Origin of the sequence: Kribbella sp. NPDC005582 (genome assembly GCF_040605415.1) — a bacterium.
Classification (GTDB): Bacteria; Actinomycetota; Actinomycetes; order Propionibacteriales; family Kribbellaceae; genus Kribbella.
This window is the reverse complement of record NZ_JBEXCU010000006.1, coordinates 112542-170212: the sequence shown is the minus strand read 5'-3', so window position 1 is coordinate 170212 and position 57671 is coordinate 112542. Positions and strand designations below refer to the sequence as shown.

52 protein-coding genes and 1 tRNA gene (2 of these 53 cut by a window edge) are annotated in these 57671 nt (G+C 68.8%); 9 read left to right on the top strand and 44 right to left on the bottom strand.

Features of this window, described 5'->3' with window-relative positions; all coding sequences use genetic code 11:
- The 7 genes from ABZS29_RS30115 to gltB all read right to left on the bottom strand — a co-directional run.
- Positions 1–498, bottom strand: partial view of a response regulator gene (locus tag ABZS29_RS30115; protein WP_355466924.1) — the 5' portion only. It extends 81 nt beyond the left edge of the window; 498 of the gene's 579 nt are visible here — the first part of the coding sequence; its start codon is at positions 496–498; its stop codon lies beyond the left edge, outside the window.
- A 25-nt stretch (positions 499–523) separates the two neighbouring features.
- Positions 524–1294, bottom strand: coding sequence for a transcriptional regulator (locus tag ABZS29_RS30110; protein WP_355466922.1), 771 nt, complete (start codon positions 1292–1294; stop codon positions 524–526).
- A gap of 33 nt (positions 1295–1327) precedes the next feature.
- A tRNA-Leu gene (locus tag ABZS29_RS30105) sits at positions 1328–1410 on the bottom strand.
- Positions 1411–1513: 103 nt separating this feature from the next.
- Positions 1514–2959: a pyruvate kinase gene (pyk, locus tag ABZS29_RS30100; RefSeq protein WP_355466920.1), complete on the bottom strand. Its 1446-nt coding sequence runs from the start codon at positions 2957–2959 to the stop codon at positions 1514–1516.
- A 99-nt stretch (positions 2960–3058) separates the two neighbouring features.
- Positions 3059–4594 carry a metallophosphoesterase gene (locus ABZS29_RS30095; protein ID WP_355466918.1) on the bottom strand — a complete coding sequence of 512 codons (1536 nt, stop codon included), beginning with the start codon at positions 4592–4594 and terminating at the stop codon, positions 3059–3061.
- Positions 4595–4905: 311 nt separating this feature from the next.
- The gene (locus tag ABZS29_RS30090; RefSeq protein ID WP_355466917.1) at positions 4906–6372 is read right to left on the bottom strand and encodes a glutamate synthase subunit beta; all 1467 of its coding nucleotides are present in this window, start codon (positions 6370–6372) and stop codon (positions 4906–4908) included.
- A complete protein-coding gene (gene gltB / locus ABZS29_RS30085) occupies positions 6372–10910 on the bottom strand; it encodes a glutamate synthase large subunit (RefSeq protein WP_355466915.1) in 4539 nt (1512 codons plus the stop codon). The genes ABZS29_RS30090 and gltB overlap by 1 nt, the downstream gene beginning before the upstream one ends.
- Positions 10911–11115: 205 nt before the next feature.
- Between gltB and ABZS29_RS30080 the strand changes: the two genes are divergently transcribed.
- The gene (locus ABZS29_RS30080; protein ID WP_355466913.1) at positions 11116–11913 is read left to right on the top strand and encodes an aminoglycoside phosphotransferase family protein; all 798 of its coding nucleotides are present in this window, start codon (positions 11116–11118) and stop codon (positions 11911–11913) included.
- On the opposite strand, the gene ABZS29_RS30075 is transcribed toward ABZS29_RS30080, so the two are convergent.
- The 13 genes from ABZS29_RS30075 to hisI all read right to left on the bottom strand — a co-directional run bounded on the left by ABZS29_RS30075 (position 11880) and on the right by hisI (position 22303).
- Positions 11880–12647: a hypothetical protein gene (locus ABZS29_RS30075; protein WP_355466912.1), complete on the bottom strand. Its 768-nt coding sequence runs from the start codon at positions 12645–12647 to the stop codon at positions 11880–11882. The genes ABZS29_RS30080 and ABZS29_RS30075 overlap by 34 nt on opposite strands.
- A 9-nt stretch (positions 12648–12656) precedes the next feature.
- On the bottom strand, positions 12657–13382 hold the full coding sequence (locus ABZS29_RS30070; protein ID WP_355466910.1) for a VIT1/CCC1 transporter family protein: 726 nt from the start codon (positions 13380–13382) through the stop codon (positions 12657–12659).
- A complete protein-coding gene (gene lgt / locus ABZS29_RS30065; protein WP_355466908.1) occupies positions 13375–14424 on the bottom strand; it encodes a prolipoprotein diacylglyceryl transferase in 1050 nt (349 codons plus the stop codon). Before lgt ends, ABZS29_RS30070 begins: the two co-directional genes overlap by 8 nt.
- An 83-nt stretch (positions 14425–14507) precedes the next feature.
- Positions 14508–15209, bottom strand: a complete 702-nt coding sequence (locus ABZS29_RS30060) for a thioredoxin domain-containing protein (protein WP_355466907.1) — start codon at positions 15207–15209, stop codon at positions 14508–14510.
- Positions 15206–15685, bottom strand: coding sequence for a MauE/DoxX family redox-associated membrane protein (locus ABZS29_RS30055; protein ID WP_355466905.1), 480 nt, complete (start codon positions 15683–15685; stop codon positions 15206–15208). Before ABZS29_RS30055 ends, ABZS29_RS30060 begins: the two co-directional genes overlap by 4 nt.
- Positions 15682–16341, bottom strand: a complete 660-nt coding sequence (locus tag ABZS29_RS30050; RefSeq protein WP_355466903.1) for an SCO family protein — start codon at positions 16339–16341, stop codon at positions 15682–15684. The genes ABZS29_RS30055 and ABZS29_RS30050 overlap by 4 nt, the downstream gene beginning before the upstream one ends.
- Before the next feature lie 7 nt (positions 16342–16348).
- Entirely contained in the window at positions 16349–17176 is an 828-nt protein-coding gene (gene trpA / locus ABZS29_RS30045) for a tryptophan synthase subunit alpha (RefSeq protein ID WP_355466901.1), read from the bottom strand.
- Positions 17173–18381, bottom strand: a complete 1209-nt coding sequence (gene trpB, locus ABZS29_RS30040) for a tryptophan synthase subunit beta (RefSeq protein ID WP_355466899.1) — start codon at positions 18379–18381, stop codon at positions 17173–17175. The genes trpA and trpB overlap by 4 nt, the downstream gene beginning before the upstream one ends.
- A gap of 242 nt (positions 18382–18623) precedes the next feature.
- Positions 18624–19430: an indole-3-glycerol phosphate synthase TrpC gene (gene trpC, locus ABZS29_RS30035; protein WP_355466897.1), complete on the bottom strand. Its 807-nt coding sequence runs from the start codon at positions 19428–19430 to the stop codon at positions 18624–18626.
- Positions 19431–19444: 14 nt separating this feature from the next.
- Positions 19445–19711 (bottom strand): HGxxPAAW family protein, encoded by a 267-nt coding sequence (locus ABZS29_RS30030; protein WP_355466895.1) that lies wholly within the window; start codon positions 19709–19711, stop codon positions 19445–19447.
- Between the two features lie 56 nt (positions 19712–19767).
- Positions 19768–20322, bottom strand: a complete 555-nt coding sequence (locus ABZS29_RS30025) for a Trp biosynthesis-associated membrane protein (protein WP_355466893.1) — start codon at positions 20320–20322, stop codon at positions 19768–19770.
- A gap of 164 nt (positions 20323–20486) precedes the next feature.
- Positions 20487–21977, bottom strand: a complete 1491-nt coding sequence (locus tag ABZS29_RS30020; protein ID WP_355466891.1) for an anthranilate synthase component I — start codon at positions 21975–21977, stop codon at positions 20487–20489.
- Complete coding sequence (gene hisI / locus ABZS29_RS30015) at positions 21974–22303, bottom strand: phosphoribosyl-AMP cyclohydrolase (protein ID WP_355466889.1); 330 nt, start codon at positions 22301–22303, stop codon at positions 21974–21976. Before hisI ends, ABZS29_RS30020 begins: the two co-directional genes overlap by 4 nt.
- Before the next feature lie 72 nt (positions 22304–22375).
- Here hisI and ABZS29_RS30010 point away from each other — a divergent pair, with 72 nt between their 5' ends.
- Positions 22376–23404, top strand: a complete 1029-nt coding sequence (locus ABZS29_RS30010) for a dipeptidase (protein ID WP_355466888.1) — start codon at positions 22376–22378, stop codon at positions 23402–23404.
- Here the strand turns inward: ABZS29_RS30010 and ABZS29_RS30005 are convergent.
- The gene (locus ABZS29_RS30005) at positions 23401–24267 is read right to left on the bottom strand and encodes a GNAT family N-acetyltransferase (RefSeq protein ID WP_355466886.1); all 867 of its coding nucleotides are present in this window, start codon (positions 24265–24267) and stop codon (positions 23401–23403) included. The two genes, ABZS29_RS30010 and ABZS29_RS30005, sit on opposite strands and share 4 nt — an antisense overlap.
- A 103-nt stretch (positions 24268–24370) precedes the next feature.
- Here ABZS29_RS30005 and ABZS29_RS30000 point away from each other — a divergent pair, with 103 nt between their 5' ends.
- Complete coding sequence (locus ABZS29_RS30000) at positions 24371–24673, top strand: Fe-S cluster assembly protein HesB (protein ID WP_355466884.1); 303 nt, start codon at positions 24371–24373, stop codon at positions 24671–24673.
- Between the two features lie 108 nt (positions 24674–24781).
- Here the strand turns inward: ABZS29_RS30000 and ABZS29_RS29995 are convergent, their stop codons facing one another.
- Both ABZS29_RS29995 and ABZS29_RS29990 read right to left on the bottom strand, forming a co-directional pair.
- Complete coding sequence (locus ABZS29_RS29995) at positions 24782–26578, bottom strand: ABC transporter ATP-binding protein (RefSeq protein ID WP_355466882.1); 1797 nt, start codon at positions 26576–26578, stop codon at positions 24782–24784.
- Positions 26575–28419 (bottom strand): ABC transporter ATP-binding protein, encoded by a 1845-nt coding sequence (locus ABZS29_RS29990; RefSeq protein ID WP_355466880.1) that lies wholly within the window; start codon positions 28417–28419, stop codon positions 26575–26577. The genes ABZS29_RS29995 and ABZS29_RS29990 overlap by 4 nt, the downstream gene beginning before the upstream one ends.
- Positions 28420–28519: 100 nt before the next feature.
- Here ABZS29_RS29990 and ABZS29_RS29985 point away from each other — a divergent pair, with 100 nt between their 5' ends.
- Entirely contained in the window at positions 28520–29161 is a 642-nt protein-coding gene (locus ABZS29_RS29985; protein ID WP_355466878.1) for a TIGR03085 family metal-binding protein, read from the top strand.
- On the opposite strand, the gene ABZS29_RS29980 is transcribed toward ABZS29_RS29985, so the two are convergent.
- From ABZS29_RS29980 to ABZS29_RS29965, 4 genes are all read right to left on the bottom strand, one after another.
- On the bottom strand, positions 29147–29749 hold the full coding sequence (locus ABZS29_RS29980; RefSeq protein ID WP_355466877.1) for a VTT domain-containing protein: 603 nt from the start codon (positions 29747–29749) through the stop codon (positions 29147–29149). The two genes, ABZS29_RS29985 and ABZS29_RS29980, sit on opposite strands and share 15 nt — an antisense overlap.
- Positions 29746–30510, bottom strand: a complete 765-nt coding sequence (locus ABZS29_RS29975; protein ID WP_355466875.1) for an MBL fold metallo-hydrolase — start codon at positions 30508–30510, stop codon at positions 29746–29748. The genes ABZS29_RS29980 and ABZS29_RS29975 overlap by 4 nt, the downstream gene beginning before the upstream one ends.
- Positions 30511–30513: 3 nt before the next feature.
- Positions 30514–32625: an alkaline phosphatase family protein gene (locus ABZS29_RS29970; RefSeq protein ID WP_355466873.1), complete on the bottom strand. Its 2112-nt coding sequence runs from the start codon at positions 32623–32625 to the stop codon at positions 30514–30516.
- Between the two features lie 61 nt (positions 32626–32686).
- Positions 32687–34021, bottom strand: coding sequence for a family 43 glycosylhydrolase (locus ABZS29_RS29965; protein WP_355466871.1), 1335 nt, complete (start codon positions 34019–34021; stop codon positions 32687–32689).
- 122 nt (positions 34022–34143) lie between these two features.
- Between ABZS29_RS29965 and dacB the strand changes: the two genes are divergently transcribed.
- Both dacB and ABZS29_RS29955 read left to right on the top strand, forming a co-directional pair.
- Positions 34144–35718 (top strand): D-alanyl-D-alanine carboxypeptidase/D-alanyl-D-alanine-endopeptidase, encoded by a 1575-nt coding sequence (dacB, locus tag ABZS29_RS29960; RefSeq protein WP_355466869.1) that lies wholly within the window; start codon positions 34144–34146, stop codon positions 35716–35718.
- A 40-nt stretch (positions 35719–35758) separates the two neighbouring features.
- A complete protein-coding gene (locus ABZS29_RS29955; RefSeq protein WP_355466868.1) occupies positions 35759–36706 on the top strand; it encodes a GNAT family N-acetyltransferase in 948 nt (315 codons plus the stop codon).
- A 44-nt stretch (positions 36707–36750) separates the two neighbouring features.
- On the opposite strand, the gene ABZS29_RS29950 is transcribed toward ABZS29_RS29955, so the two are convergent.
- The 7 genes from ABZS29_RS29950 to hisF all read right to left on the bottom strand — a co-directional run bounded on the left by ABZS29_RS29950 (position 36751) and on the right by hisF (position 42082).
- Positions 36751–37359: a hypothetical protein gene (locus ABZS29_RS29950; protein ID WP_355466866.1), complete on the bottom strand. Its 609-nt coding sequence runs from the start codon at positions 37357–37359 to the stop codon at positions 36751–36753.
- The gene (locus tag ABZS29_RS29945; protein WP_355466864.1) at positions 37352–37858 is read right to left on the bottom strand and encodes a sigma-70 family RNA polymerase sigma factor; all 507 of its coding nucleotides are present in this window, start codon (positions 37856–37858) and stop codon (positions 37352–37354) included. Before ABZS29_RS29945 ends, ABZS29_RS29950 begins: the two co-directional genes overlap by 8 nt.
- A 116-nt stretch (positions 37859–37974) precedes the next feature.
- Positions 37975–38628, bottom strand: coding sequence for a hypothetical protein (locus ABZS29_RS29940; RefSeq protein ID WP_355466862.1), 654 nt, complete (start codon positions 38626–38628; stop codon positions 37975–37977).
- A 57-nt stretch (positions 38629–38685) separates the two neighbouring features.
- Positions 38686–40269 (bottom strand): MFS transporter, encoded by a 1584-nt coding sequence (locus ABZS29_RS29935; RefSeq protein ID WP_355466860.1) that lies wholly within the window; start codon positions 40267–40269, stop codon positions 38686–38688.
- Positions 40269–40775, bottom strand: a complete 507-nt coding sequence (locus ABZS29_RS29930; protein ID WP_355466859.1) for a MarR family transcriptional regulator — start codon at positions 40773–40775, stop codon at positions 40269–40271. Before ABZS29_RS29930 ends, ABZS29_RS29935 begins: the two co-directional genes overlap by 1 nt.
- Positions 40776–40853: 78 nt before the next feature.
- Positions 40854–41324, bottom strand: a complete 471-nt coding sequence (locus ABZS29_RS29925) for a MarR family transcriptional regulator (RefSeq protein WP_355466857.1) — start codon at positions 41322–41324, stop codon at positions 40854–40856.
- On the bottom strand, positions 41321–42082 hold the full coding sequence (hisF, locus tag ABZS29_RS29920) for an imidazole glycerol phosphate synthase subunit HisF (RefSeq protein ID WP_355466855.1): 762 nt from the start codon (positions 42080–42082) through the stop codon (positions 41321–41323). Before hisF ends, ABZS29_RS29925 begins: the two co-directional genes overlap by 4 nt.
- A gap of 90 nt (positions 42083–42172) precedes the next feature.
- Between hisF and ABZS29_RS29915 the strand changes: the two genes are divergently transcribed.
- Positions 42173–43726 carry a M1 family metallopeptidase gene (locus ABZS29_RS29915; protein ID WP_355466853.1) on the top strand — a complete coding sequence of 518 codons (1554 nt, stop codon included), beginning with the start codon at positions 42173–42175 and terminating at the stop codon, positions 43724–43726.
- A gap of 149 nt (positions 43727–43875) precedes the next feature.
- Here the strand turns inward: ABZS29_RS29915 and ABZS29_RS29910 are convergent, their stop codons facing one another.
- From ABZS29_RS29910 to priA, 5 genes are read right to left on the bottom strand one after another with little or no spacing between them, the layout of a single operon-like run.
- Positions 43876–44811 carry a lysophospholipid acyltransferase family protein gene (locus ABZS29_RS29910; RefSeq protein ID WP_355466852.1) on the bottom strand — a complete coding sequence of 312 codons (936 nt, stop codon included), beginning with the start codon at positions 44809–44811 and terminating at the stop codon, positions 43876–43878.
- Positions 44811–46391 carry a lactate racemase domain-containing protein gene (locus ABZS29_RS29905; protein WP_355466850.1) on the bottom strand — a complete coding sequence of 527 codons (1581 nt, stop codon included), beginning with the start codon at positions 46389–46391 and terminating at the stop codon, positions 44811–44813. Before ABZS29_RS29905 ends, ABZS29_RS29910 begins: the two co-directional genes overlap by 1 nt.
- A gap of 45 nt (positions 46392–46436) precedes the next feature.
- Complete coding sequence (locus ABZS29_RS29900) at positions 46437–47636, bottom strand: zinc-binding dehydrogenase (protein WP_355466848.1); 1200 nt, start codon at positions 47634–47636, stop codon at positions 46437–46439.
- The gene (locus tag ABZS29_RS29895) at positions 47633–49936 is read right to left on the bottom strand and encodes an HAD-IB family hydrolase (RefSeq protein ID WP_355466846.1); all 2304 of its coding nucleotides are present in this window, start codon (positions 49934–49936) and stop codon (positions 47633–47635) included. The genes ABZS29_RS29900 and ABZS29_RS29895 overlap by 4 nt, the downstream gene beginning before the upstream one ends.
- Positions 49933–50670 (bottom strand): bifunctional 1-(5-phosphoribosyl)-5-((5-phosphoribosylamino)methylideneamino)imidazole-4-carboxamide isomerase/phosphoribosylanthranilate isomerase PriA, encoded by a 738-nt coding sequence (gene priA / locus ABZS29_RS29890; RefSeq protein WP_355466844.1) that lies wholly within the window; start codon positions 50668–50670, stop codon positions 49933–49935. The genes ABZS29_RS29895 and priA overlap by 4 nt, the downstream gene beginning before the upstream one ends.
- A gap of 122 nt (positions 50671–50792) precedes the next feature.
- On the opposite strand from priA, the gene ABZS29_RS29885 reads away from it, so the two are divergent.
- Positions 50793–51899 (top strand): cytochrome P450, encoded by a 1107-nt coding sequence (locus ABZS29_RS29885; RefSeq protein WP_355466842.1) that lies wholly within the window; start codon positions 50793–50795, stop codon positions 51897–51899.
- Here ABZS29_RS29885 and ABZS29_RS29880 read toward each other — a convergent pair.
- Both ABZS29_RS29880 and ABZS29_RS29875 read right to left on the bottom strand, forming a co-directional pair.
- On the bottom strand, positions 51877–52557 hold the full coding sequence (locus ABZS29_RS29880) for a slipin family protein (RefSeq protein WP_355466841.1): 681 nt from the start codon (positions 52555–52557) through the stop codon (positions 51877–51879). The two genes, ABZS29_RS29885 and ABZS29_RS29880, sit on opposite strands and share 23 nt — an antisense overlap.
- Before the next feature lie 288 nt (positions 52558–52845).
- The gene (locus ABZS29_RS29875; protein ID WP_355466839.1) at positions 52846–53622 is read right to left on the bottom strand and encodes a TSUP family transporter; all 777 of its coding nucleotides are present in this window, start codon (positions 53620–53622) and stop codon (positions 52846–52848) included.
- A 101-nt stretch (positions 53623–53723) separates the two neighbouring features.
- Between ABZS29_RS29875 and ABZS29_RS29870 the strand changes: the two genes are divergently transcribed.
- On the top strand, positions 53724–54524 hold the full coding sequence (locus tag ABZS29_RS29870) for a hypothetical protein (RefSeq protein ID WP_355466837.1): 801 nt from the start codon (positions 53724–53726) through the stop codon (positions 54522–54524).
- 153 nt (positions 54525–54677) lie between these two features.
- On the opposite strand, the gene ABZS29_RS29865 is transcribed toward ABZS29_RS29870, so the two are convergent.
- The 3 genes from ABZS29_RS29865 to ABZS29_RS29855 all read right to left on the bottom strand — a co-directional run.
- Complete coding sequence (locus ABZS29_RS29865; RefSeq protein WP_355466835.1) at positions 54678–56441, bottom strand: proline--tRNA ligase; 1764 nt, start codon at positions 56439–56441, stop codon at positions 54678–54680.
- An 86-nt stretch (positions 56442–56527) separates the two neighbouring features.
- Positions 56528–56899 carry a DoxX family protein gene (locus tag ABZS29_RS29860; RefSeq protein WP_355466833.1) on the bottom strand — a complete coding sequence of 124 codons (372 nt, stop codon included), beginning with the start codon at positions 56897–56899 and terminating at the stop codon, positions 56528–56530.
- A 10-nt stretch (positions 56900–56909) separates the two neighbouring features.
- On the bottom strand, positions 56910–57671 hold the 3' portion of the coding sequence (locus tag ABZS29_RS29855; RefSeq protein WP_355466831.1) for a GNAT family N-acetyltransferase. The gene runs 63 nt beyond the window's last position; the window shows 762 of its 825 coding nt (coding positions 64–825); its start codon lies off the right edge, out of view — the gene reads right to left on this strand; its stop codon occupies positions 56910–56912.

The window sequence follows — 57671 nt, the reverse complement described above, 5'->3', positions numbered from 1 at the left end:
CCACCGGAACGAGTCCGGCTCCGACAGCCCGAACTTCGTCTGCAGCACGGACTTCGCCCGGTCCACCAGCTTGCGCGTCTCCAGCCGCTCCGCCAGATCCGCGACCTCACGCTCCAGCTCCGCCAGCTCGACGTACCGCGACGCCGCGATCTCGATCGCCGGCAACAGGTCCGTCTTGGAGAACGGCTTCACCAGGTACGCCATCGCCCCCGCGTCCCGCGCCCGCTCCACCAGCTCCCGCTGCGAGAACGCCGTCAGCATCAGCACCGGCGCGATCCGCTCCCCCGCGATCTTCTCCGCCGCGCTCAGCCCGTCCAGCTTCGGCATCTTCACATCCAGGATCACCAGATCCGGCCGAAGCTCGGTCGCCAGCCGAATGGCCTCTTCCCCGTCGCCCGCCTGCCCGACGACGTCGTACCCCTCCTCGGCCAGCATCTCGGCCAGATCCATCCGGATCAGCGCCTCGTCCTCAGCGATCACCACACGCTTAGCAGTCACAGGCCCCACTGTATCGATCCGCCTCTCAAGACTTCGGCCCCACAAACGTGTCGAGCCTCTCCACGCCCTCTCGCCGGCTCACGGCGACGACGTTCCGCCGCGGCTGCCGCCAGAGAATCCCCAACCGGTCCAACGTGTCCGTCAGGATCTTCCGGATGTCCGCCGACTCGTTGGAGAACATGTACCGCACGTACTCGTACCGTCGCCCGTCGGCCTTGCCTGCCCAGTTGACGAAGCGGCAGCCGTCCGAGTGGAACAACCCTCGCAGCAACTGTTCGGGGTACTTGGCAACAATCGCGGCCTGCCAGTCCGCCAACGCGATCGTCCGCTCATGCTTGCGCCCCACGCCGTGCTGCGGAAACAGGCAGGGCCAGTGCTTCCATCGCGCCTCGGTCCGAATCATGCCCGGCCCCTTCCGTGGGCACGGGCTCGCCGTCGGCTTCACTCGTACGATCGTCTCGGCGATCTCCCGGTTGAGGTCGACGTACTTCGCGTCGTTCGCGATCTGCAGCGTGAACACGCCGCGCCGGGCGCGCGCCAGGTGCCCGTCACCGAGGTACCAGCCCAGCAGCAACGCGTACGCCGCCTCGTCCAGTTCAGCGCCGTCACACCGCGGACACGGCGTCGGCTGGAAGCCGGTCCCGCGCGGAAGGCCGAGGCGCTGGTAGACCCGCCGCCACCGCCGGATCGTTTTGACGGCCACGCCGTGGATCTCGGCGTTCACCCGATCAGGAACGCCGGCGTCCGACATCCGCAACGCCGAATCAACCGTCTCCTGCGACCTGATGTGCCCCATGCCACATGATCGCGAAGCCTACGGACAAAATTGTGCCGGGTGTGGGATTCGAACCCACACGCCCTTGCGAGCAACGGATTTTGAGTCCGTCGTGTCTGCCATTCCACCAACCCGGCAAAGGGTGCAGAAGAACTGTAGCTGTTCGGCTGTTCATTCCGCTCATCGACCCGCACGAACTGCCGGGCCGGCGATCGATCGCCGGCCCGGACCTCGTTCGTCCTACGACGTGCGGTACGCCGGGGCGATGCCTTCGATGGCGTCGCCGATGCGGTGGACGCGGAGGGCGTTGGTGGAGCCGGGGATCGAGGGCGGGGAGCCGGCGACGATGACGACCAGGTCGCCCTTCTTGACGGTGCCGAGCTCCAGCAGGCGCTGGTCTACCTGGCGGACCATCTCGTCGGTGTGGTCGACGGTGGGGACGATGTGGGTCTCGATGCCCCAGACGACCGACAGCCAGGAGCTGACCGACGGGACGGGGGTGAACGCCAGGACGGGGATCTCGGTGCGGTAGCGGGCCAGGCGGAGCGCTGTGTCACCGGACTGGGTGAAGGCGACCAGGAGCTTGGCGTCGAGGCGTTCCGCGACGTCGGCCGCGGCGCGGGCGATGACGCCGCCCTTGGTGCGCGGCTCCCACTCGATTTCCTTGACCCGCGACAGGCCGTGCTCCTCGGTCGACTCGACGATCCGGGCCATCGTGTTGACGGTCTCGATCGGGAACCGGCCGACGCTGGTCTCGCCGGACAGCATCACCGCGTCGGCGCCGTCGAGGACGGCGTTGGCGACGTCGGAGGCCTCGGCCCGGGTCGGGCGCGGGGCGGAGATCATCGACTCCAGCATCTGGGTGGCGACGATCACCGGCTTCGCGTTCAGCCGGGCCTGGTCGATGATCAGCTTCTGGACCAGCGGGACCTCTTCGAGCGGGAGCTCGACGCCGAGGTCACCGCGGGCGACCATGAAACCGTCGAAGGCCTCGATGATCTCGTCGAGGTTGGCGACCGCCTGCGGCTTCTCGATCTTGGCGATGACGGGGACCCGCAGGCCCTCCTCGTCCATGATCTTGTGCACCAGCTGGATGTCGGCCGCGTCCCGGACGAACGACAGCGCGATCATGTCGGCCGGCAGGTGCAAGGCCCAGCGCAGGTCCTCGGCATCCTTCTCCGACATCGCCGGCACGCTCACCGCGACGCCGGGCAGGTTGATGCCCTTGTGGTTCGACACCGGCCCGCCGACGGTGACCCGGCAGACCACGTCGGTCTCGGTCACCTCCTCGGCGACCAGGGCGATCCGGCCGTCGTCGATCAGCAGCTGGTCGCCGGGCTTCACGTCACCCGGCAGGCCGTCGTACGTCGTTCCGCAGATGGTGACGTCGCCGGGCACCTCCCGGGTGGTGATCGTGAAGCGCTCGCCGTAGGTCAGGGTGACCTTCCCCTCGGCGAACTCGGCCAGCCGGATCTTCGGACCCTGCAGGTCGACCAGGATGCCGACGTTCTTGCCGGTCTCCGCGGCGGCGGTGCGGATCCGCTGATAGATCCGCTCGTGCTCGGCATGGGCACCGTGGCTCAGGTTGAGACGAGCCACGTCCATACCGGCTTGGACGAGTTCCAGGATGCGCTCGGGGGCGGCCGTAGCCGGGCCGAGCGTACAAACGATCTTTGCGCGACGCACGTCACAAAACCCTACTCCTACAAGACCACTGCGCCGCTGGTCCACCCCCGTTACTGGCGGGTTAACACCTCGTGACGACCGGCCGCGAACCCTGAAACGTCAGGAAGGCAAGGGGGTGTAGGGCCCGACGGTGATCTCGCCGGACAGACCGGCGGTTACCGTCTGAAGGCCGATCGGCTTTCCATCGGTGTAGGTGACCAGCGTCATCTCACCCGGCCGCCGCAACGTGTAGCCGAGCGCGAACGCGTACGCCGCTCCCCCGGTCGTGCCGTTCGTGTACGTCGTGACCGGGCGCTCCTCGACGACCTTGGTCTCCGGACCGACCTGCCGGTGCAGATGGCCGGACAGCAGCAGCGTCGCGCAGCCCCGGGTGGCCGTCTCGGCGAACGACGACGGGTCGTGGACGACCATCGTCGAGATCCGCTTGTCCTCGGGCTGCCCGCAGGCGACGTCGGCGAGCCGCTTGGACTGGTCGGCGATCGTCTCGTCGCCGGGGCTGTCCGCGCTGCCGAGCCCGGTCCTGGTCGGGTCGCTGTCGCCCAGAAAGCGGATTCCCTCGACCTCGACCGGCTTGCTGTCGAGCACGGTGAAGCCGTTCTTCCGCATCGCGTCCTCGATGTGCCCGCCGGCGTCGTGGTTCCCGGCCACCGCGACCACCTTGAGGTCCTTGAAGTGCTGCCGCAGCGAGTGGATGCTGAACACCTCCCACGACTGCCCGGAGGACGAGTCGTCGCCGGCGTCGATCAGCACCTTCGCGCCGGCCACCTTGGCGACCTCGGCCGCGACCGGGTCCATCCCGATGTTGTCGTGCCGGTCCGAGACCAGCAGCGCGACCGTCTCGTTCTCGGTCGCCTGATGGATCCGGCCGCCGACCCGCGGAACCTGCTCCCGCAACCGCCCGTAGAACTCCGTGGAACGCTCGTACGTCTGGACCGCCGTCTTGATCACGCCGATGCCGCCGGTGGTGGAGAACCCGGAGGCAACCTCGACCCGCTTCAGCCGCGGATCGAGCGACAGCTGCGGCAGCAGCTCGGTCAGCGGCCGCCATTCGGTCGGCGGGACCTCCGCCGTACGGATCTGGGCGGGTCCGAAGATCGAAGCGATCGTGATCAGCATCGCCACCAGTACGACGATCATGCGGTGCTCGAACCGCCGCTCGTGGCTGTGGACGAGATCCCACAGCTCGCGACGCCGGACCTTGCCGAGTGAGGTCCACAAGGTCGCCACCACGACGACCACGAGCAACCCCGAACCGGCTCCGGCGACGAGGTTGTCGACGGCCATCTCCTGGATGACCTGCTGGATCCGGGCGATCTCACCGTCGGGTTGCGACGCGATCAGCGCATCGCGGTTGAGCAGTTCGGTGAGGTTCTCGGCGTCGGTCTCCTGGACGTCGACGTTCACGCCGACGCCACCCGGCGTATCGGTTGCGATCCGCAACCGTGGCAGCACCGCCCCGAGGTCGACTGTCGCATGCCCGTCGAACGTCGGCGAGATCGTTGCCGCGTGCGCCCCGATCGTGACCCGCTCGGAGTCGTTCGAGAACCCGAGCGCCCCGACCACCATCGTCGTCAGCGCCCACAGCACGACCAACGCGGCCCAAGGCGCCACCGCCCGGACCCGCTGCCTAGTCACCAACCGCCTAACCACACCACCAACCTATCGGCACACCCCATCCCATCAACCAACCTCCGCGCCGTACCCGACAACCCGCACGGATAACCCCCACCGTCGCCCCTTCTCCCCCACGGTGAAGGGGCGAGAACGGGCACCCCGAAGGGATATCCGTTCCCGTGCATCCTTCTCCGGCCGGGTGAGTGCCCGTGACAAGCACCAGGACGGATATCCGCTGGTGTTGCCCGTTCTCCTCCTCGTGTGAGGGGGGAGAACGGGTGACACGGGGGGATATCCGCTGGTGTTGTCAGAGCGCGAGCGCTGGTACGGCGTCAGACGGCGAGGGGGCGGGCGGTGGGTGGGATGGGGGTGGGGAGGGTGGAGGACCCGGTGAGGTGGGCGTCGACGCCGTTGGCGCAGGAACGGCCTTCGGCGATGGCCCAGACGATCAGCGACTGGCCGCGGCCGGCGTCGCCGCAGGCGAAGACGCCTTCGACCGACGTGTGGTAGTTCTTGTCGCGTTTCACGTTGCCACGCTCGTCGAGCTCGACACCGAGCTGCTCGAGGAAGCCCTCGCGCTCCGGACCGAGGAAGCCCATCGCGAGCAGCACGAGCTGCGCCGGGATGGTCCGCTCCGAGCCCTCGACCGGGTTGAACTTGCCGCCCTCGAACTTCACCTCGACCAGGTTCAGCCCCGACACGTTGCCGTCGGCATCGGCTTCGAAGTTCACCGTGGAGACGGCGTACACGCGCTCGCCGCCCTCCTCGTGCGCCGAGGCGACCCGGTAGATCATCGGGTACGTCGGCCACGGCTGGCCGGCGGGGCGATCGTCACCGGGTCGCGGCATGATCTCCAGCTGGGTCACCGAGCGGGCGCCCTGGCGGTGTGCGGTACCGAGGCAGTCGGCGCCGGTGTCACCGCCGCCGATGATCACGACGTCCTTGCCGGTGGCAACGATCTGGTCCTCGACGGTCTGGCCGAGCGCGACCCGGTTGGCCTGCGGCAGGTACTCCATCGCCTGGTGGATCCCGCCGAACTCCCGCCCGGGCACCGGCAGATCCCGGGCCGCGGTGGCCCCGGTCGCGATCACGACGGCGTCGTACCGCTGCTTGAGCTGGGTCCCGGTGACGTCCACGCCGACGTTGACGCCGGAGCGGAAGACGGTCCCCTCCTCCTTCATCTGCTGGATCCGGCGGTCGACCTGGACCTTCTCCATCTTGAACTCGGGAATACCGAAGCGGAGCAGACCGCCGGGCGCCTCGGCGCGTTCGTAGACGGCGACCGTGTGGCCGGCGCGGGTCAGCTGCTGAGCCACCGACAGGCCGGCCGGGCCGGAACCGACGACCGCGATCGTCTTACCGGTCAGCCATTCCGGCGGCTGCGGGTTGACGTGGCCGGTCTCCCAGGCCTTGTCGATGATCGCGACCTCGACGTTCTTGATCGTGACCGGGTCCTGGTTGATGCCGAGCACGCACGAGGTCTCGCACGGCGCCGGGCACAGCCGCCCGGTGAACTCCGGGAAGTTGTTGGTCGCGTGCAGGCGCTCGATCGCCGACGACCAGTCGTCGCGCCAGACCAGGTCGTTCCACTCCGGGATCAGGTTGCCCAGCGGGCAGCCGCTGTGGCAGAACGGGATCCCGCAGTCCATGCAGCGGCCGGCCTGCTTGGTGATGATCGGCAGCAGCGCCTTGCCCGGTCCACCGGGGTAGACCTCTTTCCAGTCCTGCAGCCGCTCCGCGACCGGCCGCCGCTCGGCGACCTCCCGGCCGGTGGTGAGAAAACCCTTCGGGTCAGCCATCAGATGGCCTCCATCATCGCTCGCGTGGTGGCGTCCTCGTCCAGCCCGTCGCGCTCGGCAGCCGCCTTGGCTGCCAGGACGCGGGCGTAGTCGCGGGGCATCACCGTGGTGAACCTGGCGGCCGCTGAGGTCCAGTCGCCGAGCAGCTTCGCCGCCCGCTCCGAACCGGTCTCCTCGTGGTGACGCCGGACCAGGTCCTGCAACAGGTCGGACTCGGCCTCGGTGAGCGGGAGCAGGTCGACCAGCTCCGGGTTCACCAGGGCGCGGTCCAGGTCGAGCACGTGGGCCACGCCGCCCGACATGCCCGCTGCGAAGTTCCGTCCGACGGCGCCCAGTACGACGACGCGCCCGCCGGTCATGTACTCGCAGGCGTGGTCGCCGACTGCCTCCACGACCGCGGTGGCGCCCGAGTTCCGGACACAGAACCGTTGCCCGGCGCCACCACTGATGAACAGTTCACCGGAGGTCGCGCCGTACGCGATGACGTTGCCGGCGATGATCTGGTCGGCCGCGTCGAACCGCGCCCGCCGGTCCGGCCGGATGACCACGCGGCCACCGGACAGTCCCTTGCCGACGTAGTCGTTCGCGTCGCCCTCGAGGCGCAGCGTCACACCCTTCGGGACGAAGGCGGCGAACGAGTTCCCCGCCGAGCCGGTGAAGGTCAGGTCGATCGTGCCATCGGGCAGCCCGGCGGCCCGGTACTTCTTGGTGATCTCGTGACCGAGCATCGTGCCGACGGTGCGGTTGACGTTGCGGATCGCGAGCTGGGCCCGGACCGGTTCGCCGTTCTCGATGGCCGGTTGGCAGATCCGGATCAGCTCGTTGTCCAGGGCCTTGTCGAGGCCGTGGTCCTGCTCGATCACCTGGTGCCGCGAAGCGCCTTCCGGCAGCGCCGGCACGTGCAGGATCGGCGTCAGGTCGAGACCGTCGGCCTTCCAGTGGTCGACCGCGCGCTTGATGTCCAGCACCTCGGCGTGGCCGATCGCCTCATCCAGGGTCCGGAAGCCCAGCTCCGCAAGGTATTCGCGGACCTCTTCGGCGATGAACTCGAAGAAGTTCACCACGAACTCCGGCTTCCCGGAGTACCGCTCACGCAGGACCGGGTTCTGGGTGGCGACGCCGACCGGGCAGGTGTCGAGGTGGCAGACGCGCATCATGATGCAGCCCGAGACCACCAGCGGAGCGCTGGCGAACCCGTACTCCTCCGCGCCCAGCAGGGCCGCGATGACCACGTCCCGGCCGGTCTTCAGCTGACCATCGGTCTGTACGACGATCCGGTCGCGCAGCCCGTTGAGCAGCAGCGTCTGCTGCGTCTCGGCCAGGCCGAGCTCCCACGGACCACCGGCGTGCTTGAGCGAGGTCAGCGGCGCCGCACCGGTACCACCGTCGTGACCAGAGATCAGTACGACGTCCGCGTGCGCCTTCGAGACGCCGGCCGCGATGGTGCCGACGCCGACCTCGGAGACCAGCTTCACGTGGATGCGGGCCTTCGGGTTGGCGTTCTTGAGGTCGTGGATCAGCTGAGCCAGATCCTCGATCGAGTAGATGTCGTGGTGCGGCGGCGGCGAGATCAGGCCGACGCCGGGCGTCGAGTGCCGGGTGCTCGCCACCCACGGGTAGACCTTGTTCCCGGGGAGCTGACCACCCTCACCGGGCTTGGCGCCCTGCGCCATCTTGATCTGGATGTCGTCGGAGTTCGTCAGGTACTCCGCCGTGACGCCGAAGCGCCCCGACGCGACCTGCTTGATCGAGCTCCGGCGGGCCGGGTCGTGCAGACGCTCGGAGTCCTCGCCGCCCTCACCGGTGTTCGACTTGGCGCCGAGCTGGTTCATCGCGATCGCGAGCGTGGTGTGCGCCTCGGCGCTGATCGAGCCGTAGCTCATCGCACCGGTGGAGAACCGCTTGACGATCGCGCTGACCGGCTCGACCTCGTCGATCGAGATCGGCTGCCGGTCGCTCTTGAAGCCGAACAGACCGCGCAGCGTCATCAGCCGCTCGGACTGCTCGTCGACGCGCGCCGTGTACTGCTTGAAGATGTCGTACCGCCCGCTGCGGGTGCTGTGCTGCAGCCGGAACACGGTCTCAGGGTCGAACAGGTGCGGCTCACCCTCACGCCGCCACTGGTACTCGCCGCCGATCTCGAGCTTGCGGTGCGCGCTCAGGATGCCGTCGGCCGGGTAGGCCTTCAGGTGCCGCTGGCGAACCTCCTCGGCGATGGTGTCCAGGCCGATCCCGCCGAGCTTGGACGACGTACCGGTGAAGTACTTGTCGACCAGCTCCGGCGACAGGCCGTTGGCCTCGAAGATCTGCGCACCCGTGTACGACGCGACCGTCGAGACGCCCATCTTCGACATCACCTTGAGGACGCCCTTGCCGAGCGACTTCACGACGTTGCGGACGGCCTGCTCGGGCTCGATGCCCGGCAGGTAGGTGCCGCGACGGCACAGGTCCTCGACCGACTCCAGGGCGAGGTACGGGTTGATCGCGGCTGCGCCGTACCCCATCAGGAGCGCGACGTGGTGGACCTCGCGGACGTCACCGGCCTCGACGACCAGCCCGACCTGGGTGCGGGTCTTCTCGCGGACCAGGTGGTGGTGCACGGCAGCGGTCAGCAGCAGCGACGGGATCGGTGCGCTGTCGGCGTTCGAGTGCCGGTCGGACAGTACGACGATGCGCGCGCCGTCCTCGATCGCGGCGTCGGCCTCGGCGCAGATCTCGTCGAGCCGTGCCTTGAGGGCTTCGCCGCCGCCTTCGACGTCGTACACACCGCGCAGGACCGTGGTGGCCAGGCCGGGCATGTCGCCGTCGAGGTTGATGTGGCGGAGCTTGGCGAGCTCGTCGTTGGTGATCACCGGGAACGGGATCACCACCTGCCGGCAGGACGCCGGGCTCGGGTCCAGCAGGTTCGACTCCGGGCCGAGGCTCGACGACAGCGAGGTGACGAGCTCCTCGCGGATCGCGTCCAGCGGCGGGTTGGTGACCTGGGCGAACAACTGCGCGAAGTAGTCGAACAGCGGCCGGGACCGGTCGCTGAGCATCGCCATCGGCGTGTCGGTGCCCATCGAGCCGATCGGCTCGGTGCCGGCCTTGGCCATCGGCGTGAGGATCAGCCGCAGCTCTTCCTCGGTGTAGCCGAAGACCTGCTGGCGACGCGTCACCGACGCGTGGCTGTGCACGACGTGCTCACGCTCGTGCAGATCCTCGAACCGGATCAGGCCGCCGTGCAACCATTCGTCGTACGGCGCCTCTCCTGCGAGCGCGTTCTTCACCTCGGCGTCGGTGACGATCCGGTGCGCCTCGACGTCGACGAGGAAGATCCGGCCCGGCTCGAGCCGGCCCTTCTCGGTCACCGTCGCGGGGTCGATGTCCAGGACACCGGCCTCGGAGGCCAGGACGACCAGGCCGTCCTCGGTCACCCAGTACCGCGAGGGCCGCAGACCGTTGCGGTCGAGAACCGCGCCGACCTTGGTGCCGTCGGAGAAGACGACCGACGCCGGTCCGTCCCAGGGCTCCATCATGGTCGAGTGGAACTCGTAGAACGCCCGCCGCTTCGGATCCATCGTGGTGGCGTTCTCCCACGCCTCCGGGATCATCATCAGCATCGCGTGCGGCAGTGAACGACCGCCCAGGTGCAGGAGTTCGAGCACCTCGTCGAACGACGCGGAGTCCGATGCGCCCGGCGTACAGATCGGGTAGAGCTGCTCGAGGTCACCGGGGATCAGGTCGCTGGAGAGCAGCGCCTCGCGGGCGCGCATCCAGTTCCGGTTGCCCTGGACGGTGTTGATCTCACCGTTGTGGGCGATGTACCGGTACGGGTGCGCGAGCGGCCAGGACGGGAACGTGTTGGTGGAGAACCGGCTGTGCACGACGCCGATCGCCGAGGCGAGGTCGGGGTCGGTCAGCTCGGGGAAGAACTTGTCCAGCTGGTCGGTGGTGAGCATCCCCTTGTAGGTGATGGTCCGGCCGGACAGCGACGGGAAGTAGGTCTCGGTCTCCTTCTCGGCCCGCTTCCGCAGCCGGAACGCCATCCGCTCCAGCGCCAGGCCCAGCACGCGACCCGCGCTCGCGGCCACGAACAGCTGCTTGAACGTCGGCATCACCGAACGCGCCGTACTGCCGAGCAGCTCCGGCGTGGTCGGCACGTCGCGCCAGCCCAGAACGGTCAGCTTCTCCTCGGCGGCGAGCTCCTCGATCCGCGCGATCGCCTTCGCGGCGTCGTCCGGGTCGGCCGGGAGGAACGCGATCCCGGTCGCATAGCTGCGCGGTACCGGCAGCTCGAAGTCGCACACCTTGCGGTAGTACGCGTCCGGCACCTGGATCAGGATGCCGGCGCCGTCGCCGGAATCCGGCTCCGCGCCGGAGGCACCACGATGCTCGAGGTTGCGCAGGGCGGTCAAAGCCTTCGCCACGATGTCATGGCTGGGTTCACCGGTGAGGGTGGCTACAAAAGCAACACCACAGGCGTCATGTTCGTGACGTCCGTCGTACAGACCCTCACTCGGCCTGTGCTGGATTGCTTTGGGGGCGCGACCAAACATTCAGGGGCTCCCGTCGTCCTACGGTCAACAACTGGCCGCGGGACAACATTGGCCCAAGCCGGGTGTCCCGAGACTACCTCATGACGCCCGACAGGTGGACAGACATTCCACCGTCAGCACGCCGTTCACACTTCACAGTCACAGCACGTAAGCAAGCGCTCACTCCTTCTCTACCCATGGTGACACCGTCGGGTTAAATCTGGGGGTGAGACGACTCGAATCCGGCACAGGTCAGTCCAACGGCGGGGTGTGGGTGACAGCCGAGGGACACGTGATGAAGCGCCTTGTCCCCGGCGTGACGGATGTGCGGCATCACGCGTACTGGGAGCGGCAGGCCCTCGTTGCTGAGTCCGGCATCGTCGCGCAGACACCGGGGCTGCGGTCGCCGCGCTATCTCGACGTACGGCGGGGTGCGGACGGGATCACGATGGTGTCGGAGTATGTCGAGCCGGTGCCGGTGGACGCTGCTCGGCTGGCGGAGGCGCTGGGGCGCTTTGCGCGGGCGGGGGTGGAGGAACCGGCGTGGGGTGCGCGCGATGTGCTGCGAGACCGGATGGCAACCGTCGAGGCGCGGGGTGGGTGGAAGGTGCTGTGGGGGCACGTGTCCGCGTCGCTGCGGGAGACGTTGCAAGAGTTGTGGGTGCGGCGGGCGGCGGTGTTGGCGGCGCTCGACGAGCTGCCGCGGGTGCCGACGCACGGCGATGCTCATCCGGGCAATCTGCTCGGCTGGGACGGGGAGAATGTTGTCGCACTCGACTGGGAACAGTTCGGGCTCGGCCCGGCCGGGTTCGACCTTGGGTATCTGGTGGTCGCGCTGCCGGATCAGGCGGAGAGCTTGCTGGCGGTCGACTCCGTCGTACGGCGTGGGGCGGTGCTGACTGCGGTGCTGACGGCTGCTTCTCGGGCTGCATGGGCGCTCGGACAGCCCGAGCGCGGTGATCACCTGGAGCGGCTCGAGGCGCTCGCGGACTACATCGAGGAGGCTTCGAGCCAGGCGCTGTAGAAGGCTTGGTAGCTGGGGTAGCGGGTGGTTACGGCTTCGTGGAGTACGGCGTACTGGGCGTCCGTGCCGCGGAAGGCGGGGCGGTCGAGGGCACCGTCGGCGAGGAGGACCAGGCCGGCGCGGGCCATCACGTACGCCGTGGTGCGGTCGTCGATGTCGGCGCCGAGCTCGAACTGTTCGGGGGCCATGAAGCGGCTGGAGCCGAACATGCGGCCCATGTCGTTGCGGTAGGCACCGGGTCGGTAGTCGTCGAGGTCCACGACGGTCAGCTGCCAGGTGGCGAAGTCGTAGAGCAGCGAACCGTCGTAGAAGTCGCCTTCGACCCAGCCTGCGGAGCTCAGGACGTCGTGGAGGTCGTAGAGCTGGTTCAGCGCCTCGGTGATCTCGTCCGCGGACAGGGCCTGGAAGCGTGCGAGCTGAGTGCGGAGGTGCTCGCCCTCGCGCCAGTCGAAGACGAGCGCCGGTCCCCACGGTGTCTCGATCAGCCCGTGGTACGCCGGGAGGACGTCGTGCTCGACCTCCGCCGCCAACCGGCCGGCGCGGCGAATCGCCTCCTGCCGGGCGGGCGCCGGGGTCTTCTCAGGGTCGCCGGCGGTTTTGACGAAGTACCGCCGGCCGTCGACCGAGACGCCGTACGAGATGTTGCCGGAGTCCTGCGTGTCGAAGACGGCGAAGATCTCGCCGACGCTCTTCAGGTAGTCGGCAGGCAGCTCGTCGATCTTCGCGGGGAACACGCGCCGACGCTAGCCGATGCCTGGGCCGACGAGGGAACCGACGAAGTACGTGAGCGCGGCGGCCGCGCCGCCGAGGATCAGCTGGCGGAGGCCCGAGTACCACCAGGAGCGGCTGGTGACGCGGGAGACGACCGCGCCGGCGGCGAAGAGGGCGGTCAGGCTCATGATCAACGCCGGTACGACGGTGGTCGCACCGAGGAGATACGGCAGCAGCGGGATGAACGCTCCGACCGCGAAGCAGACGAACGACGATCCGGCCGCGAGCAACGGGTTCGGGAGGTCGTTCGGGTCGATGCCGAGCTCTTCGCGGACGTGTTCGTCGAGCGCCTGCTCGGGGTTGGCGTGGAACTGCTTCGCGACCTTCTCGGCCAGATCGGGGTCGAGTCCCTTGGCCCGGTACGTCTCGGCGAGCTCGATCTCCTCGTCGATCGGGTGCCGGGCGATCTCCTGGCGCTCGACCTCGATCTCCGCGCGGGCGAGCTCACGCTGCGAGGCGACCGAGGTGTACTCCCCCGCCGCCATCGAGAACGCACCCGCGGCCAGACCCGCGAGCCCGGCGAGCACGATGAACTTCGAGCCGGACTCGGTACCGCCGTCCATCCCGGCGATCAGCGCGAAGTTCGACACCAGGCCGTCCATCGCGCCGAACACCGCCGGCCGCAGCCAGCCGCCGTTCACATCCCGGTGTTTGTGATCTCCGTGATGCTCCGCCGATACCTGCGCTCCGTCAGTCACGAGCCCCGTCACTCGGTACGGCGGGAGTCGTCTCGGCGCTCGTGCGTTCGCCACTGGGTGCGGGCAGGTCGCTTGCCGGGTCGGCGTTCTCGACCACGACAGCTTCTTCAGCCTTGGCGGGTTCGTCGGCAATCGCCGTACCGGCGTCCTCCGGCTTCGGTTCGGTGGCCTCGTCCTCGGACGGCTGCCCGGCGGCCGGGCCGGTGGAGATGTCCTGTTCACCCGGGCGGGTGCGGTAGCTGACGATGAAGGCAGCCACGGCGAGAACGAAGAGGATGATCGCCGTCCAGACGTTCAGGCGCAGGCCGAGGAAGTGGTTCACCGTGTCGATGCGCATGTTCTCGATCCAGGCGCGGCCGGCGCAGTAGGCGGCGACGTAGAGGAAGAACGCGCGGCCATGGCCGAGGGTGACCCGGCGGCCGACGAGGATGATCAGCGCCATCACGCCGAGGTTCCAGACGGCTTCGTAGAGGAACGTCGGGTGGAAGGTGGCGAAGTCGGCGAAGCCTTCGGGGCGGTGCGCCGGGTCGATCTCGAGGCCCCAGGGCCGGGTGGTCGGCTTGCCGAAGAGTTCCTGGTTGAAGTAGTTGCCGAACCGGCCGAAGACCTGGGCGAGCGCGATCCCGGGCGCGATCGCGTCGGCGAAGGCCGCGAACGGCACCTTGGCGCGGCGGCAGGCCAGGTAGGCGCCGAGGGCGCCGAAGCCGACCGCGCCCCAGATGCCGAGACCGCCGTGCCAGATCTTCAGCGCGTCGATCGGGTGCCGGCCCTCGCCGAAGTACAGCTCGGCGTCGGTGATGACGTGGTAGATCCGCGCGCCGACCAGACCGAACGGGATCGCCCAGAACATGACGTCGGACAGCACCGTCGGCGATCCGCCGCGGGCGACCCACCGCCGACGGGTCAGCCAGTAGCCGGCGAAGATCCCGGCCAGGATGCAGAGCGCGTACGCGCGGATCGGCAGGCCGAGGACATGCCAGACACCCTGGCTGGGACTGGGAATGAACGCCGGCACGATCACGGCGGGGATCAGACTAGACATGGCATCGGGAACGCTACTCGACCGCCCCGGGAACCGGCCAGGAACCCAGGGTCACGATGGGGACTCGGTGGGTTAGACACGGGTCAGCCCGCTGCCTTCACCGCGTCGTCGACCGCCTTCTGCAGCCCGTCCGGCGTCAGGTCCTTCGTCTCCAGCTGCTTGCCGTTGACGAAGACCGTCGGCGTACCGGTCACGCCACGGGCATCCGCAGCCTTGCCGACCGACTGGACCCAGCCACCGTAGGTGTTGTTCTGGATCGCCTGCTGGAACTTCGCGTCCCCGACCCCGAGCTGCTTGCCGAGCTCGATCAGCTGGTCGCTGGTCCACGACTTGCTGAAGTCGCCGTACATCTCGTCGGCGTACGTCAGCGCCTTGCCGTTGGCCGCCGCCGCGGCGAACGCGTTCGCCAGCCGCGGGGACGCGTCCGGGTTCACGAAGGCCAGCGGCCAGTACGTGAGCGTCGCCGTACCGTCCTGGACGAGCTTGTCAACCGTTGCCCCGGTCATCTCCTCGAACTCCGCGCAGTGCGGGCAGCGGAAGTCCAGGTACAGGTCGATCTGCGCCTTCGCGCCGGCCTTGCCGACCGTGACGCCCTTGCCGTCCTGGCCGGGTCCGGTGATGACGGCCGGCTCGACGCGGGGCTGGTCACCGGCGTCGACCTTGGAGTGCCCGCGCAGGTACTGGAAGCCGACACCGGCCGCGAGGGCCAGCACCAGCACGATCACCACGACGATGCCGGGCGGGACCCGCTTCTTCTGCTCCAGCAGCGGATTGGTGTTGCTCACGGTGCGGTGACTCCTGTCGTGGTGTTCGGATCGGTTTCGAGGGCGAACCTGCTCGCGGGCCGGACGCACAGCCAGATCGCCAGCAGCAGCAGGCCCGCATCGCGGAGGATCTCCTCCAGGTACTTCGTCTGGCCGGGATCGACTCGTCCGCCGCCGCCGAAGCAGCCGCAGTCGATGGCCAGGCCGCGGGCCCAGGCAGAGGCCACGGCGGCGATGAACACGACCATGAAAACACCTGCGGCGGCCGCGGTGTGCCGGACACCGAAACCGAGGATCAACAGCAATCCGATCGCGATCTCCAGGAACGGCAGCCCCCAGCCGACCGGATCGGCGAGCCCGGGCGGCAGGATCTCGTAGGCGCGCACCGCCTGCGCCGCGGTCTCCGGATCGGAGACCTTGAGCCCACCGGCGACCAGCATCACGCCACCGAGCACCAGCCGCGCCGCCAATGAGACCCAAGGCCACCAAGGCTTCACTGGTTGGCCTCCACCAGCTTCCCGAAGTCGTGCGCCATGTCGCCGATGGCGGCGTTCGACATCCAGAGCACGGTGGCCTTGTCGTCCTTGCCGAAGCCGAGCACCTGCGCGCCGTGGCCGACCTCGTAGCCACCCGAGGGCAGCTTCTTCATCCCTTCGACCGGTACGCCGACGGCCTGCGCGACGTTCTTGATCGACGGCAACGTACCGGTCAGGCCGACGAACGACGGGTCGAAGCGGTCCAGGTATTTCCGCATCGCCGGGCCGGTGTCGCGTGCCGGGTCGGTGGTGATGAACAGCACCTGCACCTGCTTGCGCACCGAGTCGTCGAGCTTGGTCAGCGCCGAGGCGATGTCGGCCATCACCGTCGGGCACACGTCCGGGCAGTTCGTGTACCCGAAGAAGATCAGCGTGACCGGCTTCTTGGTCGACGTGACCAGGTTGAACGCATTCCCGCCCGTGTCGGTCAAGGTGGCCGCGGGCAACTTGTACGGCTGGTCGAGCGTCGCTCCCCGCATCCCGTTCGGGTCCTGGCTGGTGCGGATGATCGCACCACCGGGGTTGTCGGGTTTCTCTTCCTTGCCGCCACTGCAGCCCGCGAGGGCGAGCAGGCCCACCACGGCCAGCAGCAGGCCTGCGTTCCTGGTTCGACTCACAGCAGGCTCAACGTCCGGCCGCCGTCGTCGGTTCCCGGCGGACGCCCTCGGCCAGGCTCTCCGTGAGCGATCGCACACCGGCCGGACCTTCACCGTCGAGCAGCCGCTTCACGAACGCCGACCCGACGATGACCGCGTCGGTGAACGCACCGATCGCCGCCGCCTGCTCCGCGTTCGAGACGCCGATCCCGACGCCGACCGGCAACTCGGTGGTGGCCTTGGTCCGGGCCACCAGCGGTTCGGCCAGATCCGACGCGGCCGACCGGATGCCGGTGACACCCATCACCGCGGTCGCGTAGACGAATCCGCGGCACGCGGCCGTGGTCAGCCGGATCCGCTCGTCGGTCGACGACGGCGAGACCAGGAACACCTTGTCCAGCTCGTTCTTGTCCGCGGCCGCGATCCACTCCGCGGCCTCCTCCGGGATCAGGTCGGGCGTGATCAGCCCTGCTCCCCCGGCCGCGGCGAAATCGGTGGCCCAGCGATCGACGCCGTACCGCTCGATGGGGTTCCAGTACGTCATCACCAGCACTGGTACGTCGGAGTACGCCGCGATCTCCTCGACCGTGCGAAGCAAGTCCTTGACGCGGAATCCGCCGGCCAGCGCAGCCTCGGCGGCGCGCTGGATCGCGGGACCGTCCATCACCGGATCGCTGTACGGCAAGCCGATCTCGAGCACGTCGACGCCACCGTCGACCAGCGCCTTGATCGCGTCCACGCCACCGGCGTACGTCGGGTAGCCGGCCGGCAGGTAGCCGACCAGACCCGCGCGACCGGCTTCGTTGGCCTTCCGGATCGCGGTCCCAGCCTTGCCCAGGGCAACCATTTCGCTCATGCCTGGTCTCCGGATTCGATCAGCCCGAACCACGTGCTCGCGGTGTCCATGTCCTTGTCGCCGCGACCGGACAGGTTCACCAGGATGGTGGCGTCCGGGCCCAGCTCCTTGGCGATCTCCAGCGCACCGGCGACGGCGTGCGCCGACTCGATCGCGGGGATGATGCCCTCGGTCTTGGCCAGCAGCTTGAAGGCTTCCATCGCGTCGGCATCGCTCACCGGCCGGTACGTCGCCCGCTTCGTCTCCGCGAGCCACGAGTGCTCGGGGCCGACTCCGGGGTAGTCCAGCCCGGCCGAGATCGAGTGCGACTCGATGGTCTGACCGTCCTCGTCCTGCAGCAGGTACGACCGCGCCCCATGCAGTACGCCGATCTGCCCGGCCGAGATCGTGGCCGCGTGCCGACCGGTCTCGAAGCCGTCGCCGCCCGGCTCGATGCCGTACAGCTTCACGTCGGCATCGGGGATGAACGCGGCGAACAGACCGATCGCGTTCGAGCCACCGCCGACCGCGGCGACCGCGGCGTCGGGCAGCTTGCCCAGCAGCTCGAGCGACTGGGCCCGCGCCTCGTCACCGATACCGCGGACGAAGTCGCGCACCATCGCCGGGAACGGGTGCGCGCCGGCCGCCGTACCGAGCAGGTAGTGGGTCTTGTCGACGCTGGCGACCCAGTCGCGCAGCGCCTCGTTGATCGCGTCCTTGAGCGTGCGGCTGCCGCTCGTCACCGGGATCACCTCGGCGCCGAGCAGCTTCATCCGGGCCACGTTCAGCGCCTGGCGCTGGGTGTCGACCTCGCCCATGTAGACCACGCACTCGAGATCCAGGTAGGCGCACGCTGTCGCGGTCGCGACGCCGTGCTGACCGGCGCCGGTCTCGGCGATCACCCGCGGCTTGCCCATCCGCTTGGTCAGCAACGCCTGGCCGAGCGCGTTGCGGACCTTGTGCGCGCCGGTGTGGTTCAGGTCCTCGCGCTTGAGCAGGATGCGCGCCCCGGCGACCTCGGACAGCCGGGTCGCGTCGTACAGCAGGCTCGGGACGCCGGCCCACTCGCGCAGCATCCGGTCGAACTCACCGGTGAACTCCGGGTCGGCCATGGCACCGCGCCAGGCCTGCGTGAGCTCGTCGAGCGGCGCGATCAGCGCCTCCGGCATGAACCTGCCGCCGAAACGGCCGAAGTGCCCGAGCTGGTCGGGCAGCACAGTACTCATCCGACAAACCTTCCAAACCCAGGCCCACGGCCCGGGGAGAGTTACTGCCCCAGGCCGTTTGGACCGGCAGGGGAGGTCAGTGCTTCAGGTGTGGCGTAGGTCGAGCGATAGCGGTGTCCAGGTGCGTGCATCGTGGTGCTTGAGGAGTGCCCTCGATGCGGAGCATCTCGGGTGCTTCTCAAGTGCCGCGAGGTGCGTGCCTGGGCGCCGGTAGCGCCGACCTACGTCACACCTGAAGCACTCTAGTGCCGCTGCTGGATGGCGGGGTGCGATCCGGCGGCGACGAGGTCGGCGACCGAGGCCCGAGGATCGCGGCCGGTCACCAGAGTTTCACCGACGAGGACGACATCGGCCCCGGCGCGCGCGAACTCGATTACATCATGCGGACCCCGGACGCCGGACTCCGCCACCCGGACCAGTTCGGTCGGGATGGTCGGGGCGACCCGGGCGAAGGTGTCCCGGTCGACCTCGAGGGTCTTCAGGTTGCGGTTGTTCACGCCGATCAGCTGGGCGCCGGCGTCCACCGCACGCCGCGTCTCCTCCTCGTCGTGAACCTCGACCAGCGGGCAGAGCCCGATCGAGTGCGCCCGCTCGATCAGCGAGACCAGCGCCTCCTGCTCCAGGGCCGCCACGATCAGCAGCGCCATGTCGGCGCCGGCCGCCCGGGCTTCCCAGAGCTGGTACGAGGAGACGATGAAGTCCTTGCACAGCACCGGTACGTCGACCCGGCCGCGGACCGCACGCAGGTCGTCCAGGCTGCCGTTGAACCGGCGCTTCTCGGTCAGCACCGAGATCGCCGCGGCGCCGCCCAGCTCGTACTCCCCCGACAGCGCGGCCGGGTCGGTGATCTCGGCCAGCTCGCCCTTGGAGGGGCTGGACCGCTTCACCTCGGCGATCACCGCGATCCCGTCGCCGCGGAACACCGGCATCGGGTCCTTGGCGTCGGGCTTGCGCTGCGCCTCCAGCTTGAGGTCGTCCAGGCTGACTAGAGCCTGGCGCTCCGCGAGGTCCTCGCGAACCCCGGCGAGAATGTCGTCAAGCACAGTCATGGTCTGTCCGCCCTTCAGTGGTCGTCGGCGGGGACGCCGAAGCCCAGCAGTTGGAGCACCTTGCCGGCCAGTGCGCCCAGCACGACGATCCCGACCGAGATCCAGAACAGCAGCCAGTTCGGGCCGAGCACCATCGCGATGGCACCGACGGTGAACCCCACCAGGATGATCGCGACCGCGGTCCAGGCCGCGGTGCTGTTGCCGTGCGCGTCGTGATGTGCCACGGCATGGGCCTCGTTGCCCGCCCGGGTCACCGCTTGATCGGCAGTCGTATTGTCCATGGTTGCCGCCACTCCTCGTCGTCGTCCTGTCCTATTGTGGCGGTTGCCCGCCGCGATCAGAGAGTCGGGTCCTCTCCCGCGTCGATCGCCTTCCACTGATCGGCCCCGTGATCCGGGGCCTTGCTCGTTGCGGTCACGGCCGGTTCACGCTCATACCGATCGGTAGGCCGCTTCCAGCGCTGTGCGGTGAAGACTGCGAGCAGCCCGGCGAGCAGTAGCGCCACTCCCCCGGCCAGCGCGAGCCACGGCGCCGGACCGGTGCTCACCACGACGTTGTCGGTGACCACCTGGCTCAGCTCGGGCCGCTGCCTGCTCAGCTCGGCTGTGCCCGGCCGCACCTGCAGTGCCACGCCGATCGCCGCCGCACCCAGCAACGCGATCAGAATGCCGAGGACGCGACGAAGCGCCGTACCGGCGAGCTTGGTGACCACGATCGCCACCAGCCCGGCCAGAGCCAGCGTCACCGGCGCTCTGGTGATGCTGTAACCGTTGAAGTCGACCACAGACCGCCCCTTGCCCGGATCGGCCGTGACCCAGGTCAGATAGGCCGACAGAGCCAGCAGCGCCAAGGCGCCGAGGGTGAGCAGGTCTGCTAGTCGCTGTGGGCGCATCAGGGCATGTCTCCCATCTCCGCGCCGTAGCGAGCAGGTGCTCGGTGCGGTGCATCGGTGCGCGGGGGCGGAGGGTTCGATGCGGAGCATCTAGCCCTTTGCACCCGTGCGGCGAGGTGCCGTGCCGAGTGCCGCGCAGTAGGCGGGGGGATGGGAGACATGCCCTAAACCTCGTTGAACGTTCCTGCGACGGCGATCGCGTTCAGTACGGCGGCTGCCTTGGTGCGGCACTCGGCGTCTTCGGCGACCGGGTCGGAGTCGGCGACGATGCCTGCTCCGGCCTGCACGTACGCCGTTGAGCCGCGTAGGACCGCTGTCCGGATGGCGATCGCGGTGTCGGCGTCACCGGCGAAGTCGAGGTAACCGACGACACCGCCGTACACCCCGCGGCGGGTGACCTCGAGCTTGTCGATGATCTCCATCGCGCGCGGCTTCGGGGCGCCCGACAAGGTGCCGGCCGGGAAGGCCGCGGTGAGGGCGTCGAAGGCGGTCTTGCCGGCCGCCAGCTGACCGGTGACGGTCGACTCGAGGTGCATGACGTGGCTGTAGCGGCGCACGTCCATGAAGTCGATCACCTCGACGGTGCCGGGCGCGCAGACCTTGCCGACGTCGTTGCGGCCGAGGTCGACCAGCATCAGGTGCTCGGCGCGCTCCTTGGCGTCGGCGCGCAGCTCCTCCTCGAGGGCGTGGTCCTCCTCCGGCGTCGCGCCGCGGCGGCGGGTGCCGGCGATCGGGTGCAGGATCACCTTGTTGTCGGTGACCTTCACCAGCGCTTCGGGGCTGGAGCCGACGATGTCGAAGCCGTCCAGGCGCACCAGGTACATGTAGGGGCTCGGGTTCGAGCGGCGGAGCACACGGTAGATGTCCAGCGCGGACGCGGTGGTCTGCAGCTCGAAGCGCTGGGACACGACGATCTGGAACGCCTCGCCGGCCCGGATCTCCTCCTTGGCCGTCTCGACGGCCTCCCGGTACGCCGCGCTCGACCGCTGCCGGTGCGGGTCCGGCTGCGCGTCGCGGTCCGCACGGACGACGTACGACGGGGTGGGCCGCGCGAGGTCGGCCTCCATCGCGTCCAGCCGGCGAACGGCATCGGCATACGCCTCGTCGACCCGCTCGTCGGTGTCGTCCCAGTTGATCGCGTTGGCGATCAGCCAGATCTCACCGGTCTCGTGGTCGAGGGCGGCCAGGTCGGTCGCGAACAGGAACGTCAGCTCGGGCAGGCCGAGGTCGTCGGTCGTTGTGTCCGGCAACCTCTCCAGCCGGCGGACCGCGTCGTACCCGAGGAAGCCGACCATGCCACCGGTGAGCGGGGGCAGGTCCGGCAGCCGAGGGGTGTGCAGGATCTCGACGGTCTCGCGCAGCGCCTTCAGCGGGTCACCGGTCTGCGGCAGGCCGACCGGCGGGTTGCCGGTCCACACCGCCTGGCCGTCGCGCTCGGTCAGTGTCGCGGCCGAGCGGACGCCGATGAACGAGTACCGCGACCAGACGCCGCCGTTCTCCGCGGACTCGAGCAGGAAGGTGCCTTCGCGCTCCGCGGCGAGCTTGCCGTAGACCCCGATCGGCGTCTCGGCGTCGGCGAGCAGCCGACGCGTCACCGGGATCACCCGGCGGTCCTTGGCGTAGTCGCGGAAGGTCTCCAGGGTCGGGGTGTTCATCGCTGCACCTCGATCGTTCCGTGCTCGAAGCAGCTCCGGGTGCCGGTGTGACAGGCCGGGCCCTCCTGGTCGACCAGGACCAGCAAGGTGTCCGCGTCGCAGTCGACGAGGATCTCCTTGACGTGCTGGCGGTGACCGCTGGTCTCGCCCTTCACCCAGAACTCCTGGCGGCTGCGCGACCAGAACGTGCTCCGGCCCGTGGCCGCGGTCCGGCGGACCGCCTCGGCGTTCATCCAGCCGACCATCAGGACCTCACGCGTGTCGTACTGCTGGACCACCGCCGGGATCAGCCCGGCCGCATCGAAGGTCAGCTCGTCGATACTCACTCACCTATTGTCACCGATGCCACGGACACTTCTGACCAGCAGGGCTGGGGATGGACCTGACAGGATGACCGCATGACTTCTCCGCACCTGGTGATCGACGGGCACAACGATCTGCCGATCGCGTTCTACGAGCTGTGCGAGTACGACCTGGACGCGCATGACCTGAGCGGGTCGGTGCCGCAGTTGCACACCGATCTGCCGCGGCTGCGGGCGGGGAACGTCGGTGGGCAGTTCTGGTCGCTGTGGGTGCCGCAGGACGAGCACGCCGTACGGCGGACGTTCGAGCAGCTCGACTTCGTGCATCAGCTCGTGGCGCGTTTCCCGGACGCGCTGCAGCTGGCGACGACGGCCGATGACGTGGAGGCGGCGATCAAGGCCGGCAAGGTCGCATCACTCATGGGGATGGAGGGCGGCCACTCGATCGGCGAGTCGCTCGGTGTCCTGCGGACCATGCGCACGCTGGGTGTTCGCTACATGACGCTCACGCACAACAACAACGTCAGCTGGGCGGACTCGGCGACCGACGAGCCGGTGCTGGGCGGGCTGAACGACTTCGGCGAGCAGGTGGTTCGGGAGATGAACCGGATCGGCATGCTGGTCGACCTGTCGCATGTCTCGGCCGACACGATGCGCCACGCGCTCCGGGTGACCAGTGCGCCGGTGATCTTCAGCCACTCGTCCGCTCGCGCGGTCTGCGACGTACCGCGGAACGCACCTGACGACGTACTGGAGACCCTGGCCGGCAACGAGGGCGTGTGCATGGTCACGTTCGTGCCGTACTTCGTCTCTCAGCAGTACGTCGACTGGACGGCGGCCGTGCAGGAGAACGCGGACTACGACGAGCCGAAGCCGGCAGTCACCATGGCCGATGTGGTCGAGCACCTGGAGCACGTCCGCGAGGTGGCGGGTATCGACCACATCGGTCTCGGCGGCGACTACGACGGCGTACCGGAGACACCCGTTGATCTGCCGGATGTCTCGTCGTACCCGCGGTTGTTCGAGGCGCTGGCCGAGCGCAAGTGGAGCGACGAGGACCTCGACAAGCTTGCCGGGGGCAACATTCTGCGCGTGCTACGCGCCGCCGACGACGTCGCTGTCTAGGCTGGGCGGCGGGCGTCGCGTAGGTCAGCGCCGCGGACGAAGCCGGCCGCCTCGTAGGTCGCGACAGCGCCGACGTTGAAGGCGGGTGTGCAGGTGTAGGCGCTCGACGCGCCCATCTCCTGCAGCGCCCGCGCGGCGGCCACGGTGATCGCCTCGCCGTAGCCCCGGCCGCGGTGCATGCGGTGCACACCCATCGGCTCCAGGTAGCCCGGCTTGCCTTCACCTGCGGACCACACCGTCACGGCTGCCACGGACTCGCCGAGCTCGTTGCGACCGACGAGGCAGCGCGCATCGGCGTACGGGATGCCGTCCGCCATGGCGAACCAACGCGCATTGGTGAACGTCGACCCGTCAAACGACTCCCGCTGCACGGTCACGCGCTCATGCGCCTCTTCGGCACCAATCACATCCACCCGCAGCGCCGGTGCCGGCACTGGCTCGCTCAGGTCCCGCCGCAATGGCACCCACGGGTCGTCGAGTTGCCAACCGGCCTTCACCAGCAGGTCCTTCACCACAGCCCCAGGCGGCGCCTCGACGTACACCTGTCCCTCGACCAGTACGCCGCGCGCCGGGTCGGCGACATCGGCAGCCATCTGCTCGGCCAGCTCAGCGTCGTGCAACGCAACCGGATCAAACGCGATCCGCACCAGATCCGCCTCGTCCAGCAACCCCAGCGCCACGATCTCGCCGTCCCGCCGCCACGTCCGGACCGCCGCCGCGGTCTGCTCCGCCCCGAACCGCCAGTACCACCCGATGTCCCCCGGGTGCAGCTGATGCGGAGTCTCCTCCCCCTGCCACTCCCGCAGCGCGGCCACCACCTCGCCCAGACCGTCAACCGTCGGTGTAGCCAGCTCCCATGCCATCCCCCAATCCCACACCATCCGCGCCGGCGCTCAAAGTCGGGGTTTGCGATACAGGCGAAGGGGCACGGGGCGGGTTCAGTGTTATCTAGAGGTTGGAGCTGTTGTGCTTACCCTGACTGAGAACGCGACTCTGGTGATCAAGAGCATCACGGGGGTCGAGGGCGCGCCGGAAGGTGCCGGTGTGCGGATCTCGCAGGAGAACCCGGCGGATCCGGCGCTGGCGGTGACCACGACGGAGGCGCCGCAGCCCGGCGACCAGGTGGTCGAGGACGCCGGGGCGCGGGTCTTCCTGGAAGAGAACGCGGCGAACGCGCTGGACGACAAGATCCTCGATGCCGCCGTGGACGACAAGGGCGGTGTGGAGTTCCTGCTGGTGCCGCAGGCAGGTACCGCTGCGACTCCCTGATGACCGGGTACGACGGGGCACCAACCTGACTGTGGTGCCGCGGAGTACCTGATCCGGACGCGGCCAGTTCGACCCTCCCAGGGACTGGCCGCGCCCCGGGTTGTCCTCCTAGACCGCACCCCGTTGAGCGATCCAGCTCTGGTGCAGTCTCGAGTAGACGCCGCCCGCGTTGACGAGGTCCGCGTGCGGTCCGCGCTCCACGACCTCGCCGTTGTCGAAGACCAGCACCTCGTCGGCCGCTTCGGCGGTGGACAGCCGGTGCGCGATCGTGACCGACGTACGGCCGGTCATCAGCCGCTCCAGCGCCGCGTTGACCCGGACCTCGGTGCCAGGGTCGACGGCCGAGGTCGCCTCGTCGAGGACGAGCAGATCGGGGTCGGCGATGTTCGCCCGGACCAGTGCGACCAACTGACGCTCTCCGGCCGACAGGGACTCGCCCCGCTGACCCACTGGCGACTGCAGACCGTCCGGCAGCGACTCCAGCCAGTCGGTGAGGCCGAGCGATTCGAAGGCGGCGAGCAACTGCTCGTCCGTCACCTCGGGCCGGCCGAATCGCACGTTCTCGGCGAGTGACGCGTCGAACAGGTAGCCGTCCTGCGGCACCATCACGACCCGCTCGCGCAGTGACTCGAACGAGATCTCGCGCGCGTCGACTCCGTCCAGCAGGACAGCGCCTGAGGTCGGGTCCATCAGTCGCGTGAGCAGCTTTGCGAACGTCGTCTTGCCGGACCCGGTCTCCCCGACGACTGCGACCCGCCGGTGCGGTTCCAGCCGGACGTTGACATCACGCAGTACCAACTCGCCTTCGGGGTAGGCGAAGTTCACGTCGGCGAACTCGACCGAGATCGGTCCGCGCGTCTGCTTCACCCCTGCCTCACCCGGGTCGACCACGTCGGCCGGAGTGTTGATCACACCCAGCACCCGCCGCCAGCCGGCGAAGGCGCTCTGCGCGTCGGTCAGCACCTGCGTCGCGATCTGCACTGGGTCGGAGAACAACGCGACCAGGAACATGAACGCCAGGATCTCCCCCAGTGTCGCGTGGCCGTCCACTCCGAGCAGCACACCGGCCGTGAGGACTCCGGCATTCGCCAGTCCGGCCGCCAGACCGCCGATCGAGAACGTGATTCCGGTCAGCGTCTGCGCACTGGTCGCCGTACGGCGGTAGTCGTCGACTGTGCGGTCGATCCGGGCCTGTGTGCGTCCTTCGATCGCGTACGCGCGCACCACCTGCGCACCGACGACCGGCTCGGCGACCGCGGAGAGCATCTCGCCGACCTTCGCCCGGACGACGCCGTACGCGGCAGACATGCGCTTCTGCAAGGCCCTGAGCGATGCGAACAGCGGGATGAAGCAGACCAGCACCACCAGCGCCAACTGCCACGAGTAGAAGAACATCACCACGGTGGCAAGCAGCATCTGCCCGAGACTCACCAAGAAGATGAAGCCACCGAACTGCAGGAACTGCGAGACGGTGTCCACGTCCGACGTCACGCGGCTGACCAGTGCGCCGCGGCGCTCGGTGCTCTGCGTCAGCACCGGCAGATCGTGCACATGGCGGAACGCCTTGATCCGCATGGTCGCCAGTCCACGCTCGGAGTTGACCGCGAGCCGCACAGTCGTCAGGTACGACGCTCCGGCGGTCACAGCCACGCCCACCGCGCACACCACGACCATCCAGGCCACGAACGACATGTTCGGCCCACCGGGACCGGACAGGCCTTTGTCGATGGTCTGCTGGACAGCGATCGGAATCACGATCCGCCCGGCGGTCATGGTCAGCGCCAGCAGCGCGGTGATCCACCAGCCTTGTGCGAGCTCGGGAGAGATCCGCAGGCCTTGCCGCAGCGTCTCCAGACCACCGGCATCATCACCATGGTCGAGCCGCGTAGCCTCAGCCGCGCTCATGCCTTCACCCCGTCCAGATCATCAAGCTCTTTGTCCAGCTCGGCTTCTTCGAGCCTGCGCTCGGCGTCCTTCTCGTACGCGTCCACCAGATCCCGGTACGCCGCCGATGTCTCCTGCAGCTCGCTGTGCGTGCCTTGCGCGGCGACTCGGCCCTCGTCGAGGAACAGCACCTCGTCGGCGAGCGAGATGGTCGCCTTGCGGTAGGCGATGACGAGCACTGTGGTCGCAGCGCTCGCGTCCTCCTGCACCACCGACCGCAGTCCGGCCAGGATGCGCGCCTCCACCTGCGGGTCGACCGCGCTGGTGGCGTCGTCCAGGATCAGCAGCCGAGGCCGGCGTACCAGCGCACGAGCCAGGGCGATCCGCTGCCGCTGCCCACCGGACAGCGTCGTACCGCGCTCGCCGACCTTGGTGTCCAGACCGTCCGGAAGGCTCTTCACGAAGCCGTCGCCCTGCGCGATCCGCAGTGCGTCCCAGATGTCCTCGTCGCTGTAGTCGCCGCCCAGCGTGATGTTGCCGCGGATGCTGTCGTCGAACAGGAACGCCGTCTGCGCCACCAGCGCGACCGAGTCCGCCAGCTCGCCCCTGGCCAGCTCGCGAAGATCAATGCCGTCGATCTTGACCGATCCCTCTTCCGGATCGATCAGCCGGGTCAGCAGCGTCGTCATCGTCGACTTGCCAGCCCCGGTCGGTCCCACCACCGCGACTGTGCGGCCGGGCTGGACGGTGAACTCCATCCCGCTCAGTACGTCGCGATCCGGCAGGTAGCCGAACCGCAGTCCGGACACGTCCAGCTTGGCTGCGGTCTTCGAGGTCAGCTGCGCCTCGCCGTACTCCATGCCGCCCTCGGCGGTGAGCACGCGCTGCACGCGGTCCCAGCCGACCACGGAGCGCGGCAGCTCACCGAGCACCCAGCCGAGCGCCCGGATCGGGAACCCGATCAGCGTGAAGAGGAACGCGACCTGCACCACGTCACCCGCATCGGCGGCGCCGGAGCGCACTCGGCCGACACCGACCAGCAGCACGATCAGCACGCCGATCCGGGGCAGCGCGTCGATCACCGGATCGAACATGCCGCGGGCCTTGTTCACCGCGATGTTCGCGTCCCGCAGCGCGTACGTCGGCGCGCGGAAGCGCTCGGTCTCCGCAGCCTCGCGGCCGAGCGTCTTGACCACCAGTGCGCCGTCGAACGACTCGTGCGCGACCTCGGAGACGTCTGCGCGCAACTGCTGCGCCCGGGTGGCCAGCGGCTGCAGAATCCGCTGGAAGATCACATTGGCGACGAAGACGAGCGGGAACACCAGACAGCCGACCAGAGCGAGCCACACGTCGGCCATGAACATCGCAACCGTCGCGAAGGCCAGCATGGCGAGCACACCGATCGCCATCGGCAGCGGTGCGATCACGAACCAGATCGACTCGACATCGGCGTTCGCGTTGGAGAGCAGCTGGCCGGTCGGGTGCTGGTGGTGCCACTCCAGCGGCAGCTTCTGGTACTGCCGGGTGACCCGGCGCCGGTACGTCGCCTGGAGCCGGAACTGCATCACGCCGGCCCCGACCCGCCGGCCGACGACGCCGATGGCGCGCAGGATCGCGATGCCGAGGAAGATCGAGATGAGCGCGGCCAGCGCACCGAAGGTGGTGTCACCGCGCTCCAGGGCCGGCCGGATCACGTGGTCGGTGGCCCAGCCCAGCGCCCAGCCGTCGGCCACGGTCATCGCGCCGTACAGCATGCTGGCGGCCACCGAGAGCGCGAAGACCCACGGCTCCTCCCAGATGGCGACGCGCAGGACCGCGAACCCACGCCGGGTCGCGCTCCCTTTGTCGGGGACTTTCGGCACGGGCAAGAGACACTCCAGGACAGTCAGGTGCGAACAGCAGTCACAATCATGACAACGATTGACATTCTGCCATTGCGGACCGACAACTACGATCAGGAATGTGACTGACTACAGCCGGGTGGAACGACTTGCTCTGTGTGACCTCTTCGATGAGCTAGGGCCGGACCAGCCGACGCTGTGTGACGGCTGGACGACGTACGACCTGGCGGTGCACCTGTACGTGCGGGAGTCCGACCCGATGGCCGGGCCTGGGATCATGATCTCCGCGCTCGCCGACACCACCGAGAAGCGGATGGAGCGCGCGAAGGCGAAGTACGGGTTCGCCGGCGTGGTGGACAAGGTCCGCAACGGGCCGCCGCGCGCCTCGATCTACGGGCTCCCGCTGATCGGGCACCAGCTGAACACCACCGAGTACCTGGTGCACCACGAGGACGTCCGCCGGGCACAGCCGGACTTCACCGTGCGCACCCTGCCCGCCGAGCAGCAGGCCGGTCTGTGGAAGGGCCTGAAGGTCGCCGGCCGCACGATGACCCGGAAGGCGCCGGTCGGCATTGTGCTCCAGCGGCCCACCGGTCAGTCGATCGTCGCGAAGCAGCCCGTGAACGGCCGCTCGGTCACAGTGATCGGTGAGGCGGCCGAGCTGGTGCTCTTCTGCTTCGGTCGGCAGCAGGTGGCCGACGTTCAGCTCGAGGGCGACCCGGCGGTCATCGACGAGCTGAAGAGCACCTCATTCGGCATCTGACGAGGCAGCCGCGGCCGCCCGCTTGTGCCGGTACTTCTGGACCAGGCTGCTGACCACAGTGGTCAGCAGCACCAGCGCGATCGCCGCCACCACTCCCTGCCATGGCTCAGGGAAGAGGGCGTAGCCGAGGAGCCCGATCGCCATGTAGACCGCGGCCCACAGCGAGGACGCGGCCAGGTCGACCAGTGCGAACCGCTCCCAGCGGTAGCCGGCCAGTCCGGCGGCCAGCAGCACCGGCACTCGCCCACCAGGGATGAGCCGTGACGTGAGCAGTACGCCGATCTCATGCTCGGACAGGCGGTCCCGGAGCGCGTCCAGCTTGTCGTTGTCCCGCAGCCACCCGATGCGCTTGGCCAGCTTCTCCCCGCCGAACCGGCACCCGGCGTACACGATCAGGTCGCCGACATAGGCACCTGCGGCACCGGCGATGAGTACGCCGAGCAGTCCGATCGGAGTGCTGTGGGAGGCGAGCACTGCACCCGCCGACACGGCAGCGCCGGTCGGTAGCACCGGCAGTACGGCACCGATCAGGACGGCACCGGCGAGCGCGAAGAGGTACCAGAGGTCGAAGTCCGCATTACCCGTCATCCGGCCACCTCGATCGACTCTCCTGGTACCAACAGATTCACCTTCACAGCGGGCTCCAGCTCCGCCATGGCGGCTCGGAACTGGTCCCCCGGCGGCAGGAACAGCTCAGGCCGCACCCGGTCGAAGCCGATCGGCCAGAAGGTCCCGAAGTGCACCGGGATCGCCACACTCGCGCCGACTCGCTGGACTGCCTCGGCGGCCCGCTCTGGGTTCAAATGCCCCGGTCCGAGCGAGGGTCCCCAACCACCCACTGGAACTAGCGCCACGTCGACCGGACCGGCCTCGGCCGCCAGGTCGTCGTACAGGTCCGTGTCGCCGGCGAACCAGACGCTCGGCGAGCTGTCGACGCGGTAGCCCACAGCCGGACCGCTGTACGACGACCAGGGCAGACGTCGACCGTCATGGTGAGCCGTGATCACGGTGATCTCGACGGAGCCGATCCGGAGCTGATGACCGGGCGCTACCTCGATACAGCGGTCTGAATACGCGGCGCCGTAGTCATGGTGGATCAGCCGGGCCGCACCACGCGGTACGACGAGTGCCGCCTCCGGAGCGATCAATGGCAACGAGGTCAGATGCAGGTGGTCGGCGTGCATATGTGAAACGAGCACCGCGTCGCACTGACCCGCCTCCGGAGTCGGAGCGGGACCGCGACGGCGCCGAAGGTGCGCGATCCGCGACGTCAGCACCGGATCGGTCAGCAGCCGGGTGCCGTCCGCCTCGATGGTGGTGGTCGCATGCCCCCACCAGGTGATCCGCACGCTTCAGGCCTCTACCTTCGTCTCGACCGGCTCCTCGATGTCCTTGCGCTGCCCGAGCTTCTCGAGCCAGCTGATCAGCAACGCGTGGATCGCGTCGGAGCCTACGGGAGACTCCTTGAGCTCCCAACGAGCCGGGTGCACGAGCACCGCCTCGGTCTGCCAGCCGCCGATGCCGCCGTGACAGCCGACGAGCTCCTCGAACGCGGCCACCTCGCGGGTGTAGTCGTCGACCCGGCTGACCACTACGACATCTCCGTTGTGCGGCAGCTCCGCCTGGCGCAGGATCGACGCCGGTGCGTACGGTCCGTAGCGCGCCAGCGGGTCCTCGCCCTCGACCCGGCCGGACTTGAGCACCCGAACGCCGGCCCGGCCGATCGCCACCGGCCCCTCAGCCAGCGAGTCGACCACGACGAACCCGATGCCCGGGTGCGTCGCCAGTCCCGGAATCAGTTTGGGGTGCTGCAGCTCGATCTCCTCCAGCGGCACCCGGCCCGGCGTACTCGCCAGGTAGATCAGAGCCAGGTTCCCCGATGCGGTGACCAGCATCTGCTGGTCAGAGCTGACCGGCGGCTCACAGTCCTTGGGACCGAGCTCCACCTCACCGTCAGCCTTGAGGTGCAACGCCTTGCGGGTCACCGTGCCCGCCACACTGCGGCGCAGCGCCAGCTCGGTCAGGAACGCGTTCACGGGGCCCCAGCCCTCGGACTTGCCGACCGCAGCAACCGGCTCACTGGCCGTGTCGACCAGTTCGTCGACAACCTCGGTCAGCGTCCGCCCGTAGCGCTGCAGGAACGTCGATCCCTGACTCTGACCATGGTCGGACAGTACGACGATCTCGTACGAGTGCGGCAGGATGTCGATGATCCGCTGCAGCGCACCGAGCACCCGGTCGAGACCCTCCAAGGTCTGCAGGGACTCCGGCCGGGTCGGACCGGCGTGATGCGCTACCTCGTCGTAGTCGACGAAATCGCAGTAGATGACCGGCGTACCCTTCACCAGCTCGTCAGTGATCAGCGAGACGTTCAGATCGCGCAACAGCACGTTGGCGATCGCGCGCAGGAAGATGTAGCTGCCGCCACGCTTCACCCGCGGCACCAGGTTGCGCCGACGCTGCCTGCGGGCCTGGAACAGCTCCTTGACCATCTCGCCGACGCAGAGCACCAGTCCGCGCGCAGCGCCCTGGGGACTGGAGAAGAACCGCACGTACCCCCGGCTGCGGCTGTTCGGCAGCGAGGCCCGGCTGAACACCAACTCACAGTGCTCGGCGTCACCGGACCAGTTGTTGCTGATGCTGACACCGCCGTCCGCGAGCAGTCCGCGGCCGGTCGACATCCGCCCCTCGATCTCGGCGGCGTCCCGGCCCCGGTTCGTCACCATCACCCGGCCGGTCTCCTTCTCGTACCACCGGAACGCGGGGATCTGGCCGGAGCCGCCGTGCAGGATTCCGGCCTGGCTGGCCGGAGTGGTCGCCGGTACGCCGGTGTGCCACTCCACCATCGAGTGCTTGCCGTCGCGGATCCAGCCACCCAGATGCGGCAGGTTGCCCGACATCACCATCCAGTTCAGCAGCGGTGCGGACAGACCGTCGATCTGGATGATCAGCATCCCGGTCTTCGGCGCGGCCGCCATCTTGCGGGCTCGGCGGCGCACCACCCGCATCAGTTCGGCGACGTACGCGTCGTCACTGCCGGCATAAGCGACCCAGCCGACGAAGACGCTGACCGACGACATCACGATCGACACCACGAGCACTGCCTCGGGACCGCCGTGCAGGTTCACGCCGGGGTCGGCCGTGACGCCGAGGTACACCACTCCGAACTGCGAGAGCAGCCCACCGACCAGTACGCCGACCGAACCGATCAGGATCGCGACTCCGGCCAGCACCCACCGCATCACCACGCCGAAGACCGCCAGCAGGACCACTAGCCGCAGGATCGGCAACCGTCCGTCACTACTGATCTGCGGCAGCGTCCAGAACGTGATAATCAGCGAGACCAGCGACGCCATGCCGCCGTACAGCATCGCCTGCAGGCCGCGGCCGGTACGCCGCAGGTCCAGCCAGAAGGGTTTGCGCGCCCGCCTGTCGCCGGAGACCTGTTCCGGTGGTTTCGCCATGTGCCGAGCGTACGAGGCGCGGTCCGGTCCGGCCGCATCGCGCCACGCACCGGACGGCCTGCTACTGCAGTTCCAGGTAGTCCACCTCTGTGTAGAGCGTGCCCTTGCTGAGCCGGACCGTGTTCCAGCCGGCCTGCAACGTCACGCGAACCGAGGACTCGCGCCACTGGTTCCAGCCGGTGAACGGGTAGCTCACCGAGCCCTGCGGTGTGCCGTTGATCGACAGTCCGTGACTGGCAGTGCCCTGCGAGCCGTTCGCGTACCCGACATGCAGCGTGTAGCCGCCGGCGACCGGCGCGAACACCCGGTTCTCCACCCAGGAGTCGGCGAAGTCGATGTAGCCGACCGCCTTGCCGTCGGATGCGCCCGCGGAGTTCTCGCGCAGCACGCAGTGGTTCAGTTGACCGCTCTCGGCCTCGGTGCGCACCCGGCTGCCGCGCACGATCGGCCAGTCGTTCGCCCAGCCGACATCGCCGACGTACAGGTGGCGGGAGCCGTTCACCCAGCCGTGCAGAAACACCTTGTCACCGACGAAGTCGGCGCCACCCGGACCACACACGTTGCCGTCGAACGACTGCGTCGTCAGCAATGGCCGCTGGGCGACGCTCCAGGGCCCGGCCAAGGTACTCGCGGTCGCATAGGTGGTCCGGTAGTTGCAGTCGTTGTAGCCGTTGGTCGAGAAGAACAGCAGGTACCGGCCGTCGCGCTGGACAAGGTCGGGCGCCTCGGCGATCCCGTTCGAGCTCAGCAGCGCCACATTGCCGCCGGCCAGCGTCTTGCCGTTGTCGGTCGTCTTGGTCAGCCACAGCGTCGACGGCTTGCCGACCGCGTTGCCGTCGTTCTTCCAGACCAGGTAGCGCGTCCCGTCGCGGTCGACGAAGGTGTTGGCGTCGATCGCGCCGCCGAGGTCGAGCGGGCAGATCAGCGGTTCGGTACCGACCGGAGTGAACGGTCCGCGCGGCGCAGTAGCCGTTGCAACCCCGATGCACTCGCGGCCGGAGGCCTTGTGCCAGGCGGTGTAGGTCAGCGTGTAGGTGCCGTCGGAGTTCGGGTAGACATCCGGCGCCCAGGTGCGGCCGGACTGCGCCCAGGAGGCTGCTGGGCCGCCGGGCATCGCGTCGCCGCGCGTGGTCCACGGTCCCTCGGCACTCGGCGCAGTCGCCACTGGGACGTGCCCCAGGTCGGGGGTGTTGGTCGAGTACGCGTACCAAGTGCCGTCCTGCTCGAACACGTCAGGGTCGGGGAAGTCCTGCCTGACGATGTCGGACGGGAACACCGCACCAGCAGCTTCCGGTACGGCGGCCTGCGTGGGAGCGGCTTGTGTCGGGGCGGCCTGGACGGCGGAGAAACCGACGGCGGCGACCGTGACCGCGGTCGCGAAGAGTCGTCGAAGCATCTGCACTCCTTGGGAGTGGGGGCGGGATCTGCAGTTTTACATCGATTCACCTGCTGCGCGAGACCCCGTCAAGGGTGGAGACTCTGCTAGTCCGGAATTGTGCCTGGTCAAGGGAGTGTTGAGTGAGGTATTCATCCTGGGTTTCAAGGCCCAAGCTGATCGCGGCGGCGGCAGTGTTCGCCGTGGCGGCGGGAGCGCTGGTTTCGCAGGCGACCGGCTCGAAGGCGGCGGCCGAGGAGACCCCGCTGCAGACGCAGCTGGACCAGCTGCTGACCAACAGCGCCTTCACCGGCTCGCAGGTCGACCTGGTGGTTCGGGACGCCACCACCGGCGAGACGCTGTACAACCGCAACGGCGGCAACCGTCTGGTGCCGGCGTCGAACACCAAGTTCTTCAGTTCGACCGCCGCGCTCGGAGTGCTCGGCCCGTCGTTCCGCTTCCACACCGACGTACTGGCGGGCACTCCGGTCAAGGACGGCAAGGTCAAGGGCGACCTGTACCTGAAGGGGTACGGCGACCCGACCACGCTGGAGGCGGACTACGCCGACCTGGCCAAGCAGCTCAAGGCGGCCGGTGTCACCCGGGTGAGCGGCAATCTGGTCGCCGACGACTCCTACTTCGATCACGTCCGCCTGGGCGACGGCTGGGCCGGCGACGACGAGTCGTCGTACTACTCCGCCCAGATCTCCGCACTGACGCTTGCTCCCAACGGCGACCTCGACTCCGGTACGGCGATCATCGAGACGCTGCCCGGCGCCGCGGCCGGTGACCCGGTCAAGCTGAACACGGTCCCGGCCAACGACGTACTGAAGGTGGTGAACACCGCCACCACCGGTGCGGCCGGTTCGGCGAGCACTCTGGTCGTCGAGCGTGAGCACGGCACCAACACCGTCCGGGTCAGCGGCTCGTTCCCGCTCGGTGCGGCCAAGTCCAGCAAGTGGGTGACCGTCTGGGAGCCCGAGCTGTACGCCGCCGACGTCTTCCGCCGGGCGCTCACCGCACAGGGCATCACCGTGCACGGCCGGATCAAGAACGCCACCACCCCGGCCGGCGCCACCGTGCTCGCCAAGGACGAGTCGATGACCGTCGGCGAGCTGATGAACCCGTTCCTCAAGCTGTCGAACAACATGCACGCCGAGCACCTGGTGAAGACCATGGGCGCGGTCAAGAAGGGCCAGGGCACCTGGGCGGCCGGCCTGTCCGTGGTCAACGAGTACGTCAAGAGCAAGGGCGTCGACACCAGCACGATCCGGCTCAGCGACGGCTCCGGACTGGCCCGCAAGGTCAACGTGACCTCGAACGCGATCACCACGCTGCTGCTCGCCGTACAGCAGGAGCCGTGGTTCCAGCAGTGGTACGACGCGCTGCCGATCGCCGGCAACCCGGACCGGTTCACCGGGGGCACGTTGAGCTCGCGGATGCGCAACACCCCGGCAGCCAACAACCTGCACGGCAAGACCGGTTCGCTGACCGGTGTGACCGCACTGTCCGGCTACGTCACCAACAAGGACGGTCGCAAGCTGGTCTTCTCGATGATCAGCAACAACTACCTGACCTCGCCACGTCCCGTGGAAGACCAGGTGGGTGTGCTGCTCGCTTCCTGGAGCGACCAGACTCCCCCGGCGGCGGCCGTCGCACCGAAGACCCGTCAGAGCAACCAGCCGGCCTGTGAGTCGGAGTGGGTCAAGGCCTGTTAAACCTGTCGACAGTACGGCGGTCGTTCTCCACGATGTGGACATGACCGCCGTACTGCCTGACACCTGCACCGTGCGACCACCGACCGCGGCCGACGCGAAAGCCGTCTTCGACCTGGTCGCCGAGTACAACAACTCCGTGGTCGGTTTCGCTGACTACACCTTGGACGACGCCGTCGACGAGCTGACCGAACCGGGGTTCGACCCGACGACGGACGGCTGGCTCGTCTTCGAAGGCAACCGACTGGTTGGTTACGGCTCGATCTTCGCCAAGGGCGACGAGGTCTTCCACATGGACGCAGTGACGAGCGATCCGGACGTCGAGGCCTACCTGCTGGGTCAGATCGCCCGGCGCGGGCGCGAGGTCGCCGCCGCTCAGGGACATCCGTCCGTGCAACTCGACACCGGTGTCTACCGCCTCGACACGGCACGCCGCGAGCGACTCGAGTCGCACGGCTACGCCAGGGGTACGACGTTCCACCGGATGCGCATCGACCACGATGGGCCGGTGCCGGCACCGGAGACACCAGCCGGCGTGGTGATTCGCCGAGGCACGCCGGACGAGCAGTCGCAGCGCGCCGCGCACCAGGTGCTGACTCAGGCCTTCGCCGGGCAGTACGGCTTCGAGCAGCGCCCGTTCGAGGACTGGAAAGCCGCACGGGACGCTCAGTCGACTTTCGACTGGTCCGGCGAGACCCTGCTCGAGATCGACGGTCAGGCAGTTGCCGTCCGCGAATGCACCGACGCGTTCATCGAGGACGAGAACTGCAACTACATCGGCCGACTGGCTGTCCTCGAGGAAGCCCGCGGTCGAGGACTGGCCAAGTTCCTGCTGCGCGACCAGTTCGCTCTGGATGCGGCGGCCGGACGCACCGGCACGATCCTGCACGTCGACACCAACAACCCGACCCCGGCACTCGGCCTGTACCTGTCCGTCGGCATGAGGGAGTCGCTCGTCATCGACTCGCTGCGTTGCACGGTCACCGTCTGAGCGGCCGGCCGGCCGGGGCGGTCGCGGTCCGCCCCGGCTAGCCGTCAGTACTGGAGAGTGCGCTTGCCGGCGGCACCGGCGTACACGGTGCGGATGCCGACCGGGCTGCGGAGGTTCAGCGGGACGGTCGCCTGGGCGGCAGCCATCCACACCTCATCGCAGGTCTGGTTCTCGTCCTGCTCCCCACCCAGCCGGTACCGGTAGGCGGCGATCCGCACCGACTTGTCGTCCTGGGACAGGATCCGCACGATCGTGTCGGGCAAGCACGCGTACGACGAGGTCAGATCCTTGGGGACTGTCACCGTGAGCACCGTCGGCTGCGCGGGGTCGTACTTCACCGAGGTGATCCGGACCTCGCCTCTGAGCAGCATCTCCGTCCGGCCGTACCGGAACCGATCGGGCGGCGGACCGTCGTCCAGAATGCCCTGCACAGGTTGGGTGATGGTCGTCCTGGGTCCGGCCGGCGCCTGGTCGGCTCGCGGCCGGTCCACCACGGCGAGCGTCGCCGCACCGGCCACGACCACCCCGGTCACCACCGCCGCCGTCATCCGGTTCCGGGCCTTCCGGCCTCGGGCGGCGCGCTCGACGTACTCGAACGGCGGTGCCTCCGACGGCGTCTGCTCGTCGACGTACCGGTTCAGTAGCTCATGCATTCTCAGGCACCTCCTTGACCTCCAGCAGCGGCTGCAGCGCCTGCCGCGCGCGGGCCAGCCGGGACTTCACCGTGCCCACCGGCACCTGCAATTCCTCAGCGATCTGATCCACCGGCAGATCCATCACGTGATGCAGTACGACGACCGCCCGCTGCGCTGCCGGCAGCACCGCCAGCGCCGCCGCCACATCGAGCGACTCACCATCCGGCGGCGCGACCACCTCGGCCCGGCGCCCAGTCAGCTTGGTCAGCGCCTTCGCCGCCACCTGCTGCCGCCGCAACCGGCTGATCAACGTCCGCACCGCCACCGACCGAACCCACGCCTCCGGATCCTCGTACCGGCTGATCGACTCCCACCGCCCGAGCAGCTTCACGTAGGCGTCCTGCGCGACCTCCTCGGCGTCGGCCCGCGACCCGCCGATCGACACCAGCACACCGATCAACCGCGGCCAACTCCGCCGGTACAGCACAGCCACATCCGGCACCTGATCCCGATCCACCCGAGCCCCTCCCCTGCCGCGTCTGGTGGTAACACGCGCCACGCCCCCACCAGGTTCCATCACATCCTGAACTTCCTCCGGCGGCTTGTCGACCAAGTGGTGGCGGGGTGCGGGCCTCAGCTTTTGTCGATGTCGGGGAAGCCGGAGTAGAAGGCGTTGATGCACCAACCGGACGGGTCGCGGCGGGCGGAGACGGCACCGGTGTGGATCAGGTGTGTCTCGTTGCCGACAGCGGCGACCTTCGGGACGACGCGCTTGCCAAGTTTGCCGCCAAGCTCAAGACCGGCCAGGTTCAGCACCGACTTGCCGGAGTTGTCGTACTCGATCACGTAGTGCGGACCCTGGGCCACCGCCGCGTTCACCCGCGGGATCGTCAGCCGCTGGCTCTTGTCGTCCTTGCACGTCATCGCGTTCGCGGCGGCGGCCTTGCGGGCGTTCACTTTGGCGACGAACGCCTCCATCGGCTTCATGTACGCCGGGTCCTGCTCAATGCCCGTCGACGACATCGGGACCGACGGCGTCGGCTCGGCCGGCTCGGTGGGTTCGGAGCGCGGCGGCGTCGAGGAGGAGGAGGAAGAGGACGCCGAGGGTGTCGGAGCGGCGGTGTCCGCGTCGCCTTCGACCAGAAAACCGGGGGCAACGAACGCGGTCACGACGAACACGATCAGCATGATTCCGAACGCCACCGAGGAGACGATCAAACCGGTGTTCCGCCGCTTCGGCGGCGGCGGAACGCTCCACGGCGGCTGCTGCTGGTACCCCGAGCTCATGATGCCCTTCCGGTCAGTGGTCTGTACCGCAAAGTTAGCCACTGACCGGTTCACGCATCAGTCGTGGACGGCCCGATCGGCGAGCTCCTCGACGTCGACGGGCTTCTGCACGGTGGTCCGCAGCGGGACCTCCTTGATGAAGAGGACGGCGATCAGGCTGACCACTCCACAGACCGCCGCGATCAGGAAGATCCGTCCGGTTGCATCGCCGTACGCGTGCCGGACCAGCTCGGCCAGTTGCGGCGGGAGGTGGTTGACGTCGAGCAGGCTCTGACCGCCTCCGGAGGCTTGCCCGCGTGCGCTCGGCGGTAGGCCGGCGAGGATCAGGTCCTTGACCCGCGCCGCGAGAACCGCACCGAGGGCGGCGACGCCGACCGCACCGCCGAGGCTGCGGAAGAACGAGACGGTCGCGCTGGAGGCGCCGATCTGCGAGACGTCCACAGTGTTCTGTACGGCGAGCACCAGGTTCTGCATCATCATGCCCATGCCGATGCCCATCGAGAGCATGCCGAGGCCGACGTACCAGTACGGCGTCTGGTGGTCGATCGTGCCGAGGACGAGCAGACCGGCGATCAGCAGAACGCCGCCGAGGACCAGGTACCGCTTCCACTTGCCGAACCGGGTGATCAGCTGACCGGAGCCGACCGAACCGATGAACGAGCCGAGCATCATCGGGATCGTGAGCAGACCGGCCTCGGTCGGGCTGTAGCCGCGAGCGATCTGGAAGTACTGCCCGAGGAACAGCGCGCTGCCGAACATCGCGACACCGACCGCGAGGCTGGCCACGATCGCCAGCGCGGTGGTCCGCTCGCGGACGACCTTCAGCGGAACCAGCGGCTCCGAGACCCGACTCTCAACCAGTACGGCGAGCGCCCCGAACACCAGCGTGCCGCCGACGAAGAGCGCCGACTGCCACGACATCCAGGCGAAGTCGTGACCGGCGAAGGTGACCCACAGCAGCGGCAGGCTGGCCGCGATGCTGATCAGGATCGCGCCGAGGTAGTCGACCTTGACCTTGCGCTTGAGCAGCGGCAGGTGCAGGTACTTCTGCAGAATGACCAGGCTGATCACGGCCAGCGGGACACAGACGTAGAAACACCAGCGCCAACCGAGCCACGACGTGTCGACGATGACGCCGCCGATGAGCGGACCGGAGACGGTCGCGACCGCCATCACGGCACCCATGTATCCGGAGTACCGGCCGCGGTTGCGCGGCGGAATGGCGGCGCCGATGATCGCCTGGGCGAGGGCCATCAGACCACCCATTGCGAGTCCCTGCAGCGCCCGAGCGCCAATCAGGAACGGCATGTTGTGGGCCATGCCGGCCAGGGCGGACCCGACCACGAAGAGCGAGATCGCGAGCTGGACCAGCAGCTTCTTGCTCATCAGGTCGGAGAGCTTGCCCCAGATCGGCGTCGAGACCGTGGTGGCCAGCAGGCTCGCGGTCAGGACCCAGGTGTACTGGGTCTGCGAGCCCTGGAGATCGGCGATGATCGTCGGCAGGGCATTGCTGACGATCGTCGAGCTGAGCATCGCCGTGAACAGCGCGGCCAGCAGGCCGATCAGAATCTCGAGAATCTCGCGGTGGGTCAGCTCCGGAGCGCTGGGCGCTTGCCTCCGGATTTCCGCAGTGGCGGTCATCAGTCTCCCGTTGAATTGGAACGCCGCACGGAGTCGGCGGCCTCGGTGACCGCGCGGGCGAGCCGCTGCAGTACCTGCGCGGCCTCCCCGAGCGCGTCGTCGTCGAAGTCCGCCAAGGCGGCGCGGAGTTGCTTGGTATAGGCGGCGTACAGGTCCTGCAGGCGGACCCGGCCGGCGTCGGACACGCGCACCAGGCCGACGCGGGCGTCGGCCGGATCGGGCCGACGGCTCACCAGGCCGTCGGCCTCCAGCGCGGTCAGCTGGCGGCTCACCACGGACGCGTCGACGCCGAGCTTCGCGGCGATCTCCCCGCCGCGCTGCTCCCCGTCCCGCATCAGGACCTTGAGCACGCTCGCGTCGGACCGGCGCAGGCCGTTCCCCGGCATCAGGTGCTTGTGGTCGATACAGCGCACGGCCCGGATCAGCGAGCTGACTCCCTCGAGCAGTTCCTGCGCCGACGAGTCCCGCTCAACCCCCGGGACGAGGGGTTCCTGAGCTAGTTGCATAACCCAACTATATACATGATTAGTTGGTTTCTGCAACCATATGTGCGGAGAGCGCCCTTTTGGCTACTCGGAGTGAGGTCAGCTCAGGTCGCTGTTGAGGTGACCGAGGAGGCGGCCGAGATCGGCGAGGTCGGCGGCCTGCCAGCGGTCGAAGATCGCGCGGAACTCCTGCTGGCGCTGCGCGCGCAGGGCCGAGAACCGCTCGGCGCCGAGCGGGGTGAGCTTGAGCAGGCGGGCGCGGCCGTCGTCGGGGTCGCCGACGCGCTCGATCAGGCCGAGGGTCTCCAGCTGGGTGATCCCGCGGCTGACCGTGGACTTGTCGAGGCCGAGCGCCTGCGCGACCTCGGACGCCCGGACGCCGGTTCCGGCGCCACCGGCGAACTCGATCTGTGAGATCAGCGCGTAGCCGGCGGCGTCCATGTCCGGGTGCACCCGGCGCGCCATCATCATCGACGCGGAGCGGGCCCGCCGGAAGAGCGCCGACAACTGCTGCTCGATCTCGGCGACCAGCGGCTCGGTCGGCCGCGTGGTCGGGGTCACCTCGGTCACCGAACCACCATCCCCGCGTCGCGCAGCGCCTTCTTCACGTCTGCGATCCGGAAGTCACCGAAGTGGAAAACACTCGCCGCCAGTACGGCGTCCGCCCCGGCCTCGACCGCGGGCGGGAAGTGCTCGGGCGCGCCCGCTCCCCCACTCGCGATCAACGGTACGTCGACCACCTCGCGGACCGCCCGGATGAGCTCCAGGTCGAAGCCCTTTTTGGTGCCGTCGGCATCCATCGAGTTCAGCAGGATCTCGCCCGCACCGAGCTCACACCCGCGCCGGGCCCACTCGATCGCGTCCAGTCCGGCCGACCGCCGGCCGCCGTGCGTCGTCACCTCGAAACCACTCGGCTGCTCCGGCGAGCGCCGTACGTCGAGGGAAAGGACCAGCACCTGGTTGCCGAACCGGTGCGCGATCTCCTTGATCACGTCAGGCCGTGCGATGGCGCCGGTGTTGATCCCCACCTTGTCGGCTCCGGCCCGCAGCAGCCGGTCCACGTCGGACGCCTCCCGCACTCCGCCGCCCACGGTCAACGGGATGAAGACCTGCTCGGCGGTCCGCCCGACCACGTCGTACGTCGTCTCGCGCGAGCCCGACGAGGCGGTGATGTCGAGGAACGTGAGCTCGTCGGCGCCTTCGGCGTCGTAGACCTGCGCCATCTCGACCGGATCGCCGGCATCGCGCAGCCCGGTGAAGTTGACACCCTTGACCACCCGCCCGGCATCGACGTCCAAGCAGGGGATCACACGCACGGCGAGAGTCACCCGCACAGGATATCCGGCGGACGAACCCCTGATCGGCCAGAATCGGTCCAGACCAGATCTATCCTGACTCCCCTGGAGGAACCCACCTTGATGGTCCGACGCCCCGGCCGCATCGCTGCCGGTACCGCGGCAATCGCGCTCCTGTCCACCGCTCTCGTCCTCGGCCCGTCGCTCGGCGCACAGGCCGACGGCGGCACCTTCCCCGCCTCGCCCGGCGCTCCCGGCCTCGGCGACGCGATCTACCCCAACCTCGGCAACGGCGGCTACCAGGTCGACCGCTACGAGCTCGACCTGAAGTACGACGCGGCCACGAAGCTGGTCGCCGGTCACGTGAAGATCTTCGCCACCACCACGCAGAACCTGTCCGCGTTCGACCTGGACTCGTTCGGCCTCGACATCACCGAGCTGCGGGTCGACGGCAGCACCGAGCTGTACAAACAGGACGGCGAAGAGCTGGTCGTGTCACTGGAGTGGCCGCTCCGCACGGCCACGAAGTTCGTCGTCGATGTCAGCTACACGGCCGACCCGCGCAAGATCAAGCCCCCGGCCGGCGGCTGGGTCGCGACCCCGGACGGTTTCGCCACCGCACCGCAGCCGGCCGGCGCGCACACGATCTTCCCGAGCAACGACCATCCGTCCGACAAGGCCGACTACGTCTTCCGGATTACTGCACCGCAGGGAACGATCGGTGTTGCCAGCGGCAAGCATCTCGGCGATCAGGTCAATGCCGACGGCAGTACGACGTCGACGTACCAGACCGTGAACCCGATGGCCACCGAGCTCGTCCAGGCCAGTGTCGGCGACTACACGATCGTCCGGCGCAACCCCGATGCGCCGGCCACCGACCCGGTGCTGCGCGACGTCGTACCGACTGCCCGGTTGCCGAAGGTGGACGCGGCGCTGAAGCTGACGGCCGGTCAGCTGGCGTGGATCCAGCAGCGGCTCGGAGCGTTCCCGCTGGAGGCGTACGGCATCCTGCCGGCCAACAACGACGCATCCGACGCGTTCGACTTCACCGGGCTCGAGACGCAGACACTGACGATCTACAAGCCGAACTATCTCGCGCAGGCCGAGGACAAGATCGCTTCGCACATGATGCACGAGCTGGTGCACAGCTGGTACGGCAACAGCGTCGGACCCGCGTCCTGGAGCGACCTGTGGTTCAACGAGGGCCACGCCGACTACTACGGCCTGCTCTACCGCTACGACCGCGGCTGGCCGGACAGCAGCGGTGCCCGCAGCCTGGACGAGCGCGCGAAGATCCTTTACAGCCAGGGCGACATCTGGCGGCAGAAGTCCGGCCCCGTCGCCAAGCCGAACCTGCAGAACCTCTACGACAACCAGCGCTACACCGGCGGCGTCCTCGTCCTGTACGCGCTCGGCCAGAAGATCGGCGCCGAGAAGTTCCAGCAGATCGAGCAGGCGATCCTGACCGAGCACCACAACAGCACGATCACCACCGACCAGTACATCGCGCTGGCCACCCGCGTCTCCGGTGACCCGACTGTCAAGCCCTTCCTCGAGGACTGGCTCTACGGCACCAAGACCCCGCCCATGCCCAACCACCCGGACTGGACCGTCACCCCACCCACCGCCAAGGCACTCAGCACCGCCGACCTCCAGTCGGACCGCCGCGGCGACTGAACACCAAAGAAGGGGCTGACGGCAACCGTCAGCCCCTTCCTGCGGGAGATGCACCGGCGGAGGACCGAGGTCTACTTCCTGGCCTTCTCAACCGCCCCTCGCGAGGCGATCGACCCGAGTCAACCCTTACCGCCAGGTTGGCCGTTGCATCACTTCCAGGCTTTGCGGCGGGAGTCTGCTGCTTGGACCGGGCGGGTGGACTCCCAGACGCGGCGCCAGCGGGCGGAGGTGTCGGGGCCGGTTTGGGTGGGTGAGGTGCCGGCGGCCACTCGGCGGCGGGACTCGTACCAGTTGGTCGATTCCTCGTCGAGGAGAGCGGCTACCGCCTGGGCGATGCGCGGGGCGAAGTCGCGTGGGCTTTCGCCTTCGGCGGGGCGGAGCGGGTCGCCGTACCGGACTGCGACCGTGGGGCGGCCGGGGACCGGCCAGCCGCGGCCGCGGGGCATGGCGGCGAAGGAGCCCTTGATGCCGACCGGGATCACCGGGACGTTGTGCTCGACGGCCAGGTACGCCGCGCCCATGCGGAAGCGTTGCAGCCAGCCATCAGGTGAGCGGGTGCCTTCGGGGAAGACGACGACGTTCCAGCCGTCCGCGAGCAGGTCGCCCGGGGTCGCGCTGAGCTTGCCGCCGCGGCGCTCGATCGGGAACGTGTTGAACACGATCGCCGAACCGGCCGCCCGCCACCAGGTGTCGAAGAAGTAGTCGGCCGCGGCCGCGAACGCTGTCCGGCGGCGCATCGCGTCCGGCAGCGACAGGAGCAGCAGCGGGGTGTCGAGGTGCGACGAGTGGTTCGCCACGATCAGGGCCGGGCCGTCGAGCTTGCGCAGCGAGTCCAGGCCGCTGACCTCGGGCTTGACCTCGAAGTTGAGGACCGCGTTCAGCGGGCCCTTCTGCAGCAGGTCGCGGACCGCGATCGCGGCCGGCGTCCGGGCCCAGCGGGTCGGGAAGACCGAGGTCTCCTTCGGTACGACGTACGCCTCGGCCGAGCGCGGGACCTGCGGCCGCCGGCCCCAGCGCCAGCCGCGCGCGACCACCTTCACGTCGCGCACGGTCTCACGGCCGAACTTCACCAGGCTGTTCCCCATCAGCGCACGTCCGCGAGCAGGTGCGGCGGGTTGTGCAGGTAGGTGATCGACGGCGACCGGCCGACCGAGTGGCTGACCATGTCGAGCGCGTCCTGCAGCGTCGTCGCGGACCGGAAGCCCATCCGCTCCACCGTCTTGCGGTTGGCGCCGACCCAGACGATGTCGCCGCAGTGGTCCAGCGCGTGGCTGATCCAGTACCACATGTAGAACGGGTGCACGCCGTGGTACGCGTACGACGTCCGGTACAGGTGGATGTACCACGGGTCCTCGGCGTACTGCTTCTCGAACTTCGCCTCGATGGTGGCCGGGTCGGTCGACTCCGACAGCACTTCCTCGAAGAAGTCGACGTACGACGGGTGGTGCAGCTGGCTGAACTCGTACGGCACCGGGTGATAGAGGATCAGTGCGCCGTCCTTGCGGACGATCGGGTTCCCCCGGTACGCGTTGAAGTGGTAGCCCATCCCCATCACCGCGGCGAGGATCGGGTTCATCACCGAGTTCACGTTGTACGGGCTCAGGTACGGCACGCCGATGACGCCGACGTCGGCCTGGCCCTGTACCTCGACCATGTGCTGGCGGTGCACCATCTCCAGCGTCTTCTCGTGCACCGGCTCGATCGCGCCGGCGTTGATCCCGGTCAGCTGGTACGGCGACCGGATGTCGGTGAAGATCTTGTGCCGCACCTTGGCCGGGGCCGCCGCGAGACCGCGCTTGGTCGCGAGCATCGAAGCCTGGTCCTTGAGCGACCACTCCCACTCCCGCTTCTGCAGGAACTCCAGGCCGCCGCCGAAGACGTTGTTGTTGAGCGTGGTCTCGATCTGGAAGACCTTGACGTGCTCGGTCAGCACCTCACCCATCCGCCAGGCCGAGTGATGCATCTTCGAGGCCTTGTGGTCCATGAAGGACCGCGAGTGGATCATCGTGTGGCTGTTGTGGTGGTGCTTCAGCGACTTGTACGACGCCAGCCCGATCGAGGTGGACTTGTGGCCACCGTCCATCGCGACCAGGTTCACGTTCACGTAGACCAGCAGGTCGGACTCGGCCGCCCGCTTGGAGATCTCGACGTCCTCGCCGTGCCGGGTCTGGCCCAGGTGGGTGAGGTTGTCGCGGTCCTCGGCGTCGAAGTTGTAGAGCTTGCCCTCGGGGAAGAACGACCGGAAGACCCGCTCGCCGACGATCTCGCGCAGCTCGTTCGGCGTCAGCCGCCGGTGCAGCGCGTTGGCCGAGATGATCTCGACGTCGTCGACGCCGGCCTGCGCGGCCAGCTCGAGCACGGCCTCGATGACGCGCTGCCGGATGTCCGGCTTCTTCATCGGGGGCAGCGGCAGCGAGATGTCGTCGAACGCGATCGTCAGCCGCATCCCCGCGTGCAGGAGCTCCGGCAGCGGTTCGGCGTCGATCGGGTTCAGCAACGCGTTCTGGATCGCCTCCTCCACGTCGCGCACCGCCGGCAGTGCCTCCGGCGGGTAGACGACCCGGGTGCCGAGCGGGAACCGCTCCAGCAGGAAACCCTCACCGTTGTGCACGATCAGCGGCGGAGTCCGGTCGTCCACCTCAAGCACGAATCCTGGCCGAGACATGTCAGAAACCCTCTCGTCGTACGTCCTGCGGAACTGTCACGGCCCTCACGAGGCCCTCACATCGAAAGCAACCTTGACCGTGCCGAGGCGGCCGGCCGAATGCGCGTGGTCGAGTGCCTCACGCCAGCGGTACAGCGGGTACTTCGCGCCGACGACCCCGTCCAGCGGAGCCTTGGCGGCCAGCTCGAGCGCGGTCTCGAACGCCGGGCGGCCGTTCGGTTCCGACGTCGCGGAGGCGTAGGTCCCGGCGACGTCGAGCTCGCGGAACCACACCGGCGACAGGTCGACGCCGGTCGACGGCATGCCCGACAGGACCACTCGGCCACCGGCCTTGGTGACCCGCAGCACGGTGTCGATCGAGTCCTTGCTGCCGACCGCGTCGACGGCGATGTCGACACCGCCGAGCAGGAACTCCTTGGCGCCGAGGTCAGGCTTGAGGCGGAACGCGCCGGTCGACCGGCGGACGCCGCGGAACACCTCGTCGGGTGCGACCACATCGCTCGCGCCGAACGCCCGAGCCAGCTCACGCTGCTTGGGGTGCTTGGCCACGACTGTGATCCGCCCGGCCTGCGTCAGCTCGCGAATCGCGAGTGTGGCGAACAGGCCGACCGCGCCGGCGCCACTGACCAGAACCGACTGTCCAGGCTGGACGTTGGCGCGGAACGCGGCATGCACAGCACCGGCCAGCGGCTCCACGAGCACAGCGCGCTCGTCGGTCAGCCCCTCCGGTACGGCGTACAGCTGGCTGCGGTGAGCGACCATCAGGTTGCCCCAGCCGCCGCCGGTGTCCTGGCAGAAGCCGGTCTGGAGACCGGGCTTGAGGTGGCCGACGGTGATCCGGTCGCACCGGTTGGTGTGGCCCGACGCGCAGCCTTCGCACAGCTCGACCCCGCGGGTCGCGCAGGTCAGGACGCTGTCCATGACCACTCGCGTGCCCTTCGGCAGGTCCTCGCAGTCGTCCAGCAGTTCGCCCACGATCTCGTGCCCGGGCACGAACGGCATCGACACCACGGCCGAGAAGTACATCTTGGTGGAGCCGAACACCATGCCGAGGTCGGAACCGCAGATCCCGGACAGGATCGGGCGGACCCGCGCCCAGCCCTCGCGATCGGCCTTCGGCTCGTTGATCGTGACCAGGCGCAGCGGCGCGGCCGGGCCGGTCAGTACGCCGGGGATCCGGCCACCGACCGCCTTGGCCGCCAGGTACTTGGCCGGCGACCGGTACATCTCGAGTGCGAGCATCATCGAGCGTTCACCCCCGGGAGCTCCAGTCGGGACGAGGTGGACGGTGTCTTCCACTCGACGATCTGCCAGCGCGCGGCCCGGGCAGCCCGGAACAGCGACACGTCCGGCGAGACCGCGACCGGGTTGCCGACCACGGACAGCATCGGCAGGTCCGAGTGGCTGTCGGCGTACGCGAAGGACTTCGACAGGTCGATGTTGCCGACCCGCGCGCGATGCTTGATCCACGCGGCCCGGGACTCACCGACCAGCGGCGGACCGGACAGGTAGCCGGTGCAGCGGCCGCGGTCGTCGACGGCCAGCTCGGCCGCGACGATCTCGTCGAACAGCGGCTCCAACGGCCGGGTCAGCGGCCGCACGGCGCCGGTGATCAGGATCGTCTTGTGACCGGCGGCCTTGTGCTCACGGATCCGCCGGACGGCGGCGCCGCTGAGCCGTTCGAGCACGTGCTCGGCCAGCACCTCGTCGACGATCCGGTTGAGCTCCTCGAGCTCGGCACCGGCGTACCGGCGGTAGATCGTGCGCAGGAAGGTGCCGCGGTCCTTGCGCTCGGCGGCGATCAGCTTCGGCAGCCGGCGCAGCATCTGGCCGATCTCGCCGACCCGCTGCGGGCCGTCCAGCTCGGGCAGCCGCATCCACAGGTAGGTCTCGATCACGTTCGACGAGAGCAGCGTGCCGTCCATGTCGAAGGCCGCGATGATCTCGCCCTCGTCGGACGGCTGCACCTTCTTGAGCGTCCCGGCCGACTCGGCCAGTGCCTTGTTCCGCTTCTTGCGGACCACGTCGAGGCGGCGCATCGACTCGGTGACGCTCGGGCAGTGCACCTCTTGCACGTAGTGCTGCCAGTCGACGACCGAGGTGTCGCAGGCGAACTTCTGCCGGTCGTCACCCTCGAGCGCGTTGTGCAGCGCCAGCACGTTGTCGTCGATGAACTGCAGCTCGGCCTGCGCGTACTCGGCGTACAGGTCCATGTAGCGGCGCAGGAAGTCGATCCGGCGCTTCTGCACGTCCAGCTCGCGGGCGTACTTGCGGGTGCGCTCACCGCGCGGGACGCGGGTGATCACGGCGTCGGCGAGCTTGTGCGCGCGTTCGCCGTACCGGAGCATCGACTCGACCGAGTCGCCGCCGGGGAACTTCCAGACCGGCAACCGGACCGCGCCGCGCTCCCCCAGGTCGAACGGGTGCTTGGAGAAGTACTCGCGGATGCCGGTGTAGAGCTGCTCGAAGGTCAGCGGGTTCCGGGCGCCGGAGCCGACGTGGTAGTACTCCGGCTTGTTCAGCTCGGGCTCGGTCGCCATCACCGCGCAGATCGCGCCGACCACGTGGTCGACCGCGACGATCTCGATCACCGAGTCCGGGCTGGCCGGGAACTCCGGCAGCTCGCCGCGGCCGTAGGCCAGGATCAGCGGCTCGGCCATCTTGAAGCCCTCGATCCAGCCCGGGTGCGGGCTCTCGACCGCGGACTCGATGATGGCCGGGCGGACGATCGAGGTCGGGAACTTCGCCGAGAACTCCTCGACCACACGCTCGCCGAGCGCCTTGGTGAACGTGTAGCAGTCGGTCCAGCCGAGGCTGCGGGCCCGCTCGGTGCCGGTCTCGACGAGCCGCTTCGCGACCCATTCGGTACGGCGGCGCTCGGTGTCGGCCGCGGCGGTCAGGTGACCGGCCCGGCGGTGCAGCTTCTCGGCCTCCTTGCGGAACTTGGCCAGCATCGGCGCGGACCGGGACTGCTCCTCGATCCGCGGCTTCATCGCCATTCCGGCCTCGGCCTCGGTCCGCCAGTCGACGGTGTGGTCGACCGGCGCCTCCGGGATCGCGCCGCGGCGGCGGCCGGCCGTGTAGGCGGTGGAGATGTGCACGTAGTGGATCCGGCGGTCGGTGCCCTGCCGGCTCTCGTCGATCCGCTCCAGCAGGCTCTTGGTGCCGAGCACGTTGGTCGTGAACGCCTCGTGGATCGGCGGGTCGAAGCTGACGTCACCGGCACAGTGCACGACGATGTCGAGATCGGTCGGCAGCGGCGGTACGTCGGACAGGTCGCCCTCGACCACCTCGATCCGGGCCGCGGTCAGCGCCTCGGCGTCGGCGTACGGGGTGCCCTCGCCGTAGAACGGCTTGAAGATGTCCTTCTTGAGCAGTTGGGCCATCCGGTTCGCACCGGTCAGCGAGCCTTTCGGCCGGATGATCGCCACCACGGTCGTCCCGGGCAGATCACCGATCATCCGGTGCAGCAGAGCCTCACCGACGAACCCGGTGATCCCGGTGACGAGGACCTTCTTGTCCTTCAGTTGGTCGGCCAGACTCACTTGTCGCCTCCACGCGTGAGCTCGAGTGCCTCGGTCAGGGTGAACGCGCCGGCGTACAGGGCCTTGCCCACGATGACGCCCTCGACGCCGTCGGCGACCAGCGTGCTCAATGCTTTGAGGTCATCGAGGCTGGAGACGCCGCCGGAGGCGATGATCGGCTTGTCCGTGCGCGCGCACAGATCGCGGTACAGGTCCAGGTTGGGCCCCTGGAGCATGCCGTCCTTCGTCACGTCGGTGACCACGTAGCGCTCACAGCCGGCCGTCTCCAGCCGCTCGAGCACCTCGTACAGGTCACCGCCTTCCTTCGTCCAGCCGCGCGCGGCCAGCGTCCGGCCGCGCACGTCCAGGCCGATCGCCACGCGGTCGCCGTACTGCTGAATGATGCGGTCGCACCACTCCGGGTCCTCGAGCGCGGCAGTGCCGATGTTGACCCGGCGAGCGCCGGTCGCCAGCGCGGCCGCCAGGGAGTCGTCGTCGCGGATCCCGCCCGACAACTCGACCTGCACGTCCAGCTTCCCGGTCACCTCGGCGAGCAGCTCACGGTTGCTCCCGCGCCCGAACGCGGCGTCCAGGTCGACCAGATGGATCCACTCCGCCCCGGCCTCCTGCCACGCCAGCGCAGCAGCCAACGGCTCCCCGTACGACGTCTCGCTTCCGGCCTCACCCTGCACCAGCCGAACCGCCTGCCCGTCCGCCACATCGACGGCAGGCAGCAGCACCAGGTTTCCAGACATGGGGCACACCCTAGATGGCTGGATGGACCGTTTCGTAACCCAGTGCCCTCCTGAATCACTGTGATTCGAAGTGTCTCAGCAATACCAGTAGGTCAAGTGGTCTACTCGATTACGCTGATCGGATGGTGACCTTGGCGGAGCTCGACCGCGACCCGCATCCGGCGCTGGCCGCGATCCGCCCGATCGGCTGGGTTGACGCGCTCGGCGGATGGGTGGTCACCGGTCGAGCGCTCGCGATCACCGTGCTGCGCGATCCCGGGACGTTCACCGTCGACGACCCGCGCTTCTCCACCGCCCAGGTCGTCGGCCCCTCCATGCTCTCCCTCGACGGCCCCGCCCACGCCGCGCACCGCACGCCCTTCGAGTCTCCCTTCGGCCTCGCCGAAACCCGCCGCCGCTTCCAGCAGCCGGTCGAGAGCACGGTGGCCGATCTGATCGCGACTTCAGGAAGTCCAGCCGATCTCCGGACAAGTCTGGCCGGACCGCTGTCGGTGGCGGTCGTCGCGTACGCACTCGGCCTCCCCCAGGCGGCGGCCGCGACGGTGCTCGACTGGTACACGGCGATCTCCGACTCCGTCACCGGGGTCGCCGCCGGGCGATCGGTGACCGCCGAGGGGGCGGCCGCCTTCGCCGAACTGCACAAACATGTTGCCTCAGGCATCGACTCCGACGGGTTGCTCGGCGCGGCGGCGCAGCAGCTGAGCGTCGACGAGGTGGTCGCGAACGCGGCCGTCCTGATGTTCGGCGGCATCGAGACCACCGAGGGCATGATCACGAACGCCCTCTGGCACCTCCTCACGCACCCGGAGCAGCTCGCGCTCGTCCGCACGGATCCAAGCCTGCTCCCGAACGCACTGGAGGAGTCTCTCCGCCTCGAACCAGCCGCCGCGGTCGTCGACCGCTATGCGACCCGCGACATCGAGATCGCCGGCGCGCACATCCGCCGCGGCGACCTCGTCGTGGTGTCACTCGCCGGAGCAGGTCGTGACCCCGAGGTCTTCCCGGACCCCGACACCTTCGACGTACGGCGCTCCAACGCGCGCCGCCATCTTGCGTTCGCGAGCGGCCCGCACATCTGCCTGGGCATGCACCTCACCCGGCTCGAGACCCAGAGCGCCGTCGCCGCCGTACTGGCGTTGCCGGGCTTGCGCCTCGAACCCGATTCGCCGGCACCTCGCGGACTCGTGTTCCGCAAGGTGCCGGCACTCAACGTGACCTGGGAGGCGTGAACCCCTCAGGCGTCAGTACGACGGTCGCGCCGGCATCACCAGCCGCCTGAATCATCCTGAGCGCAGCAAGCGCCGGGTGCTCGTCGAGGAGCTTGGCGGAGTTGGCCAGCGACCGCAGCGCCGCCGCCTCGCCGCGAGCACGCTCGAGCGCCGCCCGACCGCGCTGACGCTCAAGTGCGGTCTCGGCGAGTGCTGCGCGCAGCTCACCGATCAGCGCGAGGTCGCGGATCGAGGCGTCCTCGACGGTGATGCCGAGCCCTGCGATCTCGGCGCGCACCGGCTCCGGCAGTTCAGCGCTGATCGCGGACCGAATCTCGGGCCGCAGCAGCTCCTCGAGCTCGCGCCGACCAACAGCCTCGCGAACCGCGAGCTGCAGTGCGACGTGCAGCAGCTCGAGCGGCTGTTCGGCGTACTCGACGAACGCGCGCGGATCGCTGACCTGCCAGCGCACAACAGCCGTCACCCGAACCGTCACACCGTCGGCAGTGAAGATCTCCTGTCCGGACACCGCGAGCTGGCGCACGCGCACATCAACGCTCTCCCGGCGTACCCGCCAGACCTTGCGGAGCGAGTGCCGCCCCGGCTCGAGCATCGTCTCGAACACCCCATCGCGGTACACGAGCACCCGCTCGTGCGCCTGCACCACAACCTTCGCCACTACGACCCTCCCCGATTCCCGTGCCCCCTGAAAGAGATCCGCCCCGGCACCCACTCGGCGCGACGGCGGAGGTACCGGCACTGTCCTAGCTGCCGGGCCTGCTGGCCGCGCTCCGGGAGAACTTGGGTGCCGGGGCGAATCCTGGTGAGAGCTTGTCCGTTGCAAGCAGAGTGCACCTCATCAGGACGACGCGCAGAACGGCTGCCGGTACACCGGCTCCCGCTGCAGACCTGACCGTGCTGCGCCATCAGTGTGGCGGCGCACAGTGGCCGCTGGCAACCGTATTGGTCAGCCGAGGAAGACGTCGTAGCCGAGGCGGAGGATGAGGCCGGAGACGACCACCAGGAAGACGACGCGGACGAACTTGCTGCCGCGCGCGACGGCGGTGCGGGCGCCGAGCAGGCCGCCGACCATGTTGGCCGCGCCCATGATCAGGCCGAGCCGCCAGAGCGGGGCGCCGTGCAGGGCGAAGATGCCGATGGCGCCGAGGTTCGTGGCGACGTTCGCGATCTTGGCCTTGGCGCTGGCCTGCAGGAAGTTGTAGCCGAGCAGGCCGACCAGCGCGAAGATCAGGAACGAACCCGTACCCGGTCCGACCGCGCCGTCGTAGAAGCCGATCACGACGCCGACGCCACAGGCTGCGAGATAGTGCTCTCGGCCGTCGAAGCGCAGCGCGGTCCGCGCTCCTAGGGACGGCTTGAGCGCGGTGTAGATCGCGACCCCGATCAGGAGCACCAGCACGATGGGCTTGAACCACGACATCGGGATCTGCGTCGCCACCAAGGCGCCGGCCGCCGACCCGAGTCCGGCCAGGATCGCGAGCGGGATCACGGTCCGCTTGTCCGGCCGCACCTTGACGCCGAACGTGACGGCGCTGGTCGTCGTACCGAACAGTGAGGAGATCTTGTTGGTGGACAGGATCTGCGCCGGTGAAGCGTTAGGCAGCCCGAGCAGCATCGCCGGTAGTTGCAGCAATCCCCCGCCGCCGACCACCGCATCGATCCAGCCGGCCGAAAAAGCAGCGAGGACGAGAAAGATCAGGGTCCAGGTGGAGATATCAGGCACACACCCAATGATCTAGTAAGCCCATTGTTCGAAACAACCTTTACGTGACCCATCCCATCCGGAGGGCAGACAATCACCACCGCCGGTGCGACAGTCAGAGGATGGCGTCCTCGATTCTCCCGCCGGAAGGCGAAGCCCTGGCGACCGGCTGGGAGCCCGGCCTCGATCCGGCCGACTCGATCGTGCGCCAGGCCGTCCTCGCCCGCGCTTCGTGGGCCGTCGACGCGCCCCGGCGGGCCGGCAAGCCGTGGTACGACGGCGCCACCTGGGCCGGAGGGATTCTCGGCGACCGCGGACCGCTGACCAACTGGGTCGTCCCGAAGCAGCCCGTCGATCCGGCGTCGGTGATCGCGGAAGCGGCGCGCGAACTGCCGGCCGGCGTTCCGTACCTCTTCGTCAGCGCCTGGCCGACCGGTGACCTCCGCCCGCACGGCCTCGCCCTGGCCGGCCACCCGCCGCTCATGGTCCGCTTCCCCGGCACCGCCACGACCCCGCCGACCACCGGCCTCGAGATCCGCCAGGTCACCGACGCCGCCGGCCTCGCCGACGCCGAGCGCGTCCTCGTCGCGGGCTACCCGTTCCCGGAACTCCAGCCCTTCGAACCACACTGCCTGTACGACACTTCCTTCCTCGAAGGGTCCACCGTCTGGGTCGGCTACGACGGCGACATCCCCCTGGCCACCTCGACCGCTCATAACGCCGCCGGCCTGACCGTCGTCGAGAACGTAGCCGTCATGCCCGCCGCCCGTGGCCGCGGCGCCGGCGCCGCCCTCACCTGGACAGCCACCACCCACCACCCCGACCACCCAGCCGCCGTCATAGCCTCCGACAACGGTCAGCCCGTCTATGCCCGCCTCAACTACCACCGCCTCGAACGCTGGACGGTCTGGGTCCGCCCCTGACCTCGGCCCAGCTGCGGCCTTCGTCTTCCCTGCCAATGCCCGCTGCGCTCAGCAGTTACTCAAGATCTCTTGTACAACATTCATTGCACGCTGTGGCTCAGAGACGGCGCTGCCCGGCCGTCCTGGGGACGACCGGGCAGTGGGTGGTGCGGGTCAGGCGCGGACGGTGGTGACCAGGTGGTCGACGATGTCGGCGACGGGGACGTCGGCCCGGGTGTTCGAGCGGCGGTCCTTGACCTCGATGGTGCCGTCGACCAGGCCCTTGCCGACGACGGCGATGGTCGGGACGCCGATCAGCTCGGCGTCCTTGAACTTGACGCCGGGGCTGACCTTCTCGCGGTCGTCGTAGAGCACCGTGAGGCCGCGGGACTCCAGCTCGGCGGCGATCTCGGCGGCCTTCGCGAACAGCTCCGGGTCCTTGCCGGTGGCAACGAGATGCACGTCGGCCGGCGCGATCTCGCGCGGCCAGACCAGGCCGAGCTCGTCGTGGTTGCCCTCGGCGATCGCGGCCACCGCGCGGGTGACACCGACGCCGTACGAGCCCATGGTGACGGTGACGAGCTTGCCGTTCTGGTCGAGCACCTTCAGGTCGAGGGCGTCGGCGTACTTCCGGCCGAGCTGGAAGATGTGCCCCATCTCGATGCCGCGCGCCGACTCCAACGGACCGGAACCGTCCGGCGCCTCGTCACCGTCACGGACCTCGGCGGCCTGGATCGTGCCGTCGGCGGTGAAGTCGCGGCCGTGCACCAGGTTGATCACGTGGAAGCCGGTCTTGTCCGCACCGGTCACCCACGCCGAGCCCTCGCCGACCCGCGGGTCCAGGAGGTAGCGGATCTTCGAGGTGTTCTCCGCACCGAGCACGCCCGGGCCGATGTAGCCCTTGGCCAGTGACGGGTACTTCTCGAAGTCGGACTCCTCGAACGCGACCACCTCGGCCGGCTCGACCTGCGCGCCCAGCCGCTTCTCGTCGATCGCCCGGTCCCCCGGTACGCCGATCGCCAGCGGCTCGCGGGTGCCGTCCGGGTTCACCAGCATCACGATCACGTTCTTCAGCGTGTCCGCGGCGGTCCAGTCGCGACCGTCAGTGCGCGGGTGCTTCGCGTTCAGCGCGTCGACCAGGGTGTCGATGGTCGGGGTGTCGGGGGTGTCGACGACCTCGGCCGCCGGGACGCCGGAGGCGTCGACCGGCGCGGCCTGCGGGACCTCCACGGCCTCGACATTGGCGGCGTACCCACCGGCGGAGCGGACGAAGGTGTCCTCGCCGTTCTCCGCGATCGCCAGGAACTCCTCCGAACGCGAACCGCCCATCGCTCCGGACATCGCCTTGACGATCACGTAGTCGAAGCCGAGCCGGTCGAAGATCTTGATGTACGCCGCCCGGTGCGCGTCGTACGACTTGGCCAGGCCATCGTCGTCGATGTCGAACGAGTACGAGTCCTTCATCACGAACTCACGCCCGCGCAGCACGCCGGCCCGCGGCCGGGCCTCGTCGCGGTACTTGTTCTGGATCTGGTAGATCGACAGCGGCAGATCCTTGTACGACGAGTAGAGATCCTTCACCACCAGGGTGAACATCTCCTCATGGGTCGGACCGAGCAGCATGTCCGCGCCCTTGCGGTCCTTGAGCCGGAACAGGTTCGGCCCGTACTCCGTCCAGCGGCCGGTCGCCTCATACGGCTCGCGCGGCAGGATCGCCGGGAAGACCAGCTCCTGGGCGCCGATCGCGTCCATCTCCTCGCGGACGATCCGCTCGACCTTGCGCAGCACCCGCAGACCGAGCGGCAGCCAGGTGTAGACACCGGGCGCCGTACGGCGGATGTAGCCGGCGCGGACGAGCAGCTTGTGGCTCGGGACCTCCGCGTCCGCCGGATCCTCGCGAAGGGTGCGGAGGAACAACGACGACATACGCAGAATCACGGGAACTCCAAAGGGGGTGAACAACGGACGCCTAAGAGGATATCCGTCCCGCCGACCTGCTCCGACCAGTTATCCCCAGGCCACGGTCAGCGCGTTTCGCGCGAAGCCTTCAGCGCCCATCTGATCAGCGGTAACTGCAGCGGCAGCCTCGCCCACGCCATCGCCTTGGCCTGCGACGATCCCTTGCGCTGGACGTCCGCCGCCATCTGCACATTCGCCGGGAAAACGGCCACCAGCAGCCCGGCACTCGCCAGCCCGGCCAGCCTCCGCGTGCGTGGATGCAGCAGGCCGGCGGCGCAGGCCAGCTCGGCGGCGCCCGAGGCGTAAACGAGTTCCTTCTTCCGCGGCAGCCTCTTCGGCACGATCTTCTCGAACGGTTCGGGCTTCACGAAATGCAGCGTCCCGAGAACGCCGAACAGCACCGACAAGCCGATCGTGGTCTTACTGCGAGACGCCATGGCCGCCACCCTAGAACAGGATCGTCGCGAACGTCTCGACGGTCCGGAAGCCCACTCGCTCGTACGCCCGCTTGGCCGGAGTGTTGAAGGAGTTGACGTAGAGCGTCACCACCGGCGCGATCTGCCGCGCGAGCTCGACCACGGCCGCCATCCCCGGCGCCGCGATCCCCCGCCCGCGGTATTCGGGATCCACCCAGACGCCCTGGATCTGGCAGACGCCAGTGCCCACCGACCCGACCTCGGCCTTGAACACGACCCGGCCGTCCTCGATCCGCGCGAACGCGCGCCCGGCCCGGATCAGCTCGGCCACGCGCGACCGGTAGAACGTGCCGTCGGGGCCGGTCTGCGGCGGTACGCCGACCTCTTCGGTATACATCGCGACACAGGCCGGGTAGAGGATCGGCAACTCGACCGGCTCGACCGCCCGGACCAGTGGATCCGGTTCGATCACCGGGGAGTCGTCGATCACCATGAACGGCTGGTCCCCGCGCACCTCGCGCGCCGGACCCCAGTGCGGTGCGAGCGCGGACCACAACTGGTCGACCGCGCGCGCCGGTCCGAGAATCTGGAAGCAGTTGCGGCCCCGACGCAGCGCGTACGCCGCGAACGCGCGCAACGCGGCGTCGTCCGCACCGACCGGAACCATGTTCCCGCCGGCATGGCACAGCGCCTCGAGCGCACCCTTGTCGACGTACCCCCAGACCTCGGCACCGCGCCGCGGATCGAGTCCGGACGCCTGCACCAGACTGTCGACGAACACGTTGACGACCGG

Coding starts and splice junctions, on each gene's coding strand:
- ABZS29_RS30110 (WP_355466922.1), bottom strand. CDS start 1,294: ATGGGGCACATCAGGTCGCAGGAGACGGTTGATTCGGCGTTGCGGATG.
- ABZS29_RS30090 (WP_355466917.1), bottom strand. CDS start 6,372: ATGGCTGACCCGAAGGGTTTTCTCACCACCGGCCGGGAGGTCGCCGAG.
- gltB (WP_355466915.1), bottom strand. CDS start 10,910: ATGTTTGGTCGCGCCCCCAAAGCAATCCAGCACAGGCCGAGTGAGGGT.
- lgt (WP_355466908.1), bottom strand. CDS start 14,424: ATGTCTAGTCTGATCCCCGCCGTGATCGTGCCGGCGTTCATTCCCAGT.
- trpA (WP_355466901.1), bottom strand. CDS start 17,176: ATGAGCGAAATGGTTGCCCTGGGCAAGGCTGGGACCGCGATCCGGAAG.
- trpB (WP_355466899.1), bottom strand. CDS start 18,381: ATGAGTACTGTGCTGCCCGACCAGCTCGGGCACTTCGGCCGTTTCGGC.
- trpC (WP_355466897.1), bottom strand. CDS start 19,430: ATGACTGTGCTTGACGACATTCTCGCCGGGGTTCGCGAGGACCTCGCG.
- ABZS29_RS30030 (WP_355466895.1), bottom strand. CDS start 19,711: ATGGACAATACGACTGCCGATCAAGCGGTGACCCGGGCGGGCAACGAG.
- ABZS29_RS30025 (WP_355466893.1), bottom strand. CDS start 20,322: ATGCGCCCACAGCGACTAGCAGACCTGCTCACCCTCGGCGCCTTGGCG.
- ABZS29_RS30020 (WP_355466891.1), bottom strand. CDS start 21,977: ATGAACACCCCGACCCTGGAGACCTTCCGCGACTACGCCAAGGACCGC.
- ABZS29_RS30010 (WP_355466888.1), top strand. CDS start 22,376: ATGACTTCTCCGCACCTGGTGATCGACGGGCACAACGATCTGCCGATC.
- ABZS29_RS30005 (WP_355466886.1), bottom strand. CDS start 24,267: ATGGCATGGGAGCTGGCTACACCGACGGTTGACGGTCTGGGCGAGGTG.
- ABZS29_RS29995 (WP_355466882.1), bottom strand. CDS start 26,578: ATGAGCGCGGCTGAGGCTACGCGGCTCGACCATGGTGATGATGCCGGT.
- ABZS29_RS29980 (WP_355466877.1), bottom strand. CDS start 29,749: ATGACGGGTAATGCGGACTTCGACCTCTGGTACCTCTTCGCGCTCGCC.
- ABZS29_RS29970 (WP_355466873.1), bottom strand. CDS start 32,625: ATGGCGAAACCACCGGAACAGGTCTCCGGCGACAGGCGGGCGCGCAAA.
- ABZS29_RS29965 (WP_355466871.1), bottom strand. CDS start 34,021: ATGCTTCGACGACTCTTCGCGACCGCGGTCACGGTCGCCGCCGTCGGT.
- ABZS29_RS29955 (WP_355466868.1), top strand. CDS start 35,759: ATGACCGCCGTACTGCCTGACACCTGCACCGTGCGACCACCGACCGCG.
- ABZS29_RS29950 (WP_355466866.1), bottom strand. CDS start 37,359: ATGCATGAGCTACTGAACCGGTACGTCGACGAGCAGACGCCGTCGGAG.
- ABZS29_RS29940 (WP_355466862.1), bottom strand. CDS start 38,628: ATGAGCTCGGGGTACCAGCAGCAGCCGCCGTGGAGCGTTCCGCCGCCG.
- ABZS29_RS29935 (WP_355466860.1), bottom strand. CDS start 40,269: ATGACCGCCACTGCGGAAATCCGGAGGCAAGCGCCCAGCGCTCCGGAG.
- ABZS29_RS29930 (WP_355466859.1), bottom strand. CDS start 40,775: ATGCAACTAGCTCAGGAACCCCTCGTCCCGGGGGTTGAGCGGGACTCG.
- ABZS29_RS29915 (WP_355466853.1), top strand. CDS start 42,173: ATGGTCCGACGCCCCGGCCGCATCGCTGCCGGTACCGCGGCAATCGCG.
- ABZS29_RS29910 (WP_355466852.1), bottom strand. CDS start 44,811: ATGGGGAACAGCCTGGTGAAGTTCGGCCGTGAGACCGTGCGCGACGTG.
- ABZS29_RS29905 (WP_355466850.1), bottom strand. CDS start 46,391: ATGTCTCGGCCAGGATTCGTGCTTGAGGTGGACGACCGGACTCCGCCG.
- ABZS29_RS29900 (WP_355466848.1), bottom strand. CDS start 47,636: ATGATGCTCGCACTCGAGATGTACCGGTCGCCGGCCAAGTACCTGGCG.
- priA (WP_355466844.1), bottom strand. CDS start 50,670: ATGTCTGGAAACCTGGTGCTGCTGCCTGCCGTCGATGTGGCGGACGGG.
- ABZS29_RS29885 (WP_355466842.1), top strand. CDS start 50,793: ATGGTGACCTTGGCGGAGCTCGACCGCGACCCGCATCCGGCGCTGGCC.
- ABZS29_RS29870 (WP_355466837.1), top strand. CDS start 53,724: ATGGCGTCCTCGATTCTCCCGCCGGAAGGCGAAGCCCTGGCGACCGGC.
- ABZS29_RS29860 (WP_355466833.1), bottom strand. CDS start 56,899: ATGGCGTCTCGCAGTAAGACCACGATCGGCTTGTCGGTGCTGTTCGGC.